This is a genomic window from Streptomyces sp. CBMA156 (assembly GCF_014596515.1).
Lineage (GTDB): Bacteria > Actinomycetota > Actinomycetes > Streptomycetales > Streptomycetaceae > Kitasatospora.
Genome location: NZ_MSJQ01000134.1, coordinates 1 through 43,882, shown reverse-complemented (window position 1 = coordinate 43,882; position 43,882 = coordinate 1). Strand labels below are relative to the sequence as shown.

Sequence of the window (43,882 nt, the reverse complement as noted above, 5' to 3'; positions counted from 1 at the left end):
CGGCGGCCGCCGCCCGGCCGGCGGACGTCAACCTGGCCTCCACCGGCGGCGACCGCGACCGGACCGGCCTGATCGCGGGCGGCGGCGCACTGCTGGTCGGCGTCGGGGCAGGGGCCTTCACCCTGATCCGCCGCCGCCGCACCGGCTGACCGCCCGCCGTGCGCGGTCCGTCCGGGGGCACCGGACGGACCGCGCACGGTCACGCCACCGGCGTCAGCCAGTGCCGGTAGCGCGGATCGGCACCGGTCACGGCCGCCCGGTAGGCCTCCCGCAGCCGGCTCGTCACCGGGCCGGGCGAGGTGGGCAGGGCCCGGTCGTCCAGGGCGCGCACCGGGATGACGCCCGCCGCCGTACCGCAGACGAACAGCTCGTCCGCCGCGTACAGGTCCGAGCGCAGCAGGCTCTCCACCCGGGCTTCGACCTCCAGGTCACGGGCCAGGGTCAGCACGGTGTCCTGGGTGATGCCCTCCAGGGCACCCGCGCTCGACGGGGGAGTGCGCAGCACCCCGTCCCTGACCGCGAACACGTTCTCCCCGGTGCACTCGCTCACCGTGCCGTCCGGCCCGAGCAGCAGCGCCTCGTCGTAGCCCGCGTCGTTGGCCTCCCGGCGGGCGAGCACCGAGTTCAGGTACGGGCCGGTGGCCTTCGCGGCGGGCGGCACCGCGTTCGGGTCGTTCCGCCGCCAGCTGCTCGTCTTCAGCGTGATCCCGCCCTCCTCGTGCGGGAGTTGGCCCCGCCACTCCCAGCTCGCGATCGACACGTCGACCGGCGAGTGGCGCATGTCGATGCCCATCGTGCCGTAGCCGAGGAAGGCGAAGTGCCTCAGGTAGCAGTCCCGGTGGCCGTTGGTACGCACCAGGTCCACCGTCGCCCTGGTCAAGTCGGCCACGTCGTAAGGGAGTTCCATCCTGATCATCCGGGCGCTGCGGTGCAGCCGGCGCAGGTGCCCGGGCAGCCGGAAGACCGCGGGGCCGTCCGCCGTCGCGAACACCCGGGTGCCCTCCAGCACCCCCGTGCCGTAGTGCAGGCCGTGCGCGAGGACGTGCACCCGGGCCTCCCGCCAGGGCACCAGGGCGCCGTTCCACCAGATCGTCGAAGCTTCGGGAAGAGCCATGCCGGACATCCTGCGGGCCGCGGGCGCCCAGGTCAGCCCGCCGCGGCCGACCGCAACCGGCCATGTCCTGGAGCGGAAACGCCGTACCGGACAGCGGACTTCACCGCCGTACCGCCGCCGGGCCGCCGCCGTCTCGCGGAGCGGAAACCCCCGACCGGCCCCCGCCCGCCGTCACTAGGCTGCGCCGATGGAGAGCCCCACCGGCACCGACGCCACCCAGCTCTACGCCCGCCTGCTCACCGAACCCGGCCGCCCGCCCGGGACCCTCGGCCTCGACTGGGACGGCCGCAGGCTCGCCGCCGCCACCGCCGAGCTGCGCGCACTCGGCCTGCTCCAGCCGACCGCCGACCACCACCGGAACGAGGACGCCACCGGCACTGACTCCACCGGCACCGCCGTCTCCGTCGACACCGCCGTACGCCAGCTCCTGCTCGACGCCGACACCCAGGTCACGGCCCTGGTCACCGCCCTGCGCCACGCCCGCGACTCCGTCGACCGGCTGCACACCGGCTACCTGCCCGTCCAGCAACGGCACCGCGCCGACACCGCACTCGAACTCGTCCGCGGCGCCGACCGGATCGCCGCCCTGCTGGAGGACGCCGCCCGCGGCGCCCGCACCGAGGCCCTCTCGCTGCGCCCCGGCCAGGACCTCTCCGGCCCCGCCCTGGCCGGCAAGCTCGCCCGCGAACGCCTCGCCCTCGCCCACGGCGCCGCCCTGCGCACCATCTACCCGGCCGCCGCGCTGCGCCGCCCCGCCGTGCTGGCGCACGTCCGGGAGCTGACCGGGGCCGGGGCCAGGATCAGGGCGGCGCACTCGCTGCCGCTCTGGCTGATCGTGGTGGACGCCCGGCTGGCGATCCTGCCCGCGCCCGGCGCCGGACCGGGTGGGGACGCTCCGGTCGCCGAGGCGGCGGTGGTGGTCCGCGAGCCGGCCCTGGTGGCCCTGGTGGCGGAGCTGTTCGAGTACTTCTGGTCGGCCGCCTGGACCCCGCCCGAACTCGGCCCCGGGGAAGCGGAGACGACCGATCGCCAGGTGGCGGTGCTGCGCCTGCTGGCGGCCGGGCAGACGGACGTCGCGATCGCCAGGAAGCTGGAGGTGTCGGAGCGCACGGTGCGCAGGCTGGTCGCCGAACTGACGGCCGGCCTGGGCGCGGAGAGCCGCTTCCAGGCCGGCGTGCACGCCGCTCGGCGCGGGTGGATCTAGGGTGTGTCTGACAATCCCTGGGCCCTGGGTCAGCGCCGCCCGGGCACCGGCAGCCCGAGGTGGTCCCGCAAGGTGGGGCCGGTGTAGTCGGTGCGGAACACCCCGCGCTCCTGGAGCAGCGGCACCACCCGGTCGACGAACTCGTCCAGTCCGCCCGGAGTGAGGTGGGGGACGAGGATGAAGCCGTCGGCCGCGTCGTTCTGTACGAAGTGGTCGATCCGGGCGGCGACGGTCCCGGGCGAGCCGATGAAGGACTGCCGGCCGGTCACCTCGATCACCAGTTCGCGGCTGGTCAGCTTCTTCTCCGCGGCCACCGCGCGCCACCGTTCGGCGACGGTCACCGGGTCGGTGTGCCGGACCCGGCCCTGGACCAGGGCGCTGTCCGGGACGGGGTCGACGGACGGCAGCGGCCCGTCCGGGTCGTGGTCGGACAGGTCGACGCCCCAGACCTGCTCCAGGAAGGCGAGCGCGGTCTGCGGGCTGACCTGGGCCCGGCGGATCTCGTGGGCCCGTTCGGCCGCCTCGGTGTCGGTGTCGCCGAGCACGAAGGTGGCTCCGGGCATGATCTTCAGCTCGTCCGGCTTGCGCCCGTACGCGGCGAGCCGGCGCTTGACGTCGGCGTGGAAGGCCTGGCCGTCGGCGAGGGTGGAGTGCCGGGAGAAGACCACGTCGGCGGTGGCGGCGGCGAACTCCCGGCCCTCGTCGGAGTCGCCGGCCTGGATCACCACCGGGTGGCCCTGCGGCGGGCGGGGCAGCGAGAGCCGGCCCTCGACGTCGAACTGCGGCCCCGAGTGCCGGACGGGCTCCTCCCCGGCGTCCCAGAACTCCCGTGCCAGCTGCACGGATTCGGCGGCCCTGGTGTACCGGTCGGCGCGGTCCAGGTAGCCGCCGCGGCGGAAGTTCTCGCCGGTGAAGGCGTCCGAGGAGGTGACCACGTTCCAGGCCGCGCGCCCGCCGGAGAGGTGGTCCAGGGAGGCGAGGCGGCGGGCCAGTTCGTACGGCTCGTTGAAGGTCGCGTTGACGGTGGCGGCCAGTCCGAGCCGCTCGGTGACGGCGGCCAGCGCGTTCAGCACGGTGATCGACTCGGGACGGCCGACCACGTCCAGATCGTGGATGAGGCCCTTGGTCTCGCGCAGCCGCAGGCCCTCGGCGAGGAAGAAGAAGTCGAACTTCCCGCGCTCGGCGGTCTGCGCGAGGTGGCGGAAGGAGCCGAACTCGATGTGGCTGCCGGCGGCCGGGTCGCTCCACACCGTGGTGTTGTTGACGCCGGGGAAGTGCGCGGCGAGGTGGATCTGCTTGAGCGGTCGGTCCGTCATCGGGTCACCTCGGCGAGGGCGGGGGCGGCGGTGGAGGGGGCACTGGTGGACAGGTCGCCGGTGGCGGGGGCACCGGCGGGGGCGTCGGCGGGGCGGGCGGCGTAGCGACTGGCCGGGCGGGCCAGGCCGAGGTGGTCGCGCAGGGTGCGGCCGGGGTAGCCGGTGCGCAGCAGTCCGGCGGTGCGCAGGGCCGGGGCGATCCGGTCGGCCAGTGCGGCCAGGTCGCGCAGCGGGTCGGCGGGGGCGAGGTGGAAGCCGTCGACGCCGGTGCCGGTCGCGGTGAGTTCGGCGAGCAGCCGCTCGTCGGCGGCCCGGTCGGGCAGGGCGGACAGTGAGGCGTCGAGCCGGGCGAGGATGCGCAGGTTCTCGCCGGCCCGCAGCCGCAGTTCGGTGGCGGCGGTCAGCCGGGTGGCGCGGTCGGGGGCGTCGAGCAGCACGACGTCGGCGTGCCGGATGGCGGCGGCGACCCGGGCGCGCCCGCCGGGGGAGGCGTCCGGTGCGAGGTCCGCGGCGGTGACCGGCACCGTGACGACCGGGCGGCCCTGCGGCGGGCGCGGGGTGATGGACGGCCCGCGGACCGAGAAGTGCGGGCCCGCGAAGTCGATGTAGTGCAGCTTGTCGCGGTCGACGAACCGTCCGGTGGCGGTGTCGCGGATCTCCGCGTCGTCCTCCCAGCTGTCCCAGAGCCGGGCGGCCACCTCGACGGCGTCGGCGGCCTCGGCCCACAGCTCGTCCTCGGCGGCGGCCGGCTTGCGGCCGAAGGCCCGTGCCTCGGCCTCGGTCGTGGAGACGCCGACCAGCCAGCCGGCCCGGCCCTCGCTCGCCCAGTCCAGGGTGTTGACCGAGATCGAGGTGTGGAAGGGCTCGGTGTGGGTGGTGGTGACGGTCGGCACCAGCCCGACCCGGCCGGTCAGCGGGGCGATCCGGGCGAGGGTGGCGAGGGCGTCGGGGCGGTGCGGTTCGGCGGCGAAGGAGTCGTCGAGGGTGACGAAGTCCAGGGTGGCCCGTTCGGCGTGGCGGGCGAGGGCGGCGTAGTGCCCGGCGTCGAGACGGCCGGGGCTGTCGAGGGCTGCGGACAGGTGCAACTGGCGGGGCATGGTGAGCCTGACTTCCTCGTGCGGACGCGTGCGGGCAACCGGCGCGGCTGTCCGGAGACGGCTGCGCGGGGGCACGCCGGAGCGCGGTGGCGGCCCGCGGGCGGAGCCTGCGTGGGCGGGCCCGTGCGGGCGGGGGAGGGAAGGACCGGCGCCGGGCGGGTCGTCAGCCGGGCGGCGGTGGGGGAACGGTCAGCTCAGCCGCGACACGCCGCGGACCACACGCGACCGAAGTCGATGTGGCTGCGGGTGACCAGCGGGCACGAGGCGTTCACCACTTCAGTTGACCAGGGCGTCCGTCGGTTCGTCAACCGGCTTTCCCGACCGCCCGGAGTGCCCCGGGCACGCACGGGGCGGGCCCGGGTACGCGGAAGGCCCCGCCCCGCCGCTGGGGGAGCAGCGGCGGGGCGGGGCCTTCGGGGCGTGGCGGTGACGCGGGCGTCAGGCCTTGGTGACGTCCTCGATCTCGTCGTCGTCCTCGCGACCGGGGGTCTTGAGGTTGAACTTGGTGATCGCGAAGCGGAACAGGAAGTAGTAGACCGCGGCGAAGGCCAGGCCGAGCGGGATGACGATCCACGGGTTGGTGGCCTTCGTCCAGGCCAGCGCGTAGTCGATCAGGCCGCCGGAGAAGGTGAAGCCGACGTGTGCGCCGAGCGCCCAGGTCAGGGCCATCGAGAGGCCGGTCAGCACCGCGTGGATGACGTACAGGACCGGGGCGATGAAGACGAAGGCGAACTCGATCGGCTCGGTGACACCGGTCACGAAGGAGGTCAGGGCCAGCGACATCATCATGCCGGTGACGGCCTTGCGGCGGTGCGGCTTGGCGGCGTGGGCGATGGCCAGCGCGGCGGCGGGCAGCGCGAACATCATGATCGGGTAGAAGCCCGTCATGAACTGTCCGGCGGTCGGGTCGCCGGCGAAGAAGCGGGTCAGGTCGCCGTGCACGACGGTGCCGTCGGGCTTGGTGAAGTCACCGGTCTGGAACCAGGCGTAGGAGTTCACGAACTGGTGCATGCCGACCGGCAGCAGACCGCGGTTGACCAGGCCGAAGGCACCCGCACCGAGCGCGCCGGCGCTGATCAGGCTGTCGTTCAGGCTCTTGATGACGTCGCCGATCGGGCCCCAGGCCAGACCGAAGAAGACGCCGACGGCGGTGCCGACGAAGGCCATGATGATCGGGACCAGGCGGCGGCCGTTGAAGAAGCCGAGCCAGTCGACCAGCCTGGTGCGGTGGTACTTCTGCCACAGCACCGCGGCCAGCAGGCCTATGACGATGCCGCCGAGCACACCCGGGTTCTGGTAGGTGGCGGGTTCGTCCTTGCCGGGGAGGATCTTGTACTCGGTGATCGGGAACGCGGTGAGCACGTTCTTGTACACCAGGTAGCCGACCAGCGCGGCGAGGGCGGTGGAGCCGTCCGCCTTCTTCGCGTAGCCGATCGCGATACCCACCGCGAAGAGCATCGGCAGCGCGTCGAAGACCGAGGTGCCGGCGGTGTTGAACACCGCGGCGACCTTGTCCCAGCCGAGGCCGTCCTTGCCGAACACGTCGTCCTGGCCGAGACGCATCAGCAGGCCGGCCGCGGGGAGCACGGCGATGGGCAGCTGGAGGCTGCGACCGATCTTCTGCAGACCCTGGAGGAGGTTCTGGCCGAACTTCTTGGCGGGGCTTGGCGGGGCCGGAGCCGTGGCGGGCGCCGGTGCCTGCTCAGACTGACTCATGGGGGTGGGTTCCTTACGGCATGGCGGTCGGTCGGGGGGAGGCACAGGGGGCCAACCGCGAACTGGTCTACACCACACGTGGTGTAGACCAGTTTTGTAGCACGGGCGGAGAAGTCGAGGAACCCCGGAAAGCGCTGTCGCCGGGAAGCGCTATGAAATCGAAACCTACATACCGGCGGCGATCATGGCCGCCGGTCACCATTGGATTTTGGCCGATCACGCAACAAAACCGATTTTGGCTAATCGCGCAACAAAAGCACACCCGGTCCTGCCAGGGGAGTTGGGCCGGGGCGGCCCCCCTGCGAAAAAAGCCGAAGGCCCCCGGACCGGTGGGTCCGGAGGCCAATGCGGGGATAACCCCGGTGACGCTCGGTTTCAGGCCTTGGTGACGTCCTCCACCTCTGCTTCGTCCTCCCGACCCGGTGTTTTCAGATCGAATTTGACGATGATGAACCGGAAGAGCGCGTAGTACACGGCGGCGAAGCAGAGCCCGATCGGGATGATCAGCCACGGTTTGGTGGCCAGTCCCCAGTTGATCACGTAGTCGATCAGGCCGGCCGAGAAGCTGAACCCGTCGTGCACCCCGAGCCCCCAGGTCACCGCCATCGAGGCGCCGGTCAGCAGCGCGTGCACGGCGTACAGGGCCGGGGCGATGTAGGCGAAGGAGTACTCGAGCGGCTCGGTGACACCGGTGACGAAGGAGGTCAGGCCGACCGAGAGCATCAGGCCGTAGATCTCCTTGCGCCGGTGCGGCTTCGCCGCGTGCGCCATGGCGAGGGCGGCGGCAGGGAGCGCGAACATCATGATCGGGAAGAAGCCGGTCTGGAACTGGCCGGCGGTCGGGTCGCCCGCCAGGAAGCGCGGGATGTCGCCGTGCACGATCGTGCCGTCCGGCTTGTCGAACGACCCGAACTGGAACCAGACGAAGGTGTTCAGCAGCTGGTGCATGCCGATCAGCAGCAGCGCGCGGTTGAACACGCCGAAGATGCCGGCGCCGCCCGCGCCGAGGTCGGAGAGGGTCTGCGAGAAGTCGTTCAGGCCGCGCCCGATCGGCGGCCAGACCCAGAGCGCCAGCACGGCGATGACCAGGCCCACCAGGGCGGTGACCATCGGCACCAGGCGGCGGCCGTTGAAGAAGCCGAGCCAGTCGACCAGCCTGGTGCGGTGGAGCCGGACCCACAGCCAGGCCGACAGCAGGCCGATCAGGATGCCGCCCAGCACGCCCGGGTTCTGGTACGTCGCGGCGGCGATCTTCGCCGACGAGTAGCCCACGCACTGGCCGGTCCAGGCGTCCGGGACCAGGGCCGTTCCCGCCGGGCAGCTCTCCGGGAAGGCGTGCAGGACCTTGTAGTAGACGAGGAAGCCGACCACGGCGGCCAGCGCCGTGGAGCCGTCCGCCTTCTTCGCCATGCCGATCGCGACGCCGATGCAGAACAGCAGCGGCAGGCCGAAGGAGGAGTCGAGCAGCGCGCCGCCCGCGGAGGCGAACACCTTCGCGACGTTGTCCCAGCCCAGCCCGTCCTTGCCGAACACGTCCGGCTGGCCGAGCCGGTTGAGGATGCCCGCGGCGGGGAGCACCGCCACCGGCAGCTGCAGGGAGCGGCCCATCTTCTGGAGGCCGCCGTAGAAGGTGTGCCACCACGTGGTCTGCGGGGTCGTGGCGCCTGCCGAACTCATGCTTCGCCCTCCGGGAGCAGTTGCCGACCCGGGGGCCCCTGCGGGACCCTCGGGCGGAGCTCGGGAACACCCGGGGTCCCTACCTGCGTTCATCGGGGTACACATATATTGGTGTAGACCACTTGGACGCAGGCCGAACCCCGGAGGAGCCGGCCCCGCTGATCGTCATCCTCGGACGACGACCGGGAGCCCGCCCGCCGGGATGGGCCGAAAGTGGACTAACGTGGCAAATCGGACCGGCGCGGGTGATGCTGGTCGCGCTGCTCGCCAGCACGACCGCCGCTGAACCCGCATCAGCCACCGGCACGGACCTCACCGCCCGACGGTCGAGGGACAACACCCCAGCACCAGCGCAGGACGGCACCCGGCAGAGCCGCCGAAGGGCCGAGTACAGAGGGAGAAATCAGATGGCCAGCAAGGCTGAGAAGATCGTCGCCGGTCTGGGCGGCATCGACAACATCGAAGAGGTCGAGGGCTGCATCACCCGCCTGCGCACCGAGGTCAAGGACGCCTCCCTGGTCGACGAGGCCGCCCTCAAGGCCGCCGGCGCTCACGGCGTCGTCAAGATGGGCACCGCGATCCAGGTCGTCATCGGCACCGACGCCGACCCGATCGCCGCCGACATCGAGGACATGATGTGAGCTGAGCCACCCAGGTTCAGCCCGCCCGGCCCGCCGACCCGCTCAGGGGGACAGCGGGCCGCGGCGCATCCGGACGCGGCCCGCGCGACGCCATCCGGACGCGGCCCGGAGCGCCATCCGGACGCAGCCCCCGAGCGACTACGCTCAGTGCCTATGTCACGCATCGACGGCCGCACCCCCGAACAGCTCCGCCCGATCACCATCGAACGGGGCTGGAGCAAGCACGCCGAAGGCTCCGTCCTCATCTCCTACGGCGACACCAAGGTGCTGTGCACCGCCAGCGTCACCGAGGGCGTGCCCCGCTGGCGCAAGGGCAGCGGCGAGGGCTGGGTCACCGCCGAGTACTCCATGCTCCCGCGCGCCACCAACACCCGCGGCGACCGCGAAGCCGTCAAGGGCCGCATCGGCGGCCGCACCCACGAGATCAGCCGGCTCATCGGCCGCTCGCTGCGCGCCGTGGTCGACCACCGTGCGCTCGCCGAGAACACCATCGTCCTCGACTGCGACGTCCTCCAGGCCGACGGCGGCACCCGCACCGCCGCCATCACCGGCGCCTACGTCGCCCTGGTCGACGCCGTCGCCTGGGCCCGCGACAAGAAGCTGCTGCGCGCCAAGGGCCAGCCGATCACCGGCGGCGTCAGCGCCGTCAGCGTCGGCATCATCGACGGCGCCCCGATGCTCGACCTCCGGTACGAGGAGGACGTGCGCGCCGAGACCGACATGAACATCGTCTGCACCGCCGACGGCCGCTTCGTCGAGGTCCAGGGCACCGCCGAGGGCGCCCCGTTCGACCGCGACCTGCTCAACCGGCTGCTCGACCTCGGCAGCCTCGGCTGCGCGGAGCTCGACGAGATCCAGCGCAAGGCCCTGGAGGGCTGAACCGGCGCGGGCCCCGCAGCCGTGGACCCGGTCGGACGCACGTTCAGACCGCGGGCGCGGACGGCCGTTCGGGCCGCGGCCCGCACACCGGTACGGCCGCGGTCCGGACACCCGTACGGGCCACGGCGTGATCGGCCCGCCGCACGGTCGGCCTGCTGTACAGGCCGGGCCCGGAGACCGTACGGTTCCCGCAGCACTCCCGCTGCGGGAACCGCGCACCTCCCGGCGCGCGTCTCCCACCACGGAACCCGCGCCCCACAGGAGGACCGGATGCCGTCCAGCATCGCCCGCCCCGCCGCCCTCGCCGTGGCCGGACTGATCGCGATCCTCCCGCTCAGCATGGTGAGCTGCTCCGCCGCCCAGAAGGCGCTCGACTGCGGCAACACCGCGGTGAAGCTCACCGGGGACATCGCCGACGTCACCAAGGCCTACGACAACGCGAGCAACGACTCGGCCGCCGCGGGACAGGCCCTGCAGAAGCTCAAGAACGACCTCGACCAGGTCGGGAAGAGCTCCAAGAACACCGATGTCGCCAAGGCCGTGACCGACCTCAGGAAGCAGGTCGAGAACGTGCAGCACGCCGCCGACAGGAACGAGGTCCCGGACCTCAAGCCGCTCGGCGACGCGGCCGGCAACCTCACCTCGGTCTGCACCGGCTGACCGTTCCCGGTCTCTCGGTAGGGTGGGCGATATGTCCACCCGTCTGATCCTCGCCACCCGCAACCAGCACAAGGTCACCGAGCTCCGCGCCATCCTGGCGGACGCCGGCCTGGACGTCGAACTCATCGGCGCCGACGCCTACCCGGAGATCCCGGACGTCCCCGAGACCGGCGTCACCTTCGCCGAGAACGCCCTGCTCAAGGCCCACGCCCTGGCCCGCGCCACCGGCCTGCCCGCCGTCGCCGACGACTCCGGCCTCTGCGTGGACGTGCTGAACGGCGCACCCGGCATCTTCTCCGCCCGCTGGTCCGGCAAGCACGGCGACGACCGCGCCAACCTCGACCTGCTGCTCGCCCAGCTCTCCGACATCGCCGAGCCGCACCGCGGCGCCCACTTCTTCTGCGCCGCCGCCCTCGCCCTCCCCGACGGCACCGAGCGCGTCGTCGAGGGCCGTCTCCTCGGCACCCTGCGCACCGCCCCGGCCGGCGACGGCGGCTTCGGCTACGACCCGATCCTCCAGCCCCTCGGCGGGACCCGCACCTGCGCGGAGCTCACGGCCGACGAGAAGAACGCCATCAGCCACCGCGGCAAGGCCTTCCGCGCCCTCGCCCCGGTGGTCAGGGACCTCCTGGCCTGACGCCCTGTCCGATGGAGACACCGAAGGCCCGCCCCGAGATCAATCTCGGGGCGGGCCTTCGATTTCAAGGCCAGTGCGGCCTGAGGGACTCGAACCCTCACGGGATTTCTCCCATGGGCACCTAAAGCCCAGGCGTCTGCCAATTCCGCCAAGGCCGCATGGCGACCAGTCTAGGGCTTCGCCGGGCAAGGGGACAGCGAGTTCGGCCGTGGCCCGGCCGGTGCCGCGTCCCGGTTCCCCGGCGGTGGGGGTGCGGCGCCCCCGGGGTCGACGGGGAAGTGCCAGGAGGGGGTTTTCGGCCACCGGATGACCGGTTGTCATGGGCTCCCGACCTGTGATGTTTGGTTGTTGATTACCAATTGGTACAGACCTATTGACCTATGTGGTTCAGACCACATAGCTTCTGCGCCAATTGCAATCCCCCACGTGCGTGCTCCCCCACAGGCACGCGCAGACACTCTCTCCTGGAGGACCGAGTGTTGATCCGAAACACGGCGGAGCGGCGTCCCACCGCCGCCGACCGCCGGAAGAGCCCTGCGGCGCGGGCCGGTGTGGCCTCGCTCGCGGCGGCTTCGCTGGCCGGACTGTTGATGGCGACGCTGGGTGCGGCGCCCTCGCAGGCTTCGGCGGCCGTCGACAACGCGGCCTGTCGGCCGGACGGCCTGTACCAGACCGCCGGCGTGGACGTCCCGTACTGCTCCGTCTACGACACCAGCGGGCGCGAGAAGATGGGCGCGGACCACCAGCGCCGCATCATCGGCTACTTCACCGGCTGGCGCACCGGCAAGAACGGCGACGCGCCGTACCTGGTGAGCGACATCCCCTGGGACAAGGTCACCCACCTCAACTACGCCTTCGGCCACGTCGGCGGCGACAACAAGCTCTCGGTCGGCACCGACGGCCCGACCAACGAGGCCACCGGGATCTCCTTCCCCGGCGTCCCCGGTGCCGAGCTGGACCCGAGCCTGCCGTACAAGGGCCACTTCAACCTGCTGACGAAGTACAAGAAGCAGTACCCGAACGTCAAGACCATGATCTCGGTGGGCGGTTGGACCGAGACCGGCGGCTACTTCGGGGACGACGGCAAGCGCGTCAACTCCGGCGGCTTCTACTCGATGACCGTCAACCCGGACGGCAGCGTCAACCAGGCCGGCATCGACACCTTCGCCGCCTCGTCGGTCGACTTCGTCCGCAAGTACGGCTTCAACGGCGTCGACGTCGACTACGAGTACCCGACCTCGATGAAGGACGCCGGCAACCCGCTGGACTGGCAGCTCGCCAACTCCAAGCGCGGCTCGCTGGCCAAGGGCTACGCGGCGCTGATGAAGACCCTGCGCGAGAGCCTGGACAAGGCGGGCGCCGCCGACGGCAAGCACTACCTGCTGTCGGTCGCGGCCCCGTCCTCGGGCTACCTGCTGCGCGGCATGGAGACCTTCCAGGTGGCCAAGTACCTGGACTACGTCAACATCATGTCGTACGACCTGCACGGCGCCTGGAACAAGTACGTCGGCCCGAACGCCTCGCTGTTCGACGACGGCAAGGACGGCGAGCTGGCCTCCGCCAACGTCTACGGCACCGGTCAGTACGGCGGCATCGGCTACCTGAACGCCGACTGGTCGTACCACTACTTCCGCGGCTCGATGCCGGGCGGCCGGATCAACGTCGGCCTGCCGTACTACACCCGCGGGTTCAAGAACGTCCAGGGCGGCACCAACGGCCTCTGGGGCACCGCCTCGGCGACCACCTGCCCGGTCGGCTCCGGCCTGACCGCCTGCGGTGACGGCGCGGTCGGCATCGACAACATCTGGAACGACAAGGACGACGCGGGCAAGGAGTCCCCGGCCGGGTCGAACCCGATGTGGCACGCGAAGAACCTGGAGAAGGGCATCCTGCCCGACTACCTGTCCAAGTACGGCGTGTCCGACACCGCGCTCCAGGGCACCTACACCCGCAACTACAGCTCCACCCTGGTGGCGCCGTGGCTGTGGAACGACACCAAGAAGGTCTTCCTCTCCACCGAGGACGAGCAGTCGGTGGGCGCCAAGGCGGACTACATCGTCAACCAGGGCGCCGGCGGCGCGATGATCTGGGAGCTCGCGGGCGACTACAAGTGGGACGCCACCGCCAACGGCGGCAAGGGCCAGTACGTGCCCGGCAACACGCTGACCTCGCTGATGTACGACAAGTTCAAGGCGTCGACCCCGTACGGTGCGATCCGTTCGACGGTCGCGCTGCCGCAGCAGACCCTGCCGATCGACGTGTCGTTCAACAACTTCGCGCTGGGCGACTCGAACTACCCGATCAACCCGAAGCTGCACATCGTCAACAACTCGACGCTGACCCTGCCGGGCGGCACCGAGTTCCAGTTCGACTACGGCAACTCGGCCCCGGGCAACGCCAAGGACCAGTCCGGCTTCGGCCTCCAGGTCATCAAGCAGGACAACCCGGGCCCGGGCAACGTGGGCGGTCTGAAGGGCAACTACAACCGGGTGTCGGTCAAGCTGCCGGGCTGGCAGTCGCTGGCGCCGGGCGCCTCGATCGACATGGACTTCGTCTACTACCTGCCGGTGTCCACCCCGTCGAACTGGACGGTCAACGTGGGCGGCACGCTGTACGGGATCAAGGGCGACCTGACCCGCGGCGCGGTGGACGGCGGTACGCCGACCCCGACCCCGACCCCCACGGTGACGCCGACGGTCACGCCGACCGTGACCCCGACCGTCACCCCGACCGTCACCCCCACGGTGACGCCCACGGTCACGCCGACCGTGACCCCGACCTCGGGCACCTGCGCGGCCGCCCCGAGCTGGGACGCGGGCACCACCTACGCGACCCCCACCAAGGTCTCGTGGAAGGGCCACTACTACCAGAACAAGTGGTGGACCAAGGGCGACGACCCCTCCGCCAGCGGTTCGTGGGGTGTCTGGAGCGACCTCGGGGCCTGCTGATCAGATGATCAGAATGGTCCGCTGAGGTGATGGACGGCGGTGGCGGTGCACCCGGTCGGGGGGTGTGCCGCCACCGCTTCGTCGTTCCCGGGCCCGGCCGGGCCCCGGCGCCGGATTCAGGCTCCGGCACCAGGTCCTGGGCTCACGCCCTGGACTCACGCCCTGGGTTCAGGCCCCGACCTTGAGGTCGCGCAGCAGCTTGGCGACGTGGCCGGTGGCCCGCACGTTGTAGAACGCGTGCTCGACCTTGCCCTGCTCGTCCACGACGATCGTGGAGCGGATCACGCCGAGGTAGGTGCGGCCGTAGTTCTGCTTCTCGCCGAAGGCGGCGTACGCCTCCAGCGCCGTCTTGTCCGGGTCGGACAGCAGGGTGACCTTGAGGTTCTCGGCCTCGCGGAACTTGCCGAGCTTCTCCGGCTTGTCCGGGGAGATGCCGATGACGTCGTAGCCGGCGTCCGCGAGGACCTCCAGGTTGTCGGTGAAGTCGCAGGCCTGCTTGGTGCATCCGGGGGTCAGGGCGGCGGGGTAGAAGTAGACGATGACCTTGCGGCCCGCGTGGTCGGCGAGGGACACCTGGTTGCCGTCGGCGTCGGACAGGCTGAAGGCGGGCGCGGTGTCGCCGGGCTGGAGGCGCTCAGTCACGGTCGTACTCTCCTGGATGCTGGGACGGACGGTCGTACCACGGCAAACTTACCTCCGATGGTGGGTGGGGCCGCGCGACCGTGTTCGGCAGCTGACACACTGGGTCAGTCGCACCGATCGCACGGATCGGACGGAACAACATCGGCAAGTGAATGGGGTGGCCCGAGTGGGCGAGGCGAGCACGCAGGACAAGTCGGTGCGGACGACCGTCCAGATCGAGGCGGACATCGAGCGGACGCGTGACCGGCTGGCGTCGACCCTGGACGAGCTGGCCGTCCGCGTCCACCCGAGCACCATCTCCGCCCAGGTCAAGGCCAAGGCGGCGGCCGCCGTCGAGGAGAAGACCGCCCGGGTCTACGTGGCCGCCAGCGGCGTGGTGGAGAAGGTCAGGGCGCAGTTCGTGGACGAGCAGGGACAGCCGCGCCGCGAGCGGGTCGTCCCGGCCGCGCTGGTCGGCGTGGGCCTGGTGCTGCTGGTCGCCTCGGCCCGCAAGCGCCGCAAGGGCTGAGTGCGGCAGGACGGAGAGGCCGGGCGCCAGCGGGCGGCCGGCCTTTCGCATGCCCGGCCTTCCGCGTGCCCGGCCTTCCGCATGCCGGGCCAGCGTCACGCACCGTGCCGGGGGACGGTACCTTCGGGACCGTGAGTACGAACGACGAACCGACCCGTCCCGACCACCAGCTGGAGGTCGTCCGCCACGACCGGCTCGGCGAGAAGCTGCCGATCCGGATGCTGCACGACCGCGTGCTGGTGCGCATCGAGGGCAGCGAGGGCGAGCGCCGCTCGACCGGCGGCATCCTGATCCCGGCGACCGCGGAGCTGTCCAAGCGCTGCACCTGGGCCGAGGCCGTCGCGGTGGGCCAGAGCGTGCGCGCGGTGGAGCCGGGGGACCGGGTGCTGTACGACCCGGAGGACAAGCTGGAGGTCGAGGTCCGCGGCGCCACCTACGTGCTGCTGCGCGAGCGTGACCTGCACGCCGTCGCCGCGGCCCGCTTCGGCGACACGGAGGGCTCGACCGGGCTGTACCTGTGACGGCGGAGCGGCTGCGCTTCTTCTTCGAGTCCGGTTCGGTCGGCTCGGTGCTGTGGCCGGAGGACCCGGAGAGCCCGTACGGCTGCCCGGCCGGGCTGGAGCTGCTGCCGCTCGGGGCCGGGCTCCGGGCGGAGCTGACGGAGCTGTCGCAGTGGTACCAGACCTCGATCGACTGGGACTACCCGCCGGACCCGTCGCCGTGGGGGCAGGAGGAGAAGGACCGCTTCAACGCCCGGGCCCGGGCGGCCCTGGACGCGGTACGCCGTGAGCTCGGCCCGGGCTGGGCGGTGGTGGACCGGTTCCGGCCGGTCCGCTGACAGCCGGTCCGCTGACGGCCGGTGCGCTGACCGGCCGCCAAGGCGCGACCCGCCGGACGGTCCCGGGCGTTGTCGGTGGCACGGGCTAGGGTCCCGGCATGAGCGTGCCGGTGATCGGTGATGAGGAGCGTCGCGCCCGGTTGGGGCGGCGGCAGTCGTTGGCGCCGTCGGTGCGGGCGGCGCGGGTGGAGGACGTGGCCGATGCGGTGGTCGGGCTGCACGCGACGGACGCGGCCACGGTGTACCTGTCGGCCTGCGCGCGGCTGGCGGAGCCCTCGGCGGCGGAGGTGGACCGGGCGCTGTACGAGGACGTCTCGCTGGTGAAGCTGCTGTCGATGCGGCGGACGATCTTCGCGGTGACGGAGGGCCTCGCCCCGTACGTGAGTTCGGCGGCGGCGCGGGCGATCGCGGCCAAGGAGCGGGCGACGCTGCTGAAGCACCTGCGGGACCACGCCGAGGGTTGGGACGAGGCCAGGCTGGCGGAGACCGAGCGCGAGGTGCTGGCCGCGCTGGCCCGGCGCGGTGAGGCGACGACCAGGGAACTGTCCGAGGACGTACCGCAGTTGCGCGAGACGATGCTGATGTCGGCGGGCAAGGCGTACGAGGCGAGGCAGAGCGTGGGCAGCCGGCTGCTGCGGCTGCTGGCCTCGGACGGGCACGTGCGCCGCTGCCGTCCGCGGGGTTCGTGGCTGAGCAGCAGCTATCCCTGGGCGCTGGTGCCGCAGTGGCCCGAGGTGCCGGTGCGGGAGGCCAGAGCCGAGGTGGTGCGGCGCTGGCTGGCGGCGTACGGGCCGGCGACGGTCGAGGACGTGAAGTGGTGGACGGGCTGGACGCTGAGGGACGTTCGCGGGGCGCTGGCGGACCTCGGGGCGCGGGACGTGGCACTGGCCGGCGGGGCGGCGGCGCTGGTGCTGCCGGGGGACGAGGGGCCGGTGGCGGAGCCCGAGCCGTGGGCGGCGCTGCTGCCCGCGCTGGACCCGGCGGTGATGGGCTGGCGCGGGCGGGACTGGTACCTGCGGCCGGAGGACGTGCCGGCGCTGTTCGACCGGGCGGGCAACGCCGGGCCGACGGTGTGGTGGTGCGGCGAGGTGGTGGGCGGCTGGGCGCAGCGGGCCGACGGCGAGCTGGTGTGGCGGCTGTTCCGGGATGTCGGGGCGCAGGCCGAGGGGGCCGTGGCGGCTGAGGCGCGGCGGTTGGCGGGCTGGCTGGGGGAGGTGCGGGTGACGCCGCGGTTCCGGACTCCGCTGGAGCGCGAACTGGTGCGCTAGGGAGCGGCGTTGGGCCGGGGCCTGCGTCAGTGCGGGGTGCCGGGCGGGGTCGCCAGGTGGGTGGGGGGCCCGCCGGTGGCGCTGGGGAGGGCGGTGGGCCTGGTGGGCTGGGGCTGGCTGGGTTTGGGGGTGGTGCTGGGCTGTTCCGGTTCGGTGGTGGGCTTGGGGGCCTGCGGGCTGGGGGTGGTCGGGCGCGGTTCGGGTTCGCCGGTGGCGGCGGGGGCGCTGGGCGCGTCGTGGGTGGCGGGTGCGTGGGTGGGGGGCGGCGTGCCCGGGGCCGGCTCGGCGGCGGCGGTGGGTGCGCCGCCGGTGGCCGGGGTGGTGGGGGTGGTGGTCGCGCTGGGGGTGGTGCTGACGGGGGCGGTGGGCCAGGTGGTGTCGCCGGGTTCGCCGTTGCCGGTCTGGAGGTCGAAGTCCTGGGCGGGGGTGCCGTCGAGGGCGGCGGTCATGTAGGCGGTCCAGATCCGGGTGGGGAAGGCGCCGCCGTTGATCCGGGCGAGTCCGGCGGTGCCGGCCAGGGGTTCCTTGGCGTGGGTCTTCGGGTGTTCCCTGAACAGGCCGACGGTGGTGGCGAGTTCGGGGGTGTAGCCGGCGAACCAGGCGGAGAGGTTGGAGTCGGTGGTGCCGGTCTTCCCGGCGGCTGGGCGGCCGAGGTCGAGGGCGGCGGCGCCGGTGCCGCGGGGGCTGATGACGCCGCGCAGCACGTCGGTGACGGAGTCGGCGATGCCGCGGCCGATGGCGTCGGTGGGGTTGTGCTCGGGCAGTTCGGGGACGTCGACGGTGCCGCCGGGGGTGGCGCGTTCGAGGGTGAGGACGGACCAGGGGGTGCGGGCCTGGCCGTGGTCGGCGAGGGTGGCGTAGGCGCCGGCCAGGTCGATGGCGCTGGGGGTGGCGGTGCCGAGGGTCATGGAGGTGTTGGCCGGGTCCATGCCGCGGACGCTGTCGGGGATGCCGAGTCTGACGGCCGTCTCCCGGACGCGGGCGAGTCCGGCGTCCACGCCCTCCTGCGCGTACACGGAGTTGACGGACTTCACCATGGCCTGGCGCAGGGTGATGCTGCCGTAGTCGATGTCGTCCTCGTTGGGCGGCGCGTACGGGGTGGGGCCGCCGGTGACGGGGCGTTCGCTGGTGCCGTCGTAGCGGGACTCGGTGGTGATCGGGTGGCCGTCGACGGTGTGCTGGGCGAGGAGTCCGGCGGCGAGGTCGATCGGTTTGAAGGTGGAGCCGATCTGGTTGTCCTGGCGCAGTGCGTCGTTGTAGGGCTGCTTGGCGTAGTCGGGGCCGCCGTAGACGGCGACGACCCGGCCGGTGGCGGGTTCGACGGAGGCGCCGGCGACCCGGACGTCGGTGTCGGTGTCGGGGCGGGCCCGGGGGTCGAGTTCGCCGGTGAGCTGCTCCTGGACGGCTTGGGCGAAGGCGTCCTGGCGGGGTTTGTCGAAGGTGGTGGTGATGCGCCAGCCGCCGGCCTTGAGGGTGGCGGCGTCGAGGGTGCCGGAGGAGATGAGGTAGTCGTCGGCGACGCCGACGAGGTAGCCGGCCTGGCCGGACAGGCCGGTGGCGGGCTGGGGGTCGAGGGGTTCGGGGAAGGTGGTGGCGTCGCGGTCGGCGGGGGCGAGGAAGCCGAGCTGGACCATGCCGTCGAGGGTGTGGTGCCAGCGGGCGAGGGCCTTCTCGCGGTTGGCGGGGGTGGCGGTCCTGACGTCGTAGAGGCTGGGGGCCTGGAGCAGGGCGGCGAGGTAGGCGCCCTGGCCGAGGGTGAGCTGGGCGGCGTCGACGCCGTAGTAGGCGTGGGCGGCGCTCTGGATGCCGTAGGCGCCGCGGCCGAAGTAGCTGCTGTTGAGGTAGCCGGCGAGGATCTCGCGCTTGTCGCGCTGCTGGTCGACCTTGAGGGCGATGAGCAGTTCGCGGCCCTTGCGCTCGATGGTGCGGTCCTGGGTGAGGTAGTAGTTCTTGACGTACTGCTGGGTGATGGTGGAGCCGCCCTGCATGCCCTTGCCGAGCAGGGTGTTCCAGCCGGCCCGGATCATGCCCTTCAGGTCGATGCCGCGGTTCTGGTAGAAGGTGCGGTCCTCGGCGGAGACGACGGCCTGCTGGGTCTGGAGCGGGATCCGGTCGATGGTGACGTCGGTGCGGTTGACGGCGCCGGTGCGGGCGATTTCGGTGGTGCCGTCGGCGTAGAGGTAGATGTTGTTCTGGGCGACGGCGTGGGCGTTGGGATCGGGCACCGGGACGACGGCGTAGAGCGCGGCGAAGCCGCCGACGGCGAGCAGGAGCAGCGCGGTGAGGGTGCCGAGGGTGATCCGCCAGGTGGGCAGGGCCCGGCGCCAGAGCGGGAGGGCGCGGCGGGCCTCGCGGCGGGCGGCCCGTTTGGCCTGGCGTCGGCTGCTCAAGGTCATGCCGAGATTATCTGCTATTTGACGGGCGATCAGGCCGGATAAACCGGGTGCGGGGGGTGCGGGCCGGAGGTACGGTGAAAGGTGAGAACCGCATAGCGCACCCACTTCCGCAGCTCCGCCCGTCCGGCCCGGCACCCCCGGGTACGGCCGGTCGGGGCCGTTGGGGCGTGCGCGGATGCCGAGGGCACTCCCCTCTGCTCCTGTTTGTCGATAAGGAGACAATATGCTCTACGCCGCCGTCACCCGCGGCGCCTTCCGCCGCTACTCCACCTACCGGGCCGCCACCGTGGCCGGCACCTTCACCAACACCGTCTTCGGCGTCATCCTCGCCTACACCTTCCTCGCCCTCTGGCAGGCCCGTCCCGGCCTCGGCGGCTACGACCAGAGCCAGGCCGTCACCTACATCTGGGTCAGCCAGAGCCTGCTGGTCACCGTCGCGGTCTGGGGCGGCGGCTTCCAGGACGACCTCCAGGACCGCTTCCGCAGCGGGGACATCGCCGTCGACCTCTACCGTCCGGTCGACTTCCAGTGCTGGTGGCTGGCCTCCGACCTCGGCCGGGCCGGCTTCCAGGCGCTGGTCCGCGGCACCGTGCCGATGCTGATCGGCGCGCTGGTGTTCCACCTCCGGATGCCCGAGCACCCGCTGACCTGGGGATTCTTCCTGCTCTCCGCGCTGCTCGCGGTGGTGGTCAGCTTCGGGCTGCGCTTCCTGGTCTCGATCACCGGCTTCTGGCTGAACGACTCGGAGGGCATCCGCTCGGTGATGCTGGTGGTCTCGATGTTCTTCTCCGGGATGCTGCTGCCGATCGCGCTGTTCCCCGGATGGCTCGGCGACCTCGGCGGGGTGCTGCCCTGGGCGGCCCTGGTGAAGGTCCCCAGCGACGTCTTCCTGGAACGCGCGAGCGGCACCGGCCTGCTCGGCGCGTTCGGCTTCCAGCTCGGCTGGGCGGCCGTGCTGCTCGCCGCCGGGCGGGGCGCCCAGTGGCTGGCGACCCGCAAGGTGGTGGTCCAGGGTGGCTGAGCAGCTCGTACGGGAGCCGTACGCTCCCGGGCCCCTCGACCCGGAGCCCTTCGTGCGGGAGCGGTTCGGGCCCCGCGCCGCCTGGGCGGTGCGCTCCTGGTGGCTCTGCGCCCGGATGTGGATGCGCTCGATGATGGCCTACCGGGCCTCCTTCGCGCTGAACCTGGTGGCCAGCCTGGTCTCCCACTCCCTGGACTTCGTGGTGCTGGTGATCATGTTCCGGCACACCGACCGGCTCGGCGGCTGGACCCTGCCGGAGACCGCCTTCCTGTACGGCACCGCGACCTTCTCGCTCGGCGCCGCCAACCTGCTGGTCGGCTCGGCCGAAGGACTCGGCGCGCGGATCGTCAGCGGCTCGCTGGACACCATGCTGATCCGGCCCGCCCCCGCGCTCTCCCAGCTGTGCGCCGAACGCTTCACGCTGCGCCGGCTCGGCCGCCCGCTCCAGGCCGTCGCGGTGCTGGCCTGGTCGCTGGCCGGCCTGGACGTGCACTGGACCTGGGACCGGGTGCTGATGGTGCCCGTCATGCTGGTCTGCGGCACCGTCATCTTCGGCGCGATCTACGTCGGCGGCGCCACCGTCCAGTTCTGGTGGGGCGAGTCCAAGGAGATCCAGAACTCCTTCACCTACGGCGGCGCGACCCTGCTGCACTACCCGCCGACCGTCTTCGCCAAGGAACTGGTCGCCGGGGTGGTCTTCGGCGTCCCGCTGGCCTTCGTCAACTGGCTGCCCGCACTGCACGTCCTCGGCCGGACCGACCCGCTCGGCCTGCCCGCCGCCTTCCGGTTCGCCTCCCCGGCCGCCGCCGCGCTCTGCGTCCTCGCCGCCGGGCTCGCCTGGCGCGCCGGGCTGCGCGCCTACCGCGGCACCGGCAGCTGAACCACTCCAGCCCCCAGAAGGAGCTCCCATGGCACTGATCGAACTCGACGACGTCCACCGCAACTTCACCGTACGGGCCCGCACCGGCCGGTTCAGCCGGGTCAAACGCGAGGTCCGCGCGGTCGACGGGCTCAGCTTCACCGTCGACGCCGGCGAGTGCGTCGGCTACATCGGGCCCAACGGGGCCGGCAAGTCCACCACCATCAAGATGCTCACCGGCATCCTCGTCCCCAGCTCCGGACGGCTGCGGGTGGCCGGGGTCGACCCGGCCCGCGAACGCGTCGCGCTGGCCCGCCGGATCGGCGTCGTGTTCGGCCAGCGCACCACCCTCTGGTGGGACCTGCCGCTGTGCGACTCCTTCGAACTCGCCCGCCGGATCTACCGCATCCCCGACGCCAGGTACCGCGAGAACCTCGACCGCTGTGTCGAACTGCTCGACCTCGGCGGCCTGCTGGACACCCCGGTGCGCCAGCTCTCGCTCGGCCAGCGGATGCGCGGTGACCTCGCCGCGGCGCTGCTGCACGACCCCAGGGTGCTCTACCTGGACGAGCCGACCATCGGCCTGGACGTGGTCAGCAAGGGCCGGGTGCGCGAGTTCCTGCGCGAGGTCAACCGCGACCGGGGCACCACCGTGCTGCTCACCACCCACGACCTCACCGACATCGAGCAGCTCTGCGGCCGGGTGATGGTGATCGACCACGGCCGGGTGGTGTACGACGGCGGGCTGGACGGCCTGCACGCCGACGGCCGCAGCGAGCGGACCCTGGTGGTGGACCTCGCCGAGGCCGGGCCCCCGATCGAGGTGCCGGGGGCGCGGGTCAGCAGGGTCGACGGGCCGCGCCAGTGGCTGGCCTTCCCGGCCGAGGAGAGTGCCGCGCCGATCGTGGCCGCCGTGGCGGCGCGGTACCCGCTGGTGGACCTGTCGGTGCGCGAGCCGGCCATCGAGGACGTGATCGCCCGGATGTACGCGCGGGTCGCGATCGGCTGACGGGCCGGCCCGTCGGCGTTCCGTTCCCCGGCCCCCGCGCGGCCGCCCCCGGTCGCCGCGCGGCCCGTCAGCCTGTTCGCCCCCCGGCCGCCGCGTGTCCGTGCGGCGACCGGGAGCGTGTTCTGTTCCCCGTCGCCGGTGCGGGTGACGGTCGTGACCCGGCGCCCTCACCACGAGTTGGCCAGTCGTCACTCACCGAAACTGAATCCGGAGGCCCGCCGCCCGATGTCCGTACCCGACGTGACCGTGGTGGTCGCGGTCTACAACACCGTGCCGTACCTCACCGCCTGCCTGGACTCGCTGGTCGGACAGTCCCTGGCGCCGGGGAGGCTGGAGGTGGTGGCCGTGGACGACGGCTCCACGGACGGCGGCGGGGAGCTGCTGGACGCGTACGCGGCCCGCCACCCCGGGCTGTTCACGGTGGTGCACCAGCCCAACTCGGGCGGCCCCGCGGGCCCGACCAACCGGGGCTTGGAGCTGGCCCGCGGCCGTTACGTGCTGTTCCTGGGCGCGGACGACTGGCTCGGCGAGGAGGCGCTGGAGCGGCTGGTTGCGGCCGCCGACGCCTGGGGCTCGGACGTGGTGGTGCCCAAGCAGGTCGGGGTGAACGGGCGGCTGGTGCCGCAGGGGATCTTCCACGCCGACGCCGAGTCCGTGGGCTTCGCCGACTCGGCGCTGGCCTGGGCGCTGGCCGACACCAAGCTGTTCCGGCTCGACCTCGTCCGGCGCCACGGGCTGCGCCGCGACGAGCGGCTGAAGGTCTTCTCGGACCAGCCGTTCACCCTGGAGGCCTGCCTGCGGGCGGCCAGGGTGTCCGTCCTCGCCGACTACGACTGCTACTTCCTGGTGCTGCGCGACGACCGGGGCAACGTCACCGAGCGGGCCGGAGTGCTGGACCGGCTGCGCGGGATCGCCGCGCTCCAGCAGGTGGCCGCCGAACTGGCGTGTCCCGGCGAGGAGTTGGACGCCATCCGGGTGCGCAGCTTCGCCTGGGACGTGCCGCGCCTGCTGGACGAGGGCTTCCTGCTGCTGGCCGAGGAGACCCAGGGGCGGGTGTGCGCCGAAGTCGCCGGGCTGGTCGAGCGGTTCGGCGCCCGCGAGGTGTACCACCGGCTGCCGGTCGCCGAGCGGGTGCGGCTCGAACTCGCCGCCGCGGGACGGCCGGAGGCGCTGCGGAACCAGATCCGCTACGAGGCCGCGCACGGCGAGCCGCCGGCGGTGCGGGACGGTCGGCGGCTGTACGCGGACTATCCGGCGTTCCGGGACGCCGGGACCGGGCTGCCGGACGAGCTGTTCCTGCTGCGCGAGGAGACGGCCGGGGCGGCGGAGGCGGCCGCCCCGTCGCCCGGTCTGGCCCGGCAGTTGTGGCGCGGACTCGTCCCGGCGCAGCTGCGCCGCGGACTGCGGCGCCACCCGGCGTGGCGCCGGTTCGCCGATTCGGTGAGCGGGGGCGTCCGGTGAACATCGGCGTACGGAGGCCCGTGGTGAGCCTCGGAGACAGCGGGGACTTCGGTGGAAGGGGGACGGGGATGAGTCTGGACGTCTGCGTGGTCGGGCTGGGCAAGCTGGGTCTGCCGCTGGCGGTGCAGTTCGCGTCGAAGGGCCACCGGGTGACGGGCGCGGACATCGCGCCCGGCGTGGTGGACAGCGTCAACCGGGGCGTGCCCCCGTTCCCCCGGGAGGAGGGCCTGGAGCAGGCGCTCAAGCGGGTCGTCGCCGAGGGCCGGCTGCGGGCCACCACCGACACCACGGCCGCGGTCGCCCGGTCCGGGGCCGTGGTGCTGGTCGTCCCGCTGGTCACCGCCGCCGACGGCAGCCCGGACTTCGCCCTGCTCGACGCGGCCACCGACGCCGTCGCGGCCGGGCTGCGCCGGGGCGCCCTGGTCAGCTACGAGACGACCCTGCCGGTCGGCACCACCAGGGAGCGCTGGGCGCCCCGGCTGGCGGCCGGCTCCGGGCTCGCCGCCGGGGCGGACTTCGGGCTGGTGTTCAGCCCGGAGCGGGTCCGCACCGGACGGGTCTTCGCCGACCTGCGGCGCTACCCCAAGCTGGTCGGCGGCCTGGACGAGTCCTCCACCCGGCGCGGCGCCGAGTTCTACCGGGCGGTGCTGGACTTCGACCCGCGCCCGGACCTGCCGCGGCCCAACGGCGTCTGGGAGCTGGCCTCGGTGGAGGCGGCCGAGTTCAGCAAGCTCGCCGAGACCACGTACCGGGACGTCAACATCGCGCTGGCCAACCAGTTCGCCCGGTACGCGGACGAGGTCGGGGTGGACTTCGCGGAGATCGCCGACGCCTGCAACTCGCAGCCGTACAGCCACCTGCACCGGCCCGGCATCGCGGTCGGCGGGCACTGCATCCCGGTGTACCCGCGGCTGTACCTGTGGAACGACCCGGGCGCGACGGTGGTGCGGGCGGCGCGCGAGGCCAACCTGGCGGTGCCCGGCTACGCGGTGGGCGTGCTGGCGGGGGCGGTGCCGGGCGGGATCGCCGGGCAGGGTGTGCTGGTGCTCGGCGCGGCGTACCGGGGCGGGGTCAAGGAGACGGCCTACTCCGGGGTGTTCCCGCTGGTCTCGGCGCTGGCGGCGGCGGGCGCGCGCCCGTACGTCGGCGACCCGCTGTACCGGGCGGAGGAGCTGGCAGCGCTCGGGCTGCCGCCGTACGGCGGGGAGCCGGTGGTGGCGGCGGTGCTACAGGCGGACCACCCGGAGTACCGGGACCTGGCGCCGGTGGACCTGCCGGGGGTGCGGGTGCTGCTGGACGGGCGGCGGTGCACGGACCCGGCGCGCTGGGCGGGCGAGGGGGTGCGGCGGATCGTGCTGGGCGGGGCATGAGGCCCTGCGCCCGTGGCGGGGGCGTGGAACCCTGCCGTCGATCCGGGGCGTGAAGCCCGCCCGGGGCGCGTGATCGTGAGGCGAGCCCCCGTCCGCGCCGGGCACCGGGCAGACTGGCGGGGTGAGTGACGATGCCTTCAGCGGGACCGGCCCCGGGGTCCGGTTCACCGCGGCCGACGAGCAGAAGAGACGTGGCGTCCGCCGGATGAAGACCATCGCGACCGGCCTGCTGGCCTTCGCGACCCTGGTCTTCGCCCTCGCGACCTGGGCCAAGGCGGCCGGTGCCGGGCCCTGGGCGGGGTACGTGGCGGCCGCCGCCGAGGCGGGGATGGTCGGCGCGCTCGCCGACTGGTTCGCGGTGACCGCGCTGTTCCGCCGTCCGTTCGGCCTGCCGATCCCGCACACCGCGATCATCCCGACCAAGAAGGACGCCTTCGGCCGCTCGCTCGGCGACTTCGTCGGCGACAACTTCCTCTCCGGCCACGTGGTGCGCGGCCGCCTCGCGGCGCTCGGCATCGGCCGGCGGCTGGGGGAGTGGCTGGCCGCGCCGGGCAGCGCCGAGCGGGTCACCAAGGAGGCCTCGGCGGCGCTGCGCGGCCTGCTCGCGGTGCTCCGCGACGACGACGTCAGGGCGGTCGTCGCCGAGGCGGTGACCAGGCGGGCCGCCGCCACCTCGGTGGCCGAGCCGATGGGCCGGATGCTCGGCAAGGTGGTCGCGGACGGCGGGCACCACGGGGTGGTGGACCTGGTGGCGGTCCGGGCGCACGGCTGGCTGACCGCCAACCACGAGGAGGTGGTCCAGAAGGTCACCCAGAAGACCCCGGGCTGGACGCCCCGGTTCATCGACCACCAGGTCGGCGAGCGGGTCTACAAGGAGCTGCTGCGCTTCGTCACCGAGATCAGGGACGACCCGGCCCACCCGGCCCGCGGCGCGATCGACAACTTCCTCGCCGACTTCGCGACCGAGTTGCAGACCGACCCGGAGACCATCGCCCGGGTCGAGCGGGCCAAGGCCGAGCTGCTGGCCCGCCCCGAGGTGCAGGACCTGATCAACTCCACCTGGGCGGCCGTGCGCACCCTGGTGATGGGCGCGGCCGAGGACGAGGACAGCGAACTGCGCCGGCGCATCCGCGACGGCGTGCGCGGCTTCGGCGAGCGCCTGGCCACCGACCCCAAGCTCCAGGCCAAGGCGGACGGCTGGCTCCAGGACGCCGCCCAGTACCTGGTCGACACCTACCGCGCCGAGATCACCTCGCTGATCTCCGAGACGGTGGCGGGCTGGGACGCCGACGACGCCTCCCGCAAGATCGAGGCCAACGTCGGCCGCGACCTCCAGTTCATCCGGATCAACGGCACGGTGGTCGGCGCCCTGGCCGGGCTGCTGATCCACACGGCGGCGGTCGCGCTCGGGGGGTGATCCCCGGGAAGCCCGGAAGCCGGTCCGGGGCACGGCCTATCCTTGCCAGCACTGTCGTCGGTACGCGCGTAGAAGGAAGTAGGGAACCACCGTGGTCCAGCCGGACGGAAGTCGGATCGTCCCCAGTGCCAGTCGGATCGGGTCGGGAGACCGGAGCATCGAGGCGTTCATCGCCGGGATGCCCAAGGCGGAACTGCACGTCCACCACGTCGGCTCGGCCTCGCCGCGCGTCGTCGCCGAACTGGCCGCCCGGCACGCCGGGAACTCCAGGGTGCCGACCGACCCGGAGGCGCTCGCCGAGTACTTCCAGTTCACCGACTTCGCGCACTTCATCCAGGTCTACCTGAGCGTGGTCGACCTGGTCAGGGACGCGGAGGACGTCCGGGCGCTCACCTACGGCGTGGCCGAGGACATGGCCCGGCAGAACATCCGCTACGCCGAGCTGACCATCACCCCGTACTCCTCGGTCCGCCGGGGCATCCCCGAGGTCGCCTTCATGGAGGCCATCGAGGACGCCCGGCTGCGCGCCGAGAAGGAGCTCGGCGTGGTGCTGCGCTGGTGCTTCGACATCCCGGGCGAGGCCGGCCTGGAGTCGGCCGAGGTGACCGCGCGGCTGGCCACCGAGCTGGCGCCCGAGGGCCTGGTCAGCTTCGGCCTGGGCGGCCCGGAGATCGGTGTGCCGCGCCCGCAGTTCAAGCCGTACTTCGACCGGGCCAGGGCGGCCGGCCTGCACAGCGTCCCGCACGCGGGCGAGACCACCGGTCCCGAGACGGTCTGGGACGCGATCCGACTGCTCGGCGCCGAGCGCATCGGGCACGGCACCCAGGCGGTGAAGGACCCGGCGCTGCTCGACCACCTGGGCGAGCACCGCATCCCGCTGGAGGTCTGCCCGACCTCCAACATCGCCACCCGGGCCGTCGAGCGGATCGAGGACCACCCGATCAAGCGGATGGTGGAGGCCGGGCTGCTGGTGACGGTCAACAGCGACGACCCGCCGATGTTCGGCACCGACCTCAACACCGAGTACGCGGTGGCGGCGCGGCTGCTGGACCTGGACGCGGCCGGGGTGGCGGCGCTGGCCCGCAACGCGGTCGAGGCCTCCTTCCTGGACGGGGCGGGCAAGACCCGGCTGGCCGGGGAGATCGACGCCTACCTGGCGGGCTGGCAGCAGCCCTCGTCCTGACCCTTCCGCCGTCGCGTTCCCGCTGGTGAACCGCCCCGTCGACCCTGGATTCCGCCCGGGTCGGCGGGGCGGTTCCGTTGCCGGTGCCAGCCCCGTCCGGGATGTGGCGCCAAAGTGGTGCCACAAATGGCTCGACATGGCGCCACTGGCGTGCCAAGCTATCGGCCATGGACCTCACGCCCTACGTGGAAAACCTCCGGAACGAGCTCGCGGTGGCCGCCGCCACCGGTGGGGACGAAGCCCGCGCGCTGGCCGAGCGGCTGACGCTCCCGCTGGAGTCGGCCGTGCGGCTCACCCTGCTCAACGCGCTCTCGGCCGCCATGGGCGAGGTCACCCGCGACCTCGCCCCCGGCTCGGTGGACGTGCGCCTGCGCGGGCTCGACCCGGAGTTCGTGGTGACGGCGCCGCCCGGCTCGGGCGCCTTCCACGGCGATCTGCCGCCGGTGACGCCATCGGTGGCGCCATCGATGGCACCGGGTGTGGCGCCACTGGCGGCGGCGATGCCATCCGCCCCGCCGGAGCCGGACGAGACGGGCACGGCCCGGATCAACCTGCGCCTGCCCGCCCACCTCAAGGCCCGGGCGGAGGAGGCCGCCGGCGAGGCCGGGCTCTCGCTCAACGCCTGGCTGGTCCGGGCCCTGGCGGGCGCGCTGGAGGGCGGTGAGCCGGCCCGGCGTCCGGTCGCCGACCCGGGCAGCCACGTCCCGCGCAGCGTCGGCGGCCAGGGCTTCACCGGCTGGGTCCACTAGCACCTCCGCGGTACCCGAGGCTTCTGCACCTTCGACGTCACCCCCGCTCCGACCAGCGGGAACACCTACACGAGTCAAGAGGACGGGACAGCCATGCCCACGTACGAGACCGACGGACCGATCTCCGCCGTCATCGAATTCGACATCGGCTCGGTCTGGATCAAGGCGAGCAAGCGCACCGACGCCGTGGTCGAGGTCCGGCCCGCGAACCCGGCCAAGGAGGCGGACGTCAAGGCCGCCGAGCAGACCCAGGTCGACTTCTCCGGCGGCCGGCTCGGCATCAAGACGCCCAAGCAGCGCTCCGTCTTCGCCAGCAAGAAGGGCGCGGTCGAGGTCCTGGTCGAGCTGCCGGCCGGCTCCGAGGTCCACAGCGAGTCCCCGATGGCCGAGTTCGTCACCGAGGGGCCGCTCGGCGCCTGCCGGCTGAAGACCTCGCTCGGCCGGATCCAGGTCGAGAGCGCCGCCAGCGTGCGGCTCGACAGCGGCTTCGGTGACGTCCGGCTCGGGGCGGCAGCCGGGGACGCCGAGGTGACCGGCGCCGGCCGGATCGAGATCGGCTCTGTGGAGGGCCGGCTGACGGTCAAGAACAGCAACGGGGACACCGAGATCGACGAGGTGCACGGAGAACTGCACGCCAACGCCTCCAACGGCCGGATCCACGTCGGCGTGGCCGAGGGGAACGTGGACGCCAAGTCGGCGCACGGCCACATCCGGGTCGGCCGGGTGGTCCGCGGCCAGGTCACCCTCCAGACCAGCGTGGGGGACGTGGAGGTCGGCATCGCGGAGGGCACCGCGGCCTGGCTCGACGTGCACAGCAAGGTCGGCGGCGTCCGCAACGACCTCGGCCCCACCAAGGGCCCGGGCGACGCGGTGGAGACGGTCGAGGTCCGCGGCCGCACCCAGGTCGGCAACGTCATCGTGCGGAGGGCGTGATGGCGGCGATCCCGGCGGTCCCGGTGCGCCCGGTGGTCTCGGCGCACCCGGCGATCTCGGCGACCGGACTCACCAAGTCCTACGGGGACAAGGCGGTCCTGAAGGGCGTCGACCTGGACATCCCGGCGGGCAGCGTCTTCGCCCTGCTCGGGCCCAACGGCGCAGGCAAGACCACCGTCGTGCAGATCCTCTCCACCCTGATCCCCGCCGACGGCGGCTCGGCCCGGGTGGCCGGGCACGACGTGGAACGTGAGGCCGACGGGGTGCGGAAGGCGATCGGGGTGACCGGCCAGTTCTCGGCGGTGGACAACCTGCTCACCGCCGAGGAGAACCTGATGCTGATGGCCGACCTCAACCACCTCCGCCGTCGGGAGGGGCGGAGGCGGACCGAGGAACTGCTGCGGGTCTTCGACCTCACCGAGGCCTCCGGCAAGCCCGTCACCACCTTCTCCGGCGGCATGCGGCGCAAGCTCGACCTCGCGATGACGCTGGTCGGCGACCCGAAGGTGATCTTCCTGGACGAGCCGACCACCGGGCTGGACCCGCGCAGCCGGCGCACCATGTGGGAGATCATCAGGGGCCTGGTCGCCGACCAGGGGGTGACGATCTTCCTCACCACCCAGTACCTGGAGGAGGCCGACCAACTCGCCGACCGGATAGCCGTCCTGGACGGCGGCCGGATCGTCGCCGAGGGCACGGCCGAGGAGCTGAAGCGGTTCGTCCCCGGCGGGTGGATCAGGCTCCGGTTCGCGGACGCCGGCCGGCTGGCCACCGCCGCCGCGCTGTTCGAGTACGCCGAGGCCGACAGCGAGTCGTTGCGGCTGGACATTCCGGGGGACAACTCCGTCCTCACCGTCCGGGCCGTGCTGGAGGCGCTCGACAACGCGTCGGTGCAGGCCGAGTCGCTGGTCGTGGAGACGGCCGACCTGGACGACGTGTTCCTTCGACTCACCGGGGAGGGCGTGCGATGAGCACGGCCACGGGGACGGCCGGCTACGTGCTCAGCGACTCGCTGACCATGCTGCGGCGCAACCTCAAGCACGCACTGCGCTACCCGTCCCTGACCTTCGCGGTCGTGGTGATGCCGGTCATGATGCTGCTGCTCTTCAACTACGCCTACGGCAGCACGCTGGGCGCCGGCATCGGCGGCGGCAACTACATCGACTACGTGACGCCCGGCATCGTGCTGATGGCGGCCACGTCCGGGTCGCTGGTCACCGCGATCGGCATCTGCACGGACATGACCGAGGGCATCGTCAACCGCTTCCGCACGATGGCCATATCGCGCTCCGCCTTCCTGGCGGGGCACGTGGCCGGCAGCGTCATCCAGACCATGATCGGGCTGGTGCTGGTGATCGGCGCGGCCCTGGCGATGGGCTTCCGGCCGGACGCCGGACCGGTGGAGTGGCTGGCGGCAGCAGGCCTGCTGCTGTTCCTCACCATCGCCCTGACCTGGATATCGGCCGGCATCGGGCTGGTGGCCAAGACGGTCGAGAGCGCCAGCAACATGCCGATGCCCCTACAGTTCCTGCCCTTCATCGGCAGTGCCATCGTGCCGACCGACTCCATGCCGACGGCGCTGCGCTGGTTCGCCGAGTACCAGCCCTTCACGCCCATGATCGAGACCCTGCGCGGCCTGCTGATGGGCACCGGGATCGGCACCAGCGCCTGGAGCGCCCTGGCCTGGTGCACGGTGCTGACGCTGGTCGGCTACTTCTGGTCGCGGAGCGTCTTCTACCGGCGGTGACGGGGGTACGGCCGGTGGTCCACCAGGCCCGGACGACGGGGTACCCGTCGTCCGGGCCTGGTGGCACCCTCTAGTAAAGTCCCGGCAAAGAGCAACTCCGGGGGGAGCAAATGACGGTGACGCGCCGCAAACAGGTCGTCTGGTGGCTTCGCGGCGCGGCGCTGGCGGCCTTCCTGGTGTACCTGCCGGGCTACCTCTCCTCCCAGCAGGGAGGGCTGGTCAAGGTCGAACGCTGGCTGAACCATCCGGTGCTGCTGCTCGGGACGGCGGTCACCCTGGCCGTGGCCTCGGCGGTGGCCCAGTTCGAGTTCCGGACCAGGTGGGCGCAGATCGGCTGCGCGGCCGTCCTGTCGCCGCTCCTCGTCGTCGGGGCGGCGGTCGGTGCGCTGGCGTACGTCTTCGGCGGCGACGGCCGGCTGATCGACAGCAAGCCGGAGCCGAACCGCGCCGACCACGTGCTGAACATCACCGACATGGCCTTCTCGATCGATCCGGTCTACCGGGTCGAGCTGCTCTCCGGCACCGGCTGGTCGGCGCGGCACTGGAGCCTCGGCACCTGGGGCGAGGAGGAGGGCTTCCTCCGGGCCGAGTGGACAGGACCGGGCCGGATCACGGTGACGCTGGAGCACGAGGTCAGGGTCTACACCGTGGGCGAGGACGGGACGCTGGGCGGCCCTTCGGTGACACCCAAGCCCGCGTGGCCGTTGCCGTAGGGTCTGCGCCCGACGACCGACGGGGAACCGGCAGTCACCAGCGGTCGATGCCCATGGTCCTGGCCGCGCTGTGGACGGCGTTGTAGTGCGGGATCGACATGTCGGACTTCTTCTGGCCCGCCGGCAGGTTCCGGTCGGCGGCGCGGAACTCGTCCCGGGCCTCCGCGAGCAGGCCGGTGCCGTGGGAGACCGGGACGTCCTTGGTGCCGTGCGCCGGGTGGGACTTGGCGGCCGTCTTGCTGCCGGCGTTGATCAGGGTGCCGCGGGCCTGGTTGTAGTCGGCGACCTTGATCGTCTTCGGGTTGCGGAGCTCCGTCTGCACCCCGGCCGCCGACGGCGTGGACTCGGCGGCCACGGCGGTGGGAGCGGCGGCGGCGGTGAGCGCGCCCGTCACGAGGACGGTCGCGAGGGCGTTCCGAAGAGTCCTGTGCATGAGGGTTGTCCTTCCGGTGGGAATCCGGTGGGAGAGCGTCAGGGATTCGCCCCCGCCGCGAGCAGCGGAACGGTCGGGGTGCGAACGTCTCGGCCTTACCCCGGCCTTCGGCGCTGGAAAACCGGCTTCCGCCCGGGAGGTTCGGGGACGATGAGATCAGGCCGTTCTCTCGATCCGGGATAGTCGTATCGCCATACTGGCGACATGGATCCCGCGTTCTACCCTGATGTCGTCGCCGCCGGTGGCCTCGCCGCGGCGCTGGAGCGGATGTCAGCCGAACTGGGCCTGGACATCGCGGTGAGGCCGGACGACTCGGGCCGGACGGCGAGCATCGAAGCCCGGGTGCCCGGACGGGAGGCGCTCGACGTCTACCTTGAGGACGATTGCCGCTTCATCGGGGTCGACGGCTGGAGCCGGGGCCTGGCGATGATCGCGGGCGGCACCGAGGACCTCGGGGACATCGTCCGGGCGGGCGCGGCCTGGGGGAGCGGGCAGCGGCTGCCCGACATGCGTGAGCTGCTGCCGTGGCTGACGTGCAGCGAACTCGCGGAGGCGGCCGACCGCGGCGCGGCCGGCGCGGTCGACGTGGCGTGGCGACAGCTCCGGGAATGGGGGGAGGAGAAGCTGCCCGGGTTCCCGGAGTTCGGGGCGGCGGTGGAGGCGGCGCAGGTGCGACCGCGACTGCGACAGCTGCTCCCGTTCTCCAGCATGTGGCGACTCGGCTTCCGGCCCAGCGTCGGCCACGTGCTCGGGCCTGCGGTCGTCATCGTCCCGGTCCGTGGCAGTGGCACGTACCGGGTGCAGCGCGCCCTCGACTGCGAGGGAGGCGGCGACCTGATCGCCGAGGTCGGGTCGGCGGCCGAGGCGGCGGCCCTCGCCGAGGCCCACGTCCCGGCCGACCTCGGTCCGGCCGTCTTCGAGCCCGATCGGCCGTGAGCGGTGGTCCTTACCCGCGTGGTGACGGTCAGGTACGGGAGTGGCGCGGCGAGTTGAGGCGCGGCCGGGGCCGGCGAGCCTGTGGCGACTCACCGGCCCTGGCGGTTCACCTGCCCCGGTGGCGCTCCTTGGCCTGGCGCCGGGCGGCCGCCCGCCGTTCCAGCGCCTCCACGGCGGCGGTGCTCAGCGGCCTGGCCGCCGACTCCCTGGCCGCCTGCCGGGCGAGCCACTTGGGATTCAGTGACGTCCGCTCCCGGGGCCGCCGTTCGTCGGCCACCTCCGGCGCCGCGAGCGCGGAGTCCAGCAGCCGGCCGAAGTCCCTGCGGACGAACTCCGGCAACTCCGCGTTGCCCGGCTCGCCGCCGAAGACATGGCGGGCCGCACGGACTCCTCGCGGGCCCGCGGTCTCCAGCACCCCGACCCAGAACGGGCCCTCGAAGAACACGCTGAACGTGCTCGGCATGGTGCGTTCCTCCCATGGTTGCCCTGCCGTTTCCCGCACGCGGTCGCGCGCCGGGAGGGAACGCGCCGGACACCCTGGGAGGGGAGGTTACTGACCGCCGGTCATCGCCGACGGCGCCCGGACTACCGACCGGGGACTGTGATTTCGCGCGCTCCGCAAGGGATCGTACGGGGCGGCGGGGCCGGCCTCACCCGGATTTCCGTCCCGAGTCGCCGCGGAAGCCGTCACCGTCTCACCCTTGGTGGAGGGCGCGGCTTTCGCCGGTACTCCGGGTGGGCGGGTGTTGGCAGGTGTCAGGAATGCTATTAGTATTTAATTTAGGTAAAGAGATACCTATTCAAATGCATTTAAATTACAAAAAGGGGGGCGAGTGGCGCACTTTTCGCTAATTGGAAAGCAGAGAGCAGCGCGCCGGCCTGGCGACGGAGCGATGGGCCGCAGAAGGAGAGCGGTGGCATCGGTCGTTCTCTCTGCCTCTTCTCGGCTGCATCGGCGCCGGGTCGGCTGAGGCTTCTCCCAATGCCGGTGGATCGGTCGAGCCGCACACGGTGGAGCTCACGGCCGAAGACAGGGCGGCTATTTCGAAGACCAGGCTTTCAGTCAACAGCGACGGGCGACTGCTGGCCTACCGGGCGCACGTGAGAAACCTCGGCTGGAGTCGTTGGGTCACTAGTGCTTCGGACGGGTTCGCCGGCTGGACGGGGAAGGGCGAGCCGATCGAGGCGGTCGAGGTCTCCTGTGCTTCGGCTCCGGTCGGCGCGATTCTGGATGTCAGGGCGCACTGGTCCGGCGTCGGCTGGTCGCAGTACTCGCGGGTCCCCGCGGCAGGAAGTGGAACGAAACTCCTGCTCGGGACGGCAGGTGTCGCCGGGCCGTCACTGGAAGCCCTGACCTTCGGCGGGGACCATGCGAATTACTACAAGGCCGACGGGCATGTGAAGGACATCGGTTGGCAGCAGCTGGACCAGCGCGCGACGGTGCGAGCGGAGATCGGCACCACGGGGAAGTCACTCTGGATGGAGGCCTTCCGGGTATCCCCCTTCGAGGCCTACACGGAGCCGGTGAATCTCAGCCGAGTATCCGGCTCGTCCGATTCCGGAACATCCGTCAACGCGTCGAAGAAGCACTGGCGCTCGAAGGATTCGGCGACGGGTAACGCGGCAGAGTCGGCCGTGGTGGCGAGGTTCGATGCCTGGCATGATGCTGGCGATTCACCATTCCAACCAGGAAGGCAAGCCGGGTGGAATCTGGCCCGGGAGCAACGGCAACGGCGGGAAGCGTGACGCCTACCGTCATTGTGCGTGGAACGGCAGTATGACTCTGATGATGGGTGCGAAAACCGTAAAGGGGTTCGCTGATCGCCATGAGATGAGTCCGAAGCCGTCCAACATGTCGGAAGAAACCGCCAACGCCCACCACGCGATGGATTATCACAGCAACGCCACGGGGAGGTTCTTCGGTCAGCACATGCTGGATCACATGAAGGACGGTCCCGCAGTGGACTACCATGCTCAGATCCGCACCTGGTGTGCAATTGCGGTGGCCGACGAGGGATTGTACTCGCTGTCATGCTGAGCGTGAAGCTTTATATCTCGACTCACGACCGATCCGGCCGCAACGTTTGGAAGGCAAGATGACCCGCTCCTCCACTGCCGCCCTGCTGGGTGCAATGGCCCTGATACTGCTTGAAACCATTGCGATCGTTCTCTTCTTCTGCATAGCCATGCCGCTGTTCGCCGGCGGTATCGCCTTCGAGGACGAGAGAGCGCCCATTCCGAGCTACTTGCCGTACGGATTCCTGGTGGCGGGAATCGTCATGTCCGGGGTCAACGGTTGGGCGGCTCGGGGCCTGTGGGCGATGCAGTCCCCGCAAAGGGCGTCCCGTGGTGTCCCCGCCTTGGTCGGGGCGGGAGCGGTGCAGGTCGTGCTGATTGGTTTCGGTCTGCTGTTGGGGGCGCACCTGTTCATGCTCTTCGCCCTGGCAGTGCTGGCCCTGCTCGCCGTGCTCGTGCGGCCCGCACTCGCGAAGCCTTCTGTCTGAGGCGAAGGGTGCTGTCGTGGAGCGGGAAGTCGAGATCTCCGATTTCCCACTCCATGGTTACCCACCGGCTGAGCCTCTTCGTCCGGCCTGAGGGGGAATGCGGAAGGGTCCGGCACCCTGATGGATGCCGGACCCTTCCGACTGTGGAGCGCCAGGCCCGGATTGCACGGACTCTTCCTACTGAAAGTAGGACGTGCTCTGGTAGCACCGCTGACGCCTGGCGGGGAATCATCTCCCTCGCGACATCAGGAATATTAGCAGCTCAACGCCCGTGCTCCGAACCGCGGTACCGGAGCGGCCGGCCGAGGAGTCCCCCTCCTGTCGAGGCCTGGGTTCGAGTCCGTAGGGCACGCTGGCTGACGGGCGATGGACGGTGGGGGGTGGGGGAGTTGTCCATCGCGTGTCGACCGGGGTCGCGCAGAGTTCCGTGCAGCGCGGGACGGGACGGCGGCTCGCGCGGTCCATCGAAGGACTCACGGAAACCGAGGGAAGACATGCGCATCACCGCACGTTTCGCGGCGCTGGCCACGGTGGCCGCCATCGGGCTCGGCACGGTCGGCGCGGGTACGGCCCAGGCCGCGCCGGCTCCCGGGCAGGCCGCCCTCACGGCGGCCCGGAGCACCAAGGTGCACCTGTACAACGGGACCGGCTGTTCGCTCGTCCGGACCGGCTACGGTCTGGCCCACGGCATCTGGTCGCAGGGGCAGGAGCCTCCGTACACCGTGGGGGACACGTACCTCGTCCCCTTCCAGTCGGAGAGCAACGGGTTCATGACCGGCACCGAAGGGTGGGTGTCGTACCAGTCGTACAACTGTGACGACAGCTGGCGCAACGGCAAGAACATCATGATGCACTGGGCCAACCCCTACGTCGGCTCCAACAGCTACGACGACTACGGCACCGACTACGGCATCTTCTCCATGAATCGCGAGAGCGGTGGTGGCGACAACGCAGACGTCTACTGGAGTGCGATGAAGGGCTGATTCCGGGGTGGGGAACGCGGAAGGGTCCGGCACCTGGGTAGGTGCCGGACCCTTCCGACTGTGGAGCGCCAGGCCCGGGTTGCACGGACTCTTCCTACTGAAAGTAGGACGTGCTCTGGTAGCACCGCTGACGCCTGACGGGGAATCATGTTCCTCGCGACATCAGGAAGATTAGCAGCTCAGCACCGGTATGCCGAATTGTGGCCCCGGAGGCGGGACGGGACGGCTGCTCGTTCGTCCGGACCGACGGGCGATGGCTGGCGCAGCGGTGCCAAGGTCGCGCTGCACTGGGCCAACCCGTACGTGGGATCCAGCAGCTACGACGACTACGGCACCGACTACGGCATCGTCCGCACGAGCCGCGAGAGCGGTGGAGGGGGCAACGCGGACGTCTACTGGAGTGCGATGAAGGGCTGATTCCGGGGTGGGGAATGCGGAAGGGTCCGGCACCTGGGTAGGTGCCGGACCCTTCCGACTGTGGAGCGCCAGGCCCGGGTTGCACGGACTCTTCCTACTGAAAGTAGGACGTGCTCTGGTAGCACCGCTGACGCCTGGCGAGGAATCATGTTCCTCGCGACATCAGGAAGATTAGCAGCTCAACGCCGGTGCGCCGAATCGCGGTCCTGGAGGAGCCGGGCCGGGAGGTACGGGGACTCGACGCGGATGGTCCAGCCGCGGTGGTGGCGGGCGAGGCAGGCGAGGGCGAGGAGATCGAGGCTGAGCGGAGCCGTGGTCTCGGTGGCCCGGTCGGCGACGAGGTGGTGGTCGCGGTGGGCGGTCAGGGCGTCGAGGAGGGCGAGGTTGAAGCCGGCCTCGTCGCCGTCGACCAGCTGGGAGAGCAGGGCGACGGGCGCCGGGACGAAGCCCCACTCCTTGGCACGGGCCGCTTCCAACCGGGCCTTCTCGACGGCAGGGCGGGCGTCGATGCCCCGGAGGTGGTCGTGCAGGGCGAGGCGGTAGGCGGCGAACACGGAGCGGTCGCCGGTGGAACGGGTGGGGCCCGCGAGGAGGAGCGGTTCGAGGTCGTCCTGGTCGTCGGCGACAAGGGCGAAGGAGACGGCGGTCTGCCAGTGGCCGGGGCTCGCGGCAGTGGTGGCGTCGGTGCCGGCGAGGGCGTCGCGGAAGAGGTCGGCGCCGAGCCGGGAGCCCCGGCGGAGGCCGGCGAGCTGGGCGTCCGTGGCGTCGGGAGCGTGCGAGGCGCGGATGCGGAAGAGGGTCGCCTGCTTCTCCAGTGCGCGGGCGCGGGCTGAGGCGGTGGTCGCCTCCAGGGCGCTGCGCTCGAAGAGGGCCTCGGAATTCGCGTCGAGGGGGAGCGGTGGGGTCGGCCGGTCCAGCCGGACGGGCCAGACGACGTCCTCGGGGCGGCGCCCGGGGGTGGCGAATCCGGTGACGAGGGAGTGCGGGAGGTAGTCGGTCTCCACGGAGGGGAGCCAGCCGTGGGCGCGGTGGGCCAGGGCGGAGAGGGCGAGGGGGAGGAGCGGCAGGAGAGTGCGGGGGCGGGTGCCGTCCGTGCGGTCGAGGAGGGCGAGGACGGCGGCGTCGAAGGCGGGCCGGTCCGCGGTGGTGAGAGAGCGGAGGGCGTGGAAGGTGGGGTCGTCGCCGGTGTTGGTGGGGAAGTCGATGCAGGTAGGGAAGTGGGAGAGGAGGGCGGTGGCGAGGTCGGAGGCTGGGGAGAGGGCTTGCCAGGTGAAGATGAGGGCTTCGGCATGGCGGTCGAAGGTGTCGGCGAGAACGATGAGGCAGAAGGCGTTGACCCACCGGTGGACGCCGAGACGAGCCGGGGTGGGCGCGGCTTCGCGGTCGTACTCCATCCCGAAGTTGACGTAGTCGAGGAAGACGGAGAAGCGGTCGCGGGGGTAGTAGGCGGAGAAGGAGACGACGCCGGCGGCAGCTTCGGCGGCGTTGCGGAGGAGGGCCTGGGCCTCGGGGGAGGAGAGCTCGGGAGAGGTGAGGGAGAGGGCGCCGAGCTGGTCGAGGAAGGCGTCGGAGATGAGCTGCCATTCGGTGGCGGTCATCAGGTCGGCGCGTGAGTAGGAGTGGACTTCGCGACCGATGTGGTCGGAGAAGTCGTCGAGGGCTGAGGCTGCTACGTGGTGGCGCTCTATCCGCATGGGGACGATTGAAGCACCGGCCGGGGACAGTCGCCCCGGCCGGTGCGGCGGGGGAGTTCAGACGTCGAACTCGCCGGAGCGGATGGCGGACACGAGGTTGCGCCACTCGTCGGGGGTGAGTTGGGCGATGGCATCGGGCAGGAGGCTGCTGCGGACGTAGACGGCACCGTCAGTCACAGCGACTTCAGGGCAGTTATTCGAGTTGGCGCACGACGAGGGGCGTGTCCAGGCGAGGTCCTTCATCGAACTTCCCTCCAGCGGCGGGGTGCTACAGGCCGAACTCGTTCTGGCGGATGGCGGTGACGAGGTTGCGCCACTCGTCGGGGGTGAGTTGGGCGACGGCGTCGGGCAGGAGGCTGCTGCGGACGTAGACGGCATCGGATGTGACAGCCACCTCAGGGCAGTTGTTCCCGTCTCCGCAGGCGGTAGGCCTCTTCCAGGCGAGTTCATCCATGATGATTCCTCTCACAGGGTCTTCACTATGCGGGAAATGAAGTCACGAGAATTGTCGGGCCCGAGCGCTCGGTCTCTCATCGCCGCAATGACGTCCTGATAGTTTTTGAGCTGGTTCACATCGGTCAGGAATGTCGGTGTGCCGATGGAGTCGAGCTGCACGGTGTCCAAGCGGGCCACTGGACCTCGTGCATACATGACCGCCTGCCCTGCTCCCTTGAAGCCGCCGGATTGGAACTCCACCACGCGCAGGTCCACGTTGGGGAGTTCAGACAGCGTCAGCATGTGGTCGAGTTGGACACGAGCCACGGTTTCCCCACCGAACATCATTCGGAGTGCGGCCTCGTGAACGATCGCCTCGTACGGCATGGGGTTGTCGCGAGTGAGGAGCTGCGCCCGGAGCATGCGGTTCTCTACTCGCGCCTCGATGTTCAGTGGCCTCAGTGGTGGATACACCTCGCGGAATATCTCCCGAGCGGTGTCCTCGGTCTGCATCAAGCCGGGAACGTGGCAGATCTGATAGGTCGCGAGGCCGTGCGCATGATGTTCGACCTCGGAGATATCAAGCAGGCCGGTAGAGACGAGTCCGCGATGGTCCTCCCACCAGCCCTTGGACTTGTCTGCCGCCATCTCCGCAAGTGCATCGACGTATGCGGAGTCGCCTTCCTCGTACTCGGACGCAAGGGCGATCACTCGATCGGGAGTGATCGCGTACATCCCCTGTTCGATGAGTGTGATCTTCGTGCGATTCAACCCAAGGACAGCGGCGGCCTCAGCGGTGGTCTTCCCGGCGGCATCGCGCATCTTCCGTAGCTCGATACCGATCCGCTGCTTGCGTGCGCTCGGAGTATGGGGCATGGGACCAAGCATCTAACGCGACGGTGGTGCGAGTCCAGCCACTCTTTTTAGGGACATGTTCCCAACTGTATGGCACATGTCCCACGTCTTGCCCTACAGTCTGTGCTGCACCGATCACCGAACGGATCGTCAGAAACGCCGCTCGGGCACCGAAGAACACCCATGTCCAGTGGGCTTGTTCACGGCGACGCATCCGCCGGTCTCACCCATCCCCCTCCGGGAGACGCTGTGCGAAACCTCAACTCCCCCTCCCTCACCCTCTCCCGCGACGCCCTCCGCGACGGGATGACCAGCGCCGGCTGGCCGCCCTCCCTCATCGCGGACGCCGAGCTCGCCATGGTCGAGCTGATCGTCAACGCGTGGCGCCACGGCGAAACCACCTCCCCGGTCATCCTCATCGACCACCGCCCCAACACCCTCCGGGTCGCGGTGTCCGACCGCAGCCCGCTCCGCCCCGAGTTGGGCCCTCTCTCCCTCCTCTCCGAGACCGGCCGGGGCCTCCAGCTCGTCGCCGGCCTCACCCACCGCTGGGGCGTCGACCCCCAGCATTTGGGCAAAACGGTATGGTTCGAGCTCCAGCAGGACGGTGCCGCGTGAGCGCCCACCACCCCATCGACCCCGCCGACCCGGCCCTGCTCCACCTCACCCCGCGCCAGGTCGCCGAGCTGATCGTCGAACTCCGCACCGAGGGCCGTAAGTTCGGCCTTCTCTGGCCCTCCGCCGTGCCGGGTGACATCGACCTCCGCGGTCGCCGCCTGGTCGATGTCGGCAACATTCCGGTCAGCACCCTGATCAACCTCCTCGCGCTCCTGCGCGAGTTCAGGCGCAACCGCGACCTCCGCCACCAGCCGGAATCCACCTGACGATCCCCGGACCGGTTTTTCCAGAGCCAGGGACCGGATACCCGGTCGAGTGGGAGACTCCCGTGGGACATGACGACCCAGGGAGCCCGCGGCATGGCAACCGACACCCCCGACGAGCCGGATCCGTCAGCATCCGTACCCGGGCAGCGAGTTCTCGATCTCCTGGACAAGGCCATCGGCCTCCAGAGCCCGCTGGTGCGCAAGAACATCGCCCGCGCCCGCCAGCGGAACCCGGAGGCGTCCCCGGAACAGGTGATCCGCAACCTTGAGCGGATGTACGTGAGCGCACTGGCCGGGACGGGTGCCGCAGTCGGCGGGGTCGCGGCGGCTCCCGGCGTCGGTACGGGAGCCGCGCTGGCCGTCAGGGCCGATCCTCGCGCGTTCGGCCCGGTCCCGACGTCGTGGCCGGCGGGCGGCACCCCGGAGGTGCCTGGGTCGGGCCACTCGGCACAGGACGGAGGCCTGACCGAGGAGTCCACACCTCGCGAGAGGTCCGTCTCCTAGCCAGAGGCTCGCGGCCGCGGTCGCCGGCGCCCCTGGCGCCTCAACTCCGGGGCCAGGGACGCCCGTCGAGGTTCTCGATGCCGATGTTGAAGCGGCGCAGGTAGCCGGCGAAGCCGGCGACGTCCTCCTCCGGCCAGTCGGCCATCACGAGGTTCAGTGCCCGTACGTGGGCCTCGCGTTCGGCGTCCAGCCGGTGCTTGCCCTTGTCGGTCAGGCGGAACTTGCGGGCGATGCCGCCGTCCGGGTCCGGGATGCGTTCGAGGAGGCCCGCGCTCTTCAGGGCCGCCGTCTGGCGGTTGAGCGTGGAGACGTCCAGGGCGAAGGCGTCGCTCAACTGCCCGATGGACATGGGCCCCTCTGCCTCGACGCGGCTGAGCAGGATGTAGGCGCTGCGTTCGAGCTGGCTGCCCTCGGGGCGGGCGTTGACCTGGCTGAGGTCGCGGTGCCGGGCGAACACCAGGAATTCGAGGGCGACGTCGTGCGTGGGGCTGGTCATGTCGAAGTCCCTTCATCACCGCTTCGACCTGCGGGTTCTCCGTGAATCACCCTTCAGTATGCCAGAGGTATGCGTGTCACACAGGATGTGCATGACGCACATGCTGTGTAAGCTGACCAGTCTGTGTTTCATGCACATCGTGTGTTTTTCGCACACGTCTGCTCTTCGACTGCCCGAGGAGGCCCGTCATCAACGGCCCCGCCCCCACCCTCCGCACCGGTCCGATCGTGGCGACGCTCGCCTTCACCGGCACCGTCGCCGCGATCATGCAGACCCTGGTCACCCCGCTGATCAGCGAACTGCCGCAACTCCTGCACACCTCCGCGTCCAACGCCTCCTGGGTCATCACCGCGACCCTTCTCTCCGCCGCCGTCTTCGTCCCGATCAGCGGTCGCCTCGGCGACCTGGTGGGCAAGCGGCCGATGCTCATCGCCTCCTGCGTCCCGCTGCTGCTCGGCTCGGTGCTGTGCGCGCTGGCCGACTCCGTGGTGCCGATGATCATCGGCCGGGCGCTTCAGGGCATGGGCATGGGCCTGGTGCCGATCGGCATCAGCCTGCTGCGCGACGTGCTGCCGCCCGAGCGGCTCGGCTCGGCGATCGCGCTGGTCAGCGCCTCGATGGGGATCGGCGGCGGCCTCGGCCTGCCGATCGCCGCCGGCGTCGCCGACTACGCCAGCTGGCGCGTGCTGTTCTGGGGCACCGCCGTGCTGGCCGTGGTCATCATCGGCATGCTCTGGACCGTCATCCCCGCCCCGGCCGCGGCCGACCGCCGTCCCGTCGGCGGGCGCTTCGACTTCGTCGGCGCGATCGGCCTGAGCGCCGGGCTGGTCTGCCTGCTGCTGCCCGTCTCCAAGGGCGGCGACTGGGGCTGGGGCAGCACCCGCACCCTCGGCCTGTTCGCCGCTTCCGCCGCGATCCTGATGCTCTGGGCCCGCTGGGAGCTGCGCGTCACCGAGCCGCTGGTGGACCTGCGGGTCACCGCCCGCCCCCGGGTGCTGCTGACCAACCTCGCCTCCGTCCTGGTCGGCTTCGGCATGTACGCCCAGGCGCTGATCGTGCCGCAGCTGCTCCAGCTGCCGGAGGCCACCGGCTACGGGCTGGGGCAGTCGATGCTCGCCATGGGCCTGTGGATGGCGCCCGGCGGTCTGATGATGATGGTGGTCTCCCCGTTCGGCGGAAAGCTGTCGGCCGCCCGCGGACCGAAGTTCACCCTGGCCGCCGGCGCCCTGACGATCGCCGTCGGGTACGGGCTGGCGCTGGCGCTGATGGGCTCCACCTGGGGCGTGCTGGTCGTGACGGTCGTCTGCAACAGCGGCGTGGGCCTGGCCTACGGGGCGATGCCCGCGCTGATCATGAGCGCGGTTCCGCTGTCCGAGACAGCCTCGGCGAACAGCTTCAACACCCTGATGCGCTCGCTGGGCACCTCGGTGTCCGCCGCCGTGATGGGCGTGGTGCTGTCGCAGATGACCGTCACCCTGGGCGGGCACACCCTGCCCTCGGAGGGCGCCTTCCGGATCGGCCTGGTGATCGGCTGCGGCGTCGCCCTGATCGCGGCCGCCGTCGCCGCCGTCATCCCCGTGCCGCCCGCTCCCCAGCTGCGGGCCGTGCCCGCCACGGAGGCGGACGGCGCCGAGGCGGCCACCGCCTGAGCCCTGCCCGGGCGCGTGGTGCTCCCGCGCGCCCGGGCCGCCGGGTGGCTGCCGGAACGCCGGGTGACTACCTGAGCGCCGGCAGGCTC

Annotated in this window: 46 protein-coding genes and 1 tRNA gene; 32 read left to right on the top strand and 15 right to left on the bottom strand. The window is 71.5% G+C overall.

Annotation, left to right across the window (positions count from 1 at the left end; translation table 11 throughout):
* Positions 1-32: 32 nt before the first annotated feature.
* Positions 33-149: an LAETG motif-containing sortase-dependent surface protein gene (locus BU198_RS43755; RefSeq protein ID WP_317620068.1), complete on the top strand. Its 117-nt coding sequence runs from the start codon at positions 33-35 to the stop codon at positions 147-149.
* Positions 150-199: 50 nt separating this feature from the next.
* On the opposite strand, the gene BU198_RS11275 is transcribed toward BU198_RS43755, so the two are convergent.
* The gene (locus BU198_RS11275; protein ID WP_188296702.1) at positions 200-1,114 is read right to left on the bottom strand and encodes a branched-chain amino acid transaminase; all 915 of its coding nucleotides are present in this window, start codon (positions 1,112-1,114) and stop codon (positions 200-202) included.
* A 187-nt stretch (positions 1,115-1,301) separates the two neighbouring features.
* Between BU198_RS11275 and BU198_RS11270 the strand changes: the two genes are divergently transcribed.
* Positions 1,302-2,318 carry a helix-turn-helix transcriptional regulator gene (locus BU198_RS11270; protein WP_188296701.1) on the top strand — a complete coding sequence of 339 codons (1,017 nt, stop codon included), beginning with the start codon at positions 1,302-1,304 and terminating at the stop codon, positions 2,316-2,318.
* A 29-nt stretch (positions 2,319-2,347) separates the two neighbouring features.
* Here BU198_RS11270 and BU198_RS11265 read toward each other — a convergent pair whose 3' ends face one another.
* The 4 genes from BU198_RS11265 to BU198_RS11250 all read right to left on the bottom strand — a co-directional run bounded on the left by BU198_RS11265 (position 2,348) and on the right by BU198_RS11250 (position 8,124).
* The gene (locus tag BU198_RS11265; protein WP_188296700.1) at positions 2,348-3,634 is read right to left on the bottom strand and encodes an LLM class flavin-dependent oxidoreductase; all 1,287 of its coding nucleotides are present in this window, start codon (positions 3,632-3,634) and stop codon (positions 2,348-2,350) included.
* Positions 3,631-4,731 (bottom strand): LLM class flavin-dependent oxidoreductase, encoded by a 1,101-nt coding sequence (locus BU198_RS11260; RefSeq protein WP_188296699.1) that lies wholly within the window; start codon positions 4,729-4,731, stop codon positions 3,631-3,633. Before BU198_RS11260 ends, BU198_RS11265 begins: the two co-directional genes overlap by 4 nt.
* Positions 4,732-5,169: 438 nt before the next feature.
* Complete coding sequence (locus tag BU198_RS11255) at positions 5,170-6,447, bottom strand: PTS transporter subunit EIIC (protein WP_188296698.1); 1,278 nt, start codon at positions 6,445-6,447, stop codon at positions 5,170-5,172.
* A 375-nt stretch (positions 6,448-6,822) separates the two neighbouring features.
* A complete protein-coding gene (locus BU198_RS11250; protein WP_188296697.1) occupies positions 6,823-8,124 on the bottom strand; it encodes a PTS transporter subunit EIIC in 1,302 nt (433 codons plus the stop codon).
* A gap of 407 nt (positions 8,125-8,531) precedes the next feature.
* On the opposite strand from BU198_RS11250, the gene BU198_RS11245 reads away from it, so the two are divergent.
* The 4 genes from BU198_RS11245 to rdgB all read left to right on the top strand — a co-directional run bounded on the left by BU198_RS11245 (position 8,532) and on the right by rdgB (position 10,941).
* Positions 8,532-8,765: a glucose PTS transporter subunit EIIB gene (locus BU198_RS11245; protein ID WP_030060521.1), complete on the top strand. Its 234-nt coding sequence runs from the start codon at positions 8,532-8,534 to the stop codon at positions 8,763-8,765.
* Positions 8,766-8,918: 153 nt separating this feature from the next.
* Positions 8,919-9,644, top strand: coding sequence for a ribonuclease PH (gene rph / locus BU198_RS11240; RefSeq protein ID WP_188296696.1), 726 nt, complete (start codon positions 8,919-8,921; stop codon positions 9,642-9,644).
* A 270-nt stretch (positions 9,645-9,914) separates the two neighbouring features.
* Positions 9,915-10,304, top strand: coding sequence for a hypothetical protein (locus tag BU198_RS11235; RefSeq protein ID WP_188296695.1), 390 nt, complete (start codon positions 9,915-9,917; stop codon positions 10,302-10,304).
* A 31-nt stretch (positions 10,305-10,335) separates the two neighbouring features.
* Positions 10,336-10,941, top strand: a complete 606-nt coding sequence (rdgB, locus tag BU198_RS11230; protein ID WP_188296694.1) for an RdgB/HAM1 family non-canonical purine NTP pyrophosphatase — start codon at positions 10,336-10,338, stop codon at positions 10,939-10,941.
* Positions 10,942-11,015: 74 nt separating this feature from the next.
* On the opposite strand, the gene BU198_RS11225 is transcribed toward rdgB, so the two are convergent.
* A tRNA-Leu gene (locus tag BU198_RS11225) sits at positions 11,016-11,099 on the bottom strand.
* A 318-nt stretch (positions 11,100-11,417) separates the two neighbouring features.
* Here BU198_RS11225 and BU198_RS11220 point away from each other — a divergent pair.
* Positions 11,418-13,889, top strand: a complete 2,472-nt coding sequence (locus BU198_RS11220; protein ID WP_411293176.1) for a chitinase C-terminal domain-containing protein — start codon at positions 11,418-11,420, stop codon at positions 13,887-13,889.
* Between the two features lie 168 nt (positions 13,890-14,057).
* Here the strand turns inward: BU198_RS11220 and bcp are convergent, their stop codons facing one another.
* On the bottom strand, positions 14,058-14,531 hold the full coding sequence (gene bcp, locus BU198_RS11215) for a thioredoxin-dependent thiol peroxidase (RefSeq protein WP_188296692.1): 474 nt from the start codon (positions 14,529-14,531) through the stop codon (positions 14,058-14,060).
* A 166-nt stretch (positions 14,532-14,697) separates the two neighbouring features.
* Between bcp and BU198_RS42010 the strand changes: the two genes are divergently transcribed.
* From BU198_RS42010 to BU198_RS11195, 4 genes are all read left to right on the top strand, one after another.
* Complete coding sequence (locus BU198_RS42010; RefSeq protein WP_317620065.1) at positions 14,698-15,039, top strand: DUF3618 domain-containing protein; 342 nt, start codon at positions 14,698-14,700, stop codon at positions 15,037-15,039.
* A 218-nt stretch (positions 15,040-15,257) separates the two neighbouring features.
* The gene (locus BU198_RS11205; protein ID WP_188296708.1) at positions 15,258-15,560 is read left to right on the top strand and encodes a GroES family chaperonin; all 303 of its coding nucleotides are present in this window, start codon (positions 15,258-15,260) and stop codon (positions 15,558-15,560) included.
* Positions 15,557-15,877, top strand: a complete 321-nt coding sequence (locus BU198_RS11200; RefSeq protein WP_188296690.1) for a hypothetical protein — start codon at positions 15,557-15,559, stop codon at positions 15,875-15,877. Before BU198_RS11205 ends, BU198_RS11200 begins: the two co-directional genes overlap by 4 nt.
* A 98-nt stretch (positions 15,878-15,975) precedes the next feature.
* Complete coding sequence (locus BU198_RS11195; protein ID WP_188296689.1) at positions 15,976-17,145, top strand: winged helix DNA-binding domain-containing protein; 1,170 nt, start codon at positions 15,976-15,978, stop codon at positions 17,143-17,145.
* A 26-nt stretch (positions 17,146-17,171) separates the two neighbouring features.
* On the opposite strand, the gene BU198_RS11190 is transcribed toward BU198_RS11195, so the two are convergent.
* On the bottom strand, positions 17,172-19,541 hold the full coding sequence (locus BU198_RS11190) for a transglycosylase domain-containing protein (protein ID WP_188296688.1): 2,370 nt from the start codon (positions 19,539-19,541) through the stop codon (positions 17,172-17,174).
* 223 nt (positions 19,542-19,764) lie between these two features.
* Between BU198_RS11190 and BU198_RS11185 the strand changes: the two genes are divergently transcribed.
* From BU198_RS11185 to BU198_RS11130, 12 genes are all read left to right on the top strand, one after another.
* The gene (locus BU198_RS11185; protein WP_188296687.1) at positions 19,765-20,562 is read left to right on the top strand and encodes an ABC transporter permease; all 798 of its coding nucleotides are present in this window, start codon (positions 19,765-19,767) and stop codon (positions 20,560-20,562) included.
* Positions 20,555-21,442, top strand: coding sequence for an ABC transporter permease (locus BU198_RS11180; RefSeq protein WP_317620064.1), 888 nt, complete (start codon positions 20,555-20,557; stop codon positions 21,440-21,442). The genes BU198_RS11185 and BU198_RS11180 overlap by 8 nt, the downstream gene beginning before the upstream one ends.
* Positions 21,443-21,470: 28 nt before the next feature.
* Positions 21,471-22,430: an ATP-binding cassette domain-containing protein gene (locus BU198_RS11175; protein WP_188296686.1), complete on the top strand. Its 960-nt coding sequence runs from the start codon at positions 21,471-21,473 to the stop codon at positions 22,428-22,430.
* A gap of 225 nt (positions 22,431-22,655) precedes the next feature.
* Positions 22,656-23,891 carry a glycosyltransferase family 2 protein gene (locus tag BU198_RS11170; RefSeq protein ID WP_188296685.1) on the top strand — a complete coding sequence of 412 codons (1,236 nt, stop codon included), beginning with the start codon at positions 22,656-22,658 and terminating at the stop codon, positions 23,889-23,891.
* Between the two features lie 74 nt (positions 23,892-23,965).
* A complete protein-coding gene (locus tag BU198_RS11165) occupies positions 23,966-25,261 on the top strand; it encodes a nucleotide sugar dehydrogenase (protein ID WP_188296705.1) in 1,296 nt (431 codons plus the stop codon).
* 121 nt (positions 25,262-25,382) lie between these two features.
* Positions 25,383-26,678: a DUF445 domain-containing protein gene (locus tag BU198_RS11160; protein WP_317620063.1), complete on the top strand. Its 1,296-nt coding sequence runs from the start codon at positions 25,383-25,385 to the stop codon at positions 26,676-26,678.
* Positions 26,679-26,814: 136 nt separating this feature from the next.
* Positions 26,815-27,861 carry an adenosine deaminase gene (locus tag BU198_RS11155; protein ID WP_411293177.1) on the top strand — a complete coding sequence of 349 codons (1,047 nt, stop codon included), beginning with the start codon at positions 26,815-26,817 and terminating at the stop codon, positions 27,859-27,861.
* A gap of 167 nt (positions 27,862-28,028) precedes the next feature.
* Positions 28,029-28,610, top strand: coding sequence for a toxin-antitoxin system HicB family antitoxin (locus BU198_RS11150; RefSeq protein WP_188296683.1), 582 nt, complete (start codon positions 28,029-28,031; stop codon positions 28,608-28,610).
* A gap of 93 nt (positions 28,611-28,703) precedes the next feature.
* Entirely contained in the window at positions 28,704-29,543 is an 840-nt protein-coding gene (locus BU198_RS11145; protein WP_188296682.1) for a DUF4097 family beta strand repeat-containing protein, read from the top strand.
* On the top strand, positions 29,543-30,514 hold the full coding sequence (locus BU198_RS11140) for an ATP-binding cassette domain-containing protein (RefSeq protein WP_188296681.1): 972 nt from the start codon (positions 29,543-29,545) through the stop codon (positions 30,512-30,514). The genes BU198_RS11145 and BU198_RS11140 overlap by 1 nt, the downstream gene beginning before the upstream one ends.
* Positions 30,511-31,290, top strand: coding sequence for an ABC transporter permease (locus BU198_RS11135; protein ID WP_188296680.1), 780 nt, complete (start codon positions 30,511-30,513; stop codon positions 31,288-31,290). The genes BU198_RS11140 and BU198_RS11135 overlap by 4 nt, the downstream gene beginning before the upstream one ends.
* A gap of 110 nt (positions 31,291-31,400) precedes the next feature.
* Entirely contained in the window at positions 31,401-32,003 is a 603-nt protein-coding gene (locus BU198_RS11130; RefSeq protein ID WP_188296679.1) for a hypothetical protein, read from the top strand.
* A gap of 34 nt (positions 32,004-32,037) precedes the next feature.
* Here BU198_RS11130 and BU198_RS42000 read toward each other — a convergent pair whose 3' ends face one another.
* Positions 32,038-32,436, bottom strand: a complete 399-nt coding sequence (locus BU198_RS42000; RefSeq protein ID WP_223244240.1) for a hypothetical protein — start codon at positions 32,434-32,436, stop codon at positions 32,038-32,040.
* 204 nt (positions 32,437-32,640) lie between these two features.
* Here BU198_RS42000 and BU198_RS11120 point away from each other — a divergent pair, with 204 nt between their 5' ends.
* Positions 32,641-33,372: a DUF6193 family natural product biosynthesis protein gene (locus BU198_RS11120; protein WP_188296678.1), complete on the top strand. Its 732-nt coding sequence runs from the start codon at positions 32,641-32,643 to the stop codon at positions 33,370-33,372.
* Between the two features lie 106 nt (positions 33,373-33,478).
* Here BU198_RS11120 and BU198_RS11115 read toward each other — a convergent pair whose 3' ends face one another.
* The gene (locus BU198_RS11115) at positions 33,479-33,835 is read right to left on the bottom strand and encodes a YjdF family protein (RefSeq protein WP_188296677.1); all 357 of its coding nucleotides are present in this window, start codon (positions 33,833-33,835) and stop codon (positions 33,479-33,481) included.
* 389 nt (positions 33,836-34,224) lie between these two features.
* Here BU198_RS11115 and BU198_RS11110 point away from each other — a divergent pair, with 389 nt between their 5' ends.
* From BU198_RS11110 to BU198_RS11095, 4 genes are all read left to right on the top strand, one after another.
* A complete protein-coding gene (locus tag BU198_RS11110) occupies positions 34,225-35,118 on the top strand; it encodes a hypothetical protein (protein WP_188296676.1) in 894 nt (297 codons plus the stop codon).
* The gene (locus BU198_RS11105) at positions 35,024-35,410 is read left to right on the top strand and encodes a DUF6973 domain-containing protein (RefSeq protein WP_411293175.1); all 387 of its coding nucleotides are present in this window, start codon (positions 35,024-35,026) and stop codon (positions 35,408-35,410) included. Before BU198_RS11110 ends, BU198_RS11105 begins: the two co-directional genes overlap by 95 nt.
* A 58-nt stretch (positions 35,411-35,468) precedes the next feature.
* Positions 35,469-35,876, top strand: a complete 408-nt coding sequence (locus tag BU198_RS11100; RefSeq protein ID WP_188296674.1) for a hypothetical protein — start codon at positions 35,469-35,471, stop codon at positions 35,874-35,876.
* Positions 35,877-36,370: 494 nt separating this feature from the next.
* A complete protein-coding gene (locus BU198_RS11095; RefSeq protein WP_188296673.1) occupies positions 36,371-36,859 on the top strand; it encodes a hypothetical protein in 489 nt (162 codons plus the stop codon).
* A gap of 596 nt (positions 36,860-37,455) precedes the next feature.
* Here the strand turns inward: BU198_RS11095 and BU198_RS11090 are convergent.
* The 4 genes from BU198_RS11090 to BU198_RS11075 are packed head-to-tail and all read right to left on the bottom strand — an operon-like array spanning position 37,456 to position 40,281.
* Positions 37,456-38,970: an immunity 49 family protein gene (locus tag BU198_RS11090; protein ID WP_188296672.1), complete on the bottom strand. Its 1,515-nt coding sequence runs from the start codon at positions 38,968-38,970 to the stop codon at positions 37,456-37,458.
* Positions 38,971-39,027: 57 nt separating this feature from the next.
* Positions 39,028-39,213 carry a DUF397 domain-containing protein gene (locus tag BU198_RS11085; RefSeq protein WP_188296671.1) on the bottom strand — a complete coding sequence of 62 codons (186 nt, stop codon included), beginning with the start codon at positions 39,211-39,213 and terminating at the stop codon, positions 39,028-39,030.
* A gap of 25 nt (positions 39,214-39,238) precedes the next feature.
* Positions 39,239-39,424, bottom strand: a complete 186-nt coding sequence (locus tag BU198_RS11080; protein WP_188296670.1) for a DUF397 domain-containing protein — start codon at positions 39,422-39,424, stop codon at positions 39,239-39,241.
* A gap of 11 nt (positions 39,425-39,435) precedes the next feature.
* Complete coding sequence (locus BU198_RS11075; RefSeq protein WP_188296669.1) at positions 39,436-40,281, bottom strand: helix-turn-helix domain-containing protein; 846 nt, start codon at positions 40,279-40,281, stop codon at positions 39,436-39,438.
* Between the two features lie 228 nt (positions 40,282-40,509).
* On the opposite strand from BU198_RS11075, the gene BU198_RS11070 reads away from it, so the two are divergent.
* The 3 genes from BU198_RS11070 (at position 40,510) to BU198_RS11060 (ending at position 41,648) form a co-directional block, all read left to right on the top strand.
* Positions 40,510-40,878 carry an ATP-binding protein gene (locus BU198_RS11070; protein WP_188296668.1) on the top strand — a complete coding sequence of 123 codons (369 nt, stop codon included), beginning with the start codon at positions 40,510-40,512 and terminating at the stop codon, positions 40,876-40,878.
* Positions 40,875-41,144: a hypothetical protein gene (locus tag BU198_RS11065; protein WP_188296667.1), complete on the top strand. Its 270-nt coding sequence runs from the start codon at positions 40,875-40,877 to the stop codon at positions 41,142-41,144. The genes BU198_RS11070 and BU198_RS11065 overlap by 4 nt, the downstream gene beginning before the upstream one ends.
* Before the next feature lie 93 nt (positions 41,145-41,237).
* Entirely contained in the window at positions 41,238-41,648 is a 411-nt protein-coding gene (locus BU198_RS11060; protein WP_223244239.1) for a hypothetical protein, read from the top strand.
* A gap of 40 nt (positions 41,649-41,688) precedes the next feature.
* On the opposite strand, the gene BU198_RS11055 is transcribed toward BU198_RS11060, so the two are convergent.
* Positions 41,689-42,144 carry a MarR family winged helix-turn-helix transcriptional regulator gene (locus tag BU198_RS11055; RefSeq protein WP_188296666.1) on the bottom strand — a complete coding sequence of 152 codons (456 nt, stop codon included), beginning with the start codon at positions 42,142-42,144 and terminating at the stop codon, positions 41,689-41,691.
* A gap of 188 nt (positions 42,145-42,332) precedes the next feature.
* Between BU198_RS11055 and BU198_RS11050 the strand changes: the two genes are divergently transcribed.
* On the top strand, positions 42,333-43,793 hold the full coding sequence (locus BU198_RS11050; RefSeq protein ID WP_188296703.1) for an MFS transporter: 1,461 nt from the start codon (positions 42,333-42,335) through the stop codon (positions 43,791-43,793).
* Positions 43,794-43,882 lie beyond the last annotated feature (89 nt).

What these genes read in the sequence shown, in the direction of transcription:
- BU198_RS11275 (WP_188296702.1), bottom strand. Translation starts at nt 1,114, where the DNA reads ATGGCTCTTCCCGAAGCTTCGACGATCTGGTGGAACGGCGCCCTGGTG.
- BU198_RS11270 (WP_188296701.1), top strand. Translation starts at nt 1,302, where the DNA reads ATGGAGAGCCCCACCGGCACCGACGCCACCCAGCTCTACGCCCGCCTG.
- BU198_RS11265 (WP_188296700.1), bottom strand. Translation starts at nt 3,634, where the DNA reads ATGACGGACCGACCGCTCAAGCAGATCCACCTCGCCGCGCACTTCCCC.
- BU198_RS11260 (WP_188296699.1), bottom strand. Translation starts at nt 4,731, where the DNA reads ATGCCCCGCCAGTTGCACCTGTCCGCAGCCCTCGACAGCCCCGGCCGT.
- BU198_RS11255 (WP_188296698.1), bottom strand. Translation starts at nt 6,447, where the DNA reads ATGAGTCAGTCTGAGCAGGCACCGGCGCCCGCCACGGCTCCGGCCCCG.
- BU198_RS11250 (WP_188296697.1), bottom strand. Translation starts at nt 8,124, where the DNA reads ATGAGTTCGGCAGGCGCCACGACCCCGCAGACCACGTGGTGGCACACC.
- BU198_RS11245 (WP_030060521.1), top strand. Translation starts at nt 8,532, where the DNA reads ATGGCCAGCAAGGCTGAGAAGATCGTCGCCGGTCTGGGCGGCATCGAC.
- rph (WP_188296696.1), top strand. Translation starts at nt 8,919, where the DNA reads ATGTCACGCATCGACGGCCGCACCCCCGAACAGCTCCGCCCGATCACC.
- BU198_RS11235 (WP_188296695.1), top strand. Translation starts at nt 9,915, where the DNA reads ATGCCGTCCAGCATCGCCCGCCCCGCCGCCCTCGCCGTGGCCGGACTG.
- rdgB (WP_188296694.1), top strand. Translation starts at nt 10,336, where the DNA reads ATGTCCACCCGTCTGATCCTCGCCACCCGCAACCAGCACAAGGTCACC.
- BU198_RS11205 (WP_188296708.1), top strand. Translation starts at nt 15,258, where the DNA reads ATGCTGCACGACCGCGTGCTGGTGCGCATCGAGGGCAGCGAGGGCGAG.
- BU198_RS11195 (WP_188296689.1), top strand. Translation starts at nt 15,976, where the DNA reads ATGAGCGTGCCGGTGATCGGTGATGAGGAGCGTCGCGCCCGGTTGGGG.
- BU198_RS11190 (WP_188296688.1), bottom strand. Translation starts at nt 19,541, where the DNA reads ATGACCTTGAGCAGCCGACGCCAGGCCAAACGGGCCGCCCGCCGCGAG.
- BU198_RS11185 (WP_188296687.1), top strand. Translation starts at nt 19,765, where the DNA reads ATGCTCTACGCCGCCGTCACCCGCGGCGCCTTCCGCCGCTACTCCACC.
- BU198_RS11175 (WP_188296686.1), top strand. Translation starts at nt 21,471, where the DNA reads ATGGCACTGATCGAACTCGACGACGTCCACCGCAACTTCACCGTACGG.
- BU198_RS11170 (WP_188296685.1), top strand. Translation starts at nt 22,656, where the DNA reads ATGTCCGTACCCGACGTGACCGTGGTGGTCGCGGTCTACAACACCGTG.
- BU198_RS11150 (WP_188296683.1), top strand. Translation starts at nt 28,029, where the DNA reads ATGGACCTCACGCCCTACGTGGAAAACCTCCGGAACGAGCTCGCGGTG.
- BU198_RS11145 (WP_188296682.1), top strand. Translation starts at nt 28,704, where the DNA reads ATGCCCACGTACGAGACCGACGGACCGATCTCCGCCGTCATCGAATTC.
- BU198_RS11140 (WP_188296681.1), top strand. Translation starts at nt 29,543, where the DNA reads ATGGCGGCGATCCCGGCGGTCCCGGTGCGCCCGGTGGTCTCGGCGCAC.
- BU198_RS11135 (WP_188296680.1), top strand. Translation starts at nt 30,511, where the DNA reads ATGAGCACGGCCACGGGGACGGCCGGCTACGTGCTCAGCGACTCGCTG.
- BU198_RS11130 (WP_188296679.1), top strand. Translation starts at nt 31,401, where the DNA reads ATGACGGTGACGCGCCGCAAACAGGTCGTCTGGTGGCTTCGCGGCGCG.
- BU198_RS42000 (WP_223244240.1), bottom strand. Translation starts at nt 32,436, where the DNA reads ATGCACAGGACTCTTCGGAACGCCCTCGCGACCGTCCTCGTGACGGGC.
- BU198_RS11120 (WP_188296678.1), top strand. Translation starts at nt 32,641, where the DNA reads ATGGATCCCGCGTTCTACCCTGATGTCGTCGCCGCCGGTGGCCTCGCC.
- BU198_RS11115 (WP_188296677.1), bottom strand. Translation starts at nt 33,835, where the DNA reads ATGCCGAGCACGTTCAGCGTGTTCTTCGAGGGCCCGTTCTGGGTCGGG.
- BU198_RS11105 (WP_411293175.1), top strand. Translation starts at nt 35,024, where the DNA reads ATGCCTGGCATGATGCTGGCGATTCACCATTCCAACCAGGAAGGCAAG.
- BU198_RS11100 (WP_188296674.1), top strand. Translation starts at nt 35,469, where the DNA reads ATGACCCGCTCCTCCACTGCCGCCCTGCTGGGTGCAATGGCCCTGATA.
- BU198_RS11095 (WP_188296673.1), top strand. Translation starts at nt 36,371, where the DNA reads ATGCGCATCACCGCACGTTTCGCGGCGCTGGCCACGGTGGCCGCCATC.
- BU198_RS11090 (WP_188296672.1), bottom strand. Translation starts at nt 38,970, where the DNA reads ATGCGGATAGAGCGCCACCACGTAGCAGCCTCAGCCCTCGACGACTTC.
- BU198_RS11085 (WP_188296671.1), bottom strand. Translation starts at nt 39,213, where the DNA reads ATGAAGGACCTCGCCTGGACACGCCCCTCGTCGTGCGCCAACTCGAAT.
- BU198_RS11080 (WP_188296670.1), bottom strand. Translation starts at nt 39,424, where the DNA reads ATGGATGAACTCGCCTGGAAGAGGCCTACCGCCTGCGGAGACGGGAAC.
- BU198_RS11075 (WP_188296669.1), bottom strand. Translation starts at nt 40,281, where the DNA reads ATGCCCCATACTCCGAGCGCACGCAAGCAGCGGATCGGTATCGAGCTA.
- BU198_RS11060 (WP_223244239.1), top strand. Translation starts at nt 41,238, where the DNA reads ATGGCAACCGACACCCCCGACGAGCCGGATCCGTCAGCATCCGTACCC.
- BU198_RS11055 (WP_188296666.1), bottom strand. Translation starts at nt 42,144, where the DNA reads ATGACCAGCCCCACGCACGACGTCGCCCTCGAATTCCTGGTGTTCGCC.